We start from the raw sequence: 52,949 nt of genomic DNA, 5'->3' as shown, positions 1-52,949 counted from the left end.
TTTATCTATCCCTGTAAAGCTCAATATTAATAGTTTATCATCATGTTTTTTAAATGATTTATTTGTTTATTCTGTTTTATATGATTTATAAAGATATAATTAATTAACAGTGATAAAAATAATTTTTTATGATATTTTTAATAATAATTCATGATCCGATTTACATATGAAACAGGATAAGTCATTAACTGTGGTATCTCGCTGATCTTACAAAGGAAGAATTTTTATGGCGAAGGGATCTGTCGTAATTACCGGAGCGGGCAGTGGGATCGGACAGGCCTTGGCACTGGCTTATGCGGAACCGGACCGGCCGCTGTTACTCCTGGGGCGCAGTCTGCAGAACCTCGAAGCTACGGCGACTCTGGCGCGGTCCCGAGGTGCTATTGTGCGGGTGCTGAAAGTTGATGTGGGTGATGTGACAAGTCTGGATCTGGCCGCGTTAAATTTTTCGGATGAATTTGGTGAAATCAAGGTGTTGATTGCCAATGCAGGAATCAGTCATGGGACTCTGGCCAGAGAGCTGAATGATCGTCCGGTTTTTGCCGAAATCATCACCACCAATTTGCTCGGGATGGATAACACCTGTACGGCCTTTCTGCCTTATATGGCGCAGGGTGGGCGCATTGCCGGAATTGCCAGTGTCGCCGGGTTTCGCGGCCTGCCTGGAGCAGCTGCCTATTGTGCCTCCAAGGCGGGGGTGATTGCCTATCTGGAAAGTCTGCGACTGGAATTGAGGATTCAGGGTATCCGCGTCTGTTGTATCGCTCCAGGTTATATTGCCACCCCGATGACGGCAGCCAATCACTATCCCATGCCCTGGCTGATGGCTCCGGAGAAGGCGGCGCAGAGAATGCGCAGGGCCATCGACCGTGGTCAGGCCTGGCTGGTTGTGCCCTGGCAGATGGGGATAGTGGGAATGATTTTGCGGCACTTACCCATTGCTTTTTATGACCGCCTGTTTGCCCGGGTTGCAGGGAAGGCTCGGAAAAGCGGCTCTCCGAAAGGCGTTTGAGTTCTGTGCGGGCACTCTGAAACCGCAGCGGGATGAATAAGTTTTCCACAAAGTGTTTATAAGGAGCTTATGGCGCTTTGTTCTTAATATGCTTTCGGTATGTTTTTTAATATATTGTTTTTAATGTAAAAATAAATTTAAAAAGGGAGAAAAACCGTTTCAAAAATGTAACAGGCCTGAAAATTCGGGACTCTATGTTTTATATCCACAAAGTTATCCACAGAAAATACAGCACAATCTGACGAAAAAGCCCCCATGCGGGGGCTGACCTTTCTGGGGGATACAATTTGATCAGGCAGCTTGAAGTCGCGGCTTCACAAACCACATCTGGATCAGGCTCAGGAGCATTTCCAGCAAGGCAATTGGACAGGACAGTGCTCCACCAATCAGTACCAGCCAGACGAAAGCCGGATTCTGATGGGTCAGGAACCAGCCACTGAAATCCACGAGCATGGCAATAAAAGGAATTATAATTAATGGATATTTGATGCTGTTGGGGAAGCGCGATTTGCTGAATATCCAGCCAGCCACCCAAAAGATTACGCCGAGCATGGTCAGGTGAATCATACCGTTCAGCAGCATGGTACTGAGGCTCATGCCCGTATCGACCTTAGCCACGGTTTTGACGTCACCGTAAGTAACCAAAGGCGGGTTATGGAGGACCTTGGTCATGGCAACACTGTGACACTTCAAACAGTTTCCGGCGATCAAGGGTTTGATGGCCTGATTGTAATCCGCCTCGGTTTCGCCCGAAGCAATCCAGTGATTGACGGCGGCAACCATTTTCGGTTTATCAGCTGCCGACATCCCTGCGTAACCCATCATGCGCGGCAGGACGGTTTGCAGCGTGCTGGAACTGCGATTGCCATAATAATGTTCGGCAACAGCATGTACTGTAAGGCCATTATTACCACCTACTGTAACGTATACATAGGCTTCTGCGACCAAAAGGCCCAACCCCACCAGGAAAATAAATCCCGTATGGACCAGTTTTTCTGCTAGACTCAACTCCGGCAATTGCCGCATGTGGTTTTCCTCCATGAATGATGTCGTTAGGATAGGATTTGCGTGGCAAGTGAAAGCAATTTTCCTGCCGGATTTGAGGTTTGTCCATGCACAATATGTTAATGCCCGAACGCGCTGAAATACCTCCCGTTGTGCTCAGTATTGCCGGTTCCGACCCCAGTGCTGGCGCAGGCATACAGGCTGATCTGTTAACTTGTGCCCGTCTTGGTGTCCACGCCTGCACTGCCATTACTGCGCTGACCATTCAGGACTCAGTCAATGTTCGGCGTTTTAGTCTGGTGAACCCGGCGGAATGCCTGCAGCAGGCCCGGGTCATTCTGGATGATATTCCAGTACGGGTGATCAAGATCGGGATGTTGGGCTCCGCTGAGATGGTCAGAGCCTTGGCCGGACTCCTGGATGCTTACCCGCAGATTCCTGTGGTGCTGGACCCGATTCTGGCCGCTGGTGGAGGGACTTCCCTGGCGGGATCGGGATTGCTGGAGGCGATGCGCAGCGAACTTTTGCCAAAGGTCAGCATTATCACGCCCAACGGTCCTGAGGCGCTGGCTTTGACGGGTGCAGCAGACGTGCGGGCTGCCGCCGTCCTGCTCAATGCGCAGGGTGCCCAATGGGTTTTATTGTCCGGGGGGCATGGCGAAGGCCCGAGGCTGGAAAACCTGGTTTTTCAGGGGGGCATTTTGCGGCAGACTGTTATTCAGGAACGCCTCCCGCATCAATATCATGGTTCAGGCTGTACCCTGGCTTCAGCGGTTGCTGCGGGTCTGGCCAAGGGCCAGGCGGTGATGCAGGCTATAGAAGCGGCCCTGGCTTTCACCCATGACGCGCTGCTGCATGCCTATCCTCTGGGGAGTGGCCAGTTTTTCCCCAACCGTTTTTATCATCCTGAAAGCAGTTCATGAAATGCCTGTAAAAACACGCAAAGCCATTGCCGGTTTATATGCTATTACCGATCCGCACTGGATGCCGGAAGCGGTTTTCCTGGACAAAGCCGAAGCCGCTTTACGGGGTGGGGCAAGGATCCTGCAGTATCGGGATAAGGGCGACCCTTGGCAGGAACATGCGCGGCGACGGCGGCAGGCGGGTGCCTTGCGTGAACTTTGCACCCAGTATAGTGCGCTGTTTGTGGTGAATGATGACCCCGATCTGGTGAGAGCGGTTCAGGCTCCGGCTTTGCATGTCGGCGCAGAAGATGCGCCTTTGGCCGAGTTACGCCAGGCCTTTGGTCGTGATCTGTGCATTGGCGTATCCTGCTATGCTTCGCTGGATAAAGCCCGGGAAGCCGTGAAGGCAGGGGCGGATTATGTGGCTTTTGGTGCTTTTTTTGCCTCGCCGAGCAAGCCGCAGGCCCCTCGCGTAGATCTGCAGGTTTTGCGAAAGGCCCGAGCGGAACTGAATATTCCACTGGTCGCCATTGGCGGCATTACCGAGGATAATGGAGGAGCGCTGATTGCTGCAGGTGCTGATGCCCTGGCGGTGATTTCCGGGGTATTTGCATCGGAACAGGTGGAAGCGGCCGCTCGGCGCTTTGCGGTATTATTTGATCATCCCAGGAATATTCCCAAGGAGTAATGATGACCCAGACTTCTCACGATTTATTCAAGGCAGCCCGGCAGTGTATTCCCGGCGGTGTGAATTCTCCGGTACGGGCTTTTCGTGGTGTGGGCGGAGATCCCATCTTTATGGACCATTCCGAAGGCGCGTATTTTTGGGATGTGGAAGGCAAACGCTATATAGATTACGTAGGTTCGTGGGGGCCGATGATTCTCGGTCATAATCATCCTGAGGTCCGGGCCGCCGTTCATGCCCAGGTGGACAAGGGTTTGGGTTTTGGTGCCCCCACCGCTATTGAAGTGGACATGGCCGAAATGGTTTGCCGTCTGGTTCCGGGTATTGAGTTGCTGCGCATGACCTCCAGTGGCACCGAAGCGGTGATGTCGGCTATTCGCCTCGCCCGGGGTTATACCGGCCGGGATAAAATCATCAAGTTTGAGGGGAATTACCACGGCCATAGTGACAGTTTGTTGGTCAAGGCCGGTTCCGGCGCCCTGACCTTGGGGCAGCCCTCCAGTGCCGGGATCCCCCGGGAAGTCAGTCAGGATACCCTGGTCCTGCCTTACAACGATTTGTCTGCTGTAGAGCAAATGATGCAGCAATATGGTTTTGATGTGGCCACCATCATCGTCGAGCCGGTAGCGGGCAACATGGGTTGTGTGCCACCAGAGCCAGGTTTTCTGGAAGGCTTACGAGCGCTTTGTGACCAGTATGAAACGATCCTGATATTTGATGAAGTCATGACCGGTTTCCGGGTGGCGTTGGGAGGTGCCCAGAGCCTTTATGGGGTGCGCCCGGATTTGACGACTTTCGGGAAAATCATCGGCGGCGGATTGCCGGTGGGAGCACTGGGCGGTTCCAGGGAAATCATGGAATATCTGGCCCCTAACGGCCCGGTTTATCAGGCGGGGACCCTGTCGGGGAATCCGGTGGCGATGGCGGCGGGCCTAAAGACTTTGCAGTTGCTGAGCGAGCCGGGATTTCATGACAAACTGGCCGTGCAAACCCGAAAATTATGTGACGGACTGGCGGAGCGCGCCAAGGCTGCCTCTGTTCCGTTACAGATTAATCAGGTTCCGGCCATGTTTGGCTGGTTTTTCAGCGACGAACCTGTACGCGGGTTTGATGCGGTCATGCGTGCCGACAGCCAGCGCTATGCGCGTTTTTTTCATGGGCTTTTGGCGCAAGGCGTCTATCTGGCACCCAGTGCCTACGAAGCCGGGTTTGTTTCTGCGGCGCATGGTGATGCTGAAATCAAGGCCACCCTGGATGCTGCAGAATTGGTTTTGGCACAATTGAAGGAGGAAGCATGACCACTTTATTTACCCGTATTATCGCCGGCGAGATCCCTGCCCAGAAGCTGCTGGAAGACGAACATTATCTGGCTTTTCTGGATATCCGCCCAGTCCGTCCCGGACATACCCTGGTTATTCCCAAAAAGGAGCATGATTATATTTTCACCCTGGATGATCAGACCCTCGCCGGACTATTACCGTTTGCCAAACGCGTGGTTCCGGCGCTGGAAAAAGTCACCGGATGCAAACGGGTCGGGATTATGGTTGCCGGACTGGAAGTTCCCCATACCCATGTCCATTTGATTCCCATGAACGCTATTCCGGACCTGAATTTTGCCCATGCTACGGATACGCCGGCAGCGGAGCTGGCTGCCATGGGAGATCAGATTCGGGCGGCCTTACAGGGCTGAGGCTAGCATGCCGTCGTTGTGGCGCTATGTTTTGGTGCTGTTTCTGACAACTTTGCTGGGCGTCAACATGGCCTGGGGTAAAGGTAAAAACTGTCCACCCCAAGTGAATATCAATCAGGCCGGTATTGAACAGTTGCGTTGTTTGAAAGGTGTGGGAGAAAAGCGTGCTGCGGCCATTGTCGCTTTTCGCGAAGCACATGGTCCCTTTCCGGGACCGGCCGCCCTGGGTGCCGTATTAAGCGCGAAAATTATTGCCCGCCTGCGGCCACAGATTATCACGCAAGGTCCAGATTGAGGGGGTAGGATTAGTATTCACATCAAAATGATGTCGTACTGCTCCTGGGTATAGGTGGCTTCTGCCTGTACCTTGATGGGGCGGCCGATGAATTCCTCAAGCGCCGCAAGGCTGGTGCTTTCTTCGTCGAGCAGTTTTTCCATAACCATGGGTGAAGCCAATACGACAAAGCGCTCGGCAGGATAAGCCCGGCTTTCCCGGACAATTTCCCGCAGGATTTCGTAGCAGATGGTTTCTGCCGTTTTCAGAAAACCACGACCATGACAATAAGAGCAGGGTTCGCACAGGGTCTGGCGGAGGCTTTCGCGGGTGCGCTTGCGGGTCATTTCCACCAGGCCCAAGGCTGAAATCTGGGTAATATTGCAGCGGGTGCGGTCATTCTGAATGGCTTTTTCCAGGGCGCGCTGCACCCGTCTTTTGTGTTCTTCATCATCCATGTCGATGAAATCAATGATGATCATGCCGCCAATATTGCGCAGACGCATTTGTCGGGCAATGGCAGCGGCAGCTTCCAGATTGGTTTTGAAAATGGTGTCTTCCTGATTGCGGCGCCCGACAAATCCCCCGGTATTTACATCCACCGTTGTGAGGGCCTCGGTCTGGTCAATGATCAGGTAAGCGCCGGATTTGAGGGTGACCCGGCTTTGCAAGGCCCTTTCAATTTCATCTTCCACATTATAGAGATCAAAGAGGGGGCGCTCGCCGCTATAGTGCTCCATGCGGTCGGCGACTTCCGGAATGACGCGTTGGCAAAAACCCACTGCCGCCTCATAAGTCTCACGGGAATCAATGCGCACCTGCTCGATGTTGTCCGACATGACATCGCGCATCATGCGCATGGCGAGATTCAAATCACTGTGAATCTGGCAGGGCGCACTGCTGTTTTCCAACTGGCGGCGGATTGAACTCCACAGGCGGCGCAGAAAATCAATGTCCCCGACAAAGTCCTGATGTTCAACTCCTTCTGCCAGGGTACGGATGATGTAGCCACCGGCTTCATCAGCAGGAATGGCGGCTTTGAGTTCGTCCTTGAGCCGGGATCGTTCTTCCGGCGACTCAATGCGGGTGGAAACCCCGATACGGGGAACAAAGGGCATGTAGACAAGGTATCTTCCCGGCAAGGTAATCCGCGTTGTCAGCCGCGCGCCCTTACTGCCGACCGGATCCTTGATGACTTGGACCAGAACTTCCTGACCTTCGTGCAACAGGGTACAAACATTGCGGACTTCATGATGACCGGGGCGTGTTTCAATGTCGGTTTCGCCGTTCAGTTCCTCGCTGTCATCCTGAATGTCGGCGGCATGCAAAAAGGCGGTGCGATCCAGTCCGACATCGACGAAGGCGGCCTGCATGCCGGGTAATACCCGGCGCACGACGCCTTTGTATATATTCCCGACCAGTCCGCGATGGCCGCTGCGTTCTACCTGCAGTTCCTGGAGTACGCCGTTATCTACCAGGGCGACGCGGATTTCCTGGGGAGTGACATTGATGAGAAGTTCTTCGCTCATGTGGATCCTGAAAATGCGGGTGGCGGAAAGCCGCATTGAGATAAAAGCCGGGCTGTTTCAAAAAGGGGCAAGCCCATGACGCCACTGAACGAGCCCTGAAGATGTTCGACAAAAATCGCACCCAGGCCCTGTATGGCATAGGCCCCCGCCTTGTCTGCGGGTTCCCCGCTGGCCCAGTAATCCGCCATTTCCTGGGGGCTCATGTTGCGCAGGCGCACGGTGCTGCTGTGCAGGATTGCATCGACCTGTCCATCATGCAGCAGGGCAACTGCCGTATGGACCTGATGGTCTTTCCCGCCGAGTTTCGCGTACATGGCATAGGCGTCGGCAGCGTCGCGGGCCTTGCCAAATGCTTGTCCGGCCAGGGCAACCACCGTATCGGCGGCAAGAATCAGATTTTCTGGATGACTTCCGGCCAGGACCGTGGCTTTGCTGCGCGCCAGGCGCTGCGCCAGATGTTCCGGGCGTTCACCGGCCTGTGCGGTTTCATCGACATCCGCAACCTGCACCTGCGGGTCATAGCCCAGTTGCCGGAGCAGGGCCAGTCGCCGGGGAGAAGCCGATGCCAGAATCAGCTTGCTCACGAAGTGGGGCTGGCATTCACCAGAAGCAGCTCGGCGGTTCCCGCTGCCAGGCCGGACCCCGTCGCTAGGGCCAGAGACTGGTCGGGGACGCCATTACGCCGCAGATTGCGCAAAATGGCTTCGGCGCGCTGGGTGGCCGCATTGGCTCCCAGCGGCTGGGGCGCTACCCGCACCAGAATTTCATGGGCATTACTTTGTTTGAGAATGCGGGAAATAGCCTGCAAACGTTGTTCACCATCACTACTGAGGCGGTTATCGCTGCCAAAAAGACTATCGGCAGGCATGGAGACATGCACCCCATCGCTGGCGGCCTGCACCCGGGCATATACGGTCAAAGCCTTGCCATAAGCAGGCAGGCTCGTGGTGCTGGTAATGGCGGTACTGCTAGATAAGCCGTTTAGCGAATTTGGCGCTTGTTTTGCAAGGCTGGCGAGATGCTTTTCTTCAGCCTGTAGCATCTGTTTTTGTTGTTGAATTTCTGCCTGCAAATGTTGGGTTTGCGCGCCGGTCATGGTTTTGCTGGCCAATTGCTGGCGTAATTGCGCATATTCATTTTGCAGGGCCTGATGCTGCCTGGTCAGGGACTGCACCTGCTGTTGTAGCTTATTCAGGCTGGTCTGTTGATGAATAGATTGGCGCTGTTCCTGCAGGCCCGCCATCCGGGCGTCAAAAATGGCTTTGTCGACCTGAAATATTGCCGGATTGACCTGATCACGAGTCATCATTTGCAGGGATTCCTGCAAGGCCGATAAAGTAGCTGGCGGAATGGCTGGGCCGCTGCGCTGGGCATTGTGCAGGCGTTGCAGGGATTGTTGTAATACCCGGGTGGTTGCGACATCAGCACTGGCCAGCGCGGGAAATGACAACAACAGGGCGGCAGCAATCAGAGCGTGGGCGCGCATTATTGAGACTCCTTGGCGATTTGTGCCTTGGTGGCATCTATTTGCTGGTGGGTTGCGGCGATCTGGCTTTGCAGATTGGCGATCTGGCTCTGCAGGGCCTGACGCTGGCTGCTGCCGGGAGAGCTCTTGAGACGAACCTGAATATTATCCAGCAATACTTTCGCCAGCAGGGTCTCACGCTCTGCCAGGAGATAATCGCCCCGGGACTGCGCGGATTGAGCCGCTGTCAATGCGCTTTTAACCGGTGCCAGCTGGGCATCATTGACGGCGGGTGAAAGGGCCAGAATGTGCTCCCGCCCTGCCTGCACGGCAATGGCATCCGAACTGCTCTGCTGGGGGCTGACTTCCACCATTTGCGCACAGGCGCTCAGTCCGAGACTCAGGGTCAGGGCAATACTTATCCGGATGACTCCCGGTTTTATCCACATTTGCTTCACGTCAGCGTCACTCCTCTGCGCCACGATGATAAGGTAATCCGGCCTGAATGCTCCAGGCCCGATATAATTGTTCCGCTAAAACTACCCGCACAACAGGATGTGCCATGGTTAATGCCGACAGTGACCATTGCCAGTCAGCGTGTAGTTCGGGGTCCAGTCCATCCGGCCCGCCGATCCAGAAGGTGACGTCGCGGCCACCCAGAAACCAGGCATCCATCCGCTGCGCCAAGGCTTCACTGCTCAGAACTTTGCCACCCACTTCCAGAGCGACTTTCTCGGACCCTGCAGGCGTGGCACTGCGTATTCGCTCGCCTTCTTCACGCCGCCACCGGATCGGGTCGCCACTGCGCCCCCTTTTGGCCATTGGCAGGGCGCGCCATTCCACCCGACACTGCGGCGGCATTCTGGCTGCATATTCAGCGACACCGCTTTCCACCCAGGCCGGCATTTTGTTGCCGATGGCAAGAATCCGGAGCCGCATCAATAATCAGCGGCGTTCGTTTTGCCCACGCATCTGGGGAAGTTCTCCCCAGAGCCGTTCGAGCTGATAAAAATCGCGCACCTCAGGGCGCATGACGTGAACTACCACATCGCCGAGATCCACCAGTGCCCAATCACCCACGCTGAGCCCTTCTTTTCCTAGTGGCCGGACGCCCTCTTCGCGCATGCGGGCCATGACATGATCAGCCAGGGCCTTGAGATGACGGTCGGAGGTGCCGGAGGCAATAATCAGATAATCCGTAATGTCGGTCTGTTTACGGACGTCGATGGCTTTGATATCGAGGGCTTTGTGTTCATCAAGAACAGTCACAATAATGTCGCGGAGATTTTCTGCTGTCGCCAAGTGCAATAATCCTTTGTGTCGAATTACGGGCTTTGGTAGAGCCCCTTGCTCTCAATATAATCCAATACTTCGTCGGGTAACAGGAAGCGCGGACTTTGGCCGTTGGCCAACAGGCTGCGAATACTGGTCGCGGAGATTTCCAGTGCGGTGATGGTCTGAAAAAAAATGAAGCCGGCGGGTTGTTGGTGGAGCTGGTGGATATCGTCGCAACGCCGTTGATAGAGGGTCTGCCGCAAGGCTTCGGGGAGTTCGGCAGCTGGCCAGCCCGGTCGTCCGGTGACGATAAGGTGGGTTAATTCCAGAATCTGTTGCCAGTCGCGCCAGGTATCAAAACGCAAAAAGGCATCCATGCCAATGACCATGGCCAGCAAGGCATCCGGGCGTTCCAGACGCAGGGTGCGGAGGGTGTCCACGGTATAGGACGGCCCCTCACGTCCCACCTCTCGATCACTGACGACAAAACGGGGGTGGTGGGCGACGGCAATGCGGGCCATGGCCAGACGATGTTGGGCGGCAGCCCAGGGACTTTTACGATGCGGCGGGTGACCTGCAGGAATCAGCATCACCTCGGCAGTCTTGAGGGCCTGACGGACTTCCTCTACGGCGCGCAGATGCCCGTAGTGGATGGGATCGAAAGTCCCCCCCAGAATAACCAGATCATTGTTGGTGGAAATCTTCATACCCCGAATATAACGAAGGGTGGAGGTGGGGGGAAGACAGCGACAAAAGACCGGTCCCGCGTTTATGATGTGCGCTTTGCGGAACAGATCAGGAATCAGGTGACTAAATCATCAGTCGAATCCTCCAGGGCAAGCCCCGGACAGCGGTTGCAGGTGTGGTTGATTGTCGCCCTGCTGCGTGGTGCAGCCGTTTTGCCGGGTTCATGGCGGGCGGCGTTGGGTTCCGCGCTCGGCGATGTCGCCCGGCGGATTATGCGGCGACCCCGCCAGGTGGTGGACGCAAATCTGGCCATTGCTTTTCCCGATCTTTCTTTGGTGCAGCGCCACGATTTGCAACGCCAGCATTTTCGCACATTGGGCCAGGCGGCTTTGGAACTGGGACCCCTGTGGTTCTGGCCCCTGCCCCGGGCTTTGCGGCTGATTCGTGAGGTGCGCGGTGTGGAACAGGTGGATGCTGCGCTGGCAGAAGGACGCGGTGTCATTTTGTTTACCGCCCACCTGGGGGCCTGGGAAGCGGCCGTACAATATATTGGTCATCGCTGGCCGGTGACGGTGCTGTATATGGACACCCGCAACCCGGCGTTAAATGCATTGATGGCTGCAGGTCGGGGACGCAGTGGCGCACGGTTGACGTCCAAGGAAGAGGGCATTCGTCCTCTTTTGCATACTTTGCAGCAGCATCAGGTGGTGGGTATTTTGCCGGACCAGAATGTGGATCCCCGGGAAGGAGACTATGCCCCTTTTTTTGGGCGACCCGCCTGTACCACTCCTTTGCTGGGGCGGCTGGCCCTGCGCCGGCAGAGCCCGGTATTCGGTCTGTTTGCCTACCGTCTGCCCCGTGGTCAGGGATTTCGACTGGAGTTTGTGCCCATGCCCGAAAATTTTCCTGCGGGTGCAGCGGTGGCAGACGCCACGGCCATGAATACCGTGCTGGAAACTGCCATTCGCAAGGCCCCGGAACAATACTGGTGGGTGCATCGTCGTTTCAAGGATCAGCCGGAGGGCTGGGATTATCCATACTGAATTATTTCTTCAACAATATTTCTCTCAGGGCTTGAAAATGGTTTTTCGCAGCCCCATTAACTGGAGCATGGTGATTAGGTCACCGGGATGAATTAAGGAGATTATTCCATGGTTGATGAAAAGAATTCTTCAGTACAGTCGGTGCGTTCGGTGGATCCGGTAGAGCAGTTTTTTGATTCCCTTTTGCCCGGCGTTTTTCGTCCGGTAAATAACGGTAATCAGAATGGTTCAGTGCGCGCACATATTGCTCATATTGATGTCCTGGACCGGGATAACGAAATAGTCATTCGCGCCGAAGTACCCGGTATGGATAAGGAAAAGCTGGATGTCCAGGTTCATGGTAACCAGGTATATATCAGCGGCAGCAAGGAAGAAAACAATACGGAAGAAGAAGGTAAGTACATTTATCGTGAACGCCGTTATGGTGATTTTTCACGGACGGTACAGTTGCCTGTTGATGTGGATGCCAGCCAGAGTAAGGCAGCCTATAAAGATGGCGTTCTGGAGCTGGTCTTACCCAAGGCGGAATCTGCCAAAAGACGGAAAATCAGCGTCGAATGAGGTTTAGCAATAGTTGAAAAAATAAAAGGGCTGGAGGGTTATCCAGCCCTTTTTATATTATGAAGATCTGCGTTTATTTACCGATACAGAAGCGCGAAAAAATCTCTCCGAGAATATCTTCCACATCAATTTTTCCGGTAATTTGCGCCAGGGCATTGGCCGCTTCCCGCAGCGCCTGAGCCAGCAGTTCCGGGGAGGCTGCGCTATGGTGCATGTGCACGGCCTCTGCCACTTTTTCGGTCGTGTCGGCCAGTGCCTCCACGTGGCGTTGCCGGGCACTGAACACACAGGCGCTGTTTTCCATACCCATCTGCAGCATGATTTCTGCTTTCAGGGCATCCAAACCATTTCCGACCAGCGCAGAAATGGCCAGGCAGGCTTCGTGGGCCGGTGCTTTGGGGAGGCGGGTTACCAGATCCTGCTTGTTCCAGATAATTAATCTGGGTATGGATGGCAGGGCATCGAGAATGGCCTGGTCTTCTGCTTGCCAGCCAGCGTGGGCGTCCGCAACCAGCAATATCAGCTGGGCACTTTGCAAAATCTGCCGCGCCCGGGAAATACCTTCTGCCTCAACCAGATCCTGAGATTCCCTGAGACCTGCCGTATCAATGAGTTCTACGGGCAGGCCGTCGAGCAGGATTTCCTCGCGCAGCAGGTCACGGGTAGTTCCGGGAACCGGTGTAACAATGGCCGCATCCCGTTGGGCCAGCGCATTCATCAGGCTGGATTTGCCAACATTGGGGCGACCGGCAAGAATGACGCGACCACCCCGGGCGAGACGGGCACCTTGCCGGGCTTGCTGTTGCAAGTGAAGCAGCTGCTTCTGCAAGGTTTCGAGACCATGATGAACAGCGCTGTCGTGCGCAGTGCCGAGGTCTTCCTCGCTGAAATCCAGCCCGGCCTCCACCAGGGCAAGAAGTTGTAATAATTGCCCATAGATGGCGTCGACAGCCTTGGAAAAAGCGCCTTCGAGACTTGCCGAAGCGGCACGTACCTGCGCTTCGCTGCGCGCATGAATGAGGTCTGCCACGGCTTCCGCCTGGGCCAGATCCAGACGGCCATGGAGAAAAGCGCGTTCGGTAAACTCACCTGCCCGCGCTGCACGGGCGCCATAAGCGACCGATTCTTGCATTAAGGCGGCCAGTGCCAGAGGACTCCCATGTCCCTGTAATTCGACCACGTCTTCACCGGTATAGCTATGCGGTGCCGGGAAATAAAGGGTAATACCGTGATCTATGCCCTGGCCATCGCGGCCGTAAAAACGCCGGAAATGGGCATATCGGGCGGGCCAGTTCGGGCTTTCCGGGGCCAGTCCGCAGAGGGCCTTGGCAATGCGTAGGGCGGCTGGACCAGAGAGGCGCAAAATGCCGACGCCCCCCTCTCCGGGCGGCGTCGCAATGGCGACGATGGTATCTCCCTGCTGATAGCGCATCTATAAGAACCTCGCCACGATTCAGGAACCGATGAGACAACCCGGCTGCGAAAAGCCGTGCCGCCCTAGTCTTTGGCGGCCATGATGTGTCGGGTGATCAGATATTGCTGACCAATGGAAACGACGTTGTTGGTCAACCAGTAGAGTACCAGACCTGCCGGGAAAAAAGAGAAAAACACCGCAAAAATGACCGGCAGAGCCGACATGATTTTTTTCTGCATTGGATCGACGGGCGCAGGGTTGAGACGCTGCTGAAAAAACATGGAAATGCCCATGAGCAGCGGCAGGATGTAATAAGGATCGGGCACCGCCAGATCATGAATCCAGAGGATGAAGGGCGCCTGGCGGAGTGATACGCTTTCTACCAGAACCCAGTAAAGGGCAATGAAAAAAGGCATTTGCAGAAGAATGGGCAAACAGCCCGCCATCGGATTGACCTTTTCCGTACGGTAGAGCTCCATCATGGCCGCGCCCAGTTTCTGCTTATCATCACCACATTCTTTTTTCAGTTTTTCCAGTTTGGGCTGAAGCTTGCGCATGTTGGCCATGGACCGGTAACTGATGGCCGAGGGATAGAAAAATATCGCCTTGATGACAATAACCAAAAGGATAATGGCCAGACCCCAGTTGCCAACCAGACCATGAAACCATTTGAGTACCAGGTGCATGGGTTCGGCAATAATGGCAAACCAGCCATAATCCACCGTCTGCTCCAGACCCCGACCCAGTGCCGCCAGGCGACTTTGCTGTTTGGGACCCAGAAAAATCTGCTGGGTAATGGTGGTACTCTGCCCCGGAGCCAGGGTGGGTAGAGGCGTATTTACCCCCGCCACATAATTACTGCCGGAGGGTCGGGCATAAACCTGCACATGCTGCGCCTGTTCGGCGGGCAGAACGGCCGCGAGAAAATAATGGTCCATCATTCCGGCCCAGCCAGGCCCTGCTTCCGTGTGGGGGTGGTCACGCATGTCGCCAAAACTGACTTCACTGAAGTTTCCGCCATGCATCAGTACGGCGCCCGTAAAAATGGACATGAACATGTGACTTTCGGCGCGATCATTGCGCAGAATCTGATCAAAGTAGCTGCCGTTCCAGGGCTGGGTTCCGCTGTTGGTTACCTGGATGTGTTCTTCAGCAAGATAGCTATCGGGCTGGAAAACCCAGGTTTTGGTGATCGTCAAAGGTCCGGCCTTGCCCTTCAGGACGATCGGGCTGTTCGTATCCGAAGAGGGCTTCTCTTCTGCGAACTGGGGAATGAGTAATTGTCCGTCGCTTCCCAAAAACCCGCTTTGTTGGGTCGTCAGTTTGGCGGAGCTTGTGTCCAGAATAGGGTAAGGAGCAGGATTATCGGTGGCTACGGGGTAGGCACGCAGGCCAAGATTCTGGATATCTCCACCATGCAGGCCGATATGACCGGTAAATACCTTGGTGCTGAAAGGCACGGAGGGACCGCGCGCCGGAGCCATGGCCTGACTGACGGCTGCAGGTATTGTCATGGTACTGGGTGAAACCGTCGGGGCGGTGACGGGAGCGGCCCTGGGAGTGACCGCTTTGCTGACGGTGCTGGTTGCGGGCGTCACGGGTTTCGGCGCATTTTGCGCCTGCCAGGCCTGAAACAACAGAAAAAAAACCACGGCAAGTGCAATGACAAGAAAAGTTTTCTGATTTTCCATGGAGCCCCAGAGTATTAAGGAACGGGATCAACACCGCCCGCGTGCCAGGGATGGCAGCGGCCGATGCGTTTGATACCCAGCCACGAACCCTTGGCGATGCCATAGCGTTCAATGGCCTGACAGGTATATTCGGAGCAGGTCGGATAAAAGCGGCAATGATGGCCCAGCAAGGGACTGATGGCATATTGATAGGTACGAACCGCCAGCACGGCTGCGCGGCGCGCGCTCATGCTTTCTCCAGCAGTTGCCGGAAATAACCACCCATAACGCGCATACTGAGTTGTCTGGCCCCATTCCGGGCAACCACCATGACATCCTGTCCTGCCGAGCGCGTTTGCTGCAGGCGAAAGGCCTCGCGCAGACGACGTTTGACCCGGTTACGAATGACGGCGTTACCTACCTTGCGGCTCACGGCCAAACCCAGCCGGGGATGAGAAACAGTATTGGGGAGGGTATACATGACCAACTCGGGAAAAACTTTTTTGCGCCCTTGTTTAATGGTGCGCTGAATCAACGCTTTCTGACGGAGGCGATCCTCGCGGGTAAAGCGATGAGGATGCGCCTGCGCCGGATGCATAAACTTACGGACAGAGACGCTGACGGCCCTTGGCGCGCCGACGTTTCAGAACAAGACGCCCGGACTTGGTCGCCATGCGGGCACGAAAGCCGTGAGTCCGCTTGCGATGGGTAATGCTGGGTTGAAAAGTACGCTTCATTGGAACACTTCCTGCGGGTAAATCCTAAGGGCTGAGAAGATAAGGAGATGCTGTCCGAAAGTCAAGGTGTCGAACTCAACCAAATCCATTTAAGATGCTGCCGAACTCTAAGCACTTTAATGCTGGCTAACGTGGCATCACATTGATATGTTTTACAACGATCCGCATTCAACCAGAAGTTGGGCACTAGACCTTAAAAGGCAAACAGCTAAATTCAATGACTCCAGAAACTAAGGCACGTCAACAGATCGACCAGAAGCTGGAGCAGGCCGGTTGGGTGATCCAAGACGTGAAGCAGATCAACCTCGGCGCAGCGGTGGGTGTCGCCGTGCGCGAATACCCTACCGATACCGGCCCTGCGGATTACGTGCTGTTCGTCAACCGTAATGCCGTGGGCGTCATCGAGGCCAAAAAAGACAGCGCGGGTGAAAATATCACTGTCACCGAAAAGCAAACCGAGCGCTATGCCACCGCCGCCCTCAAATGGCGCAAGGACAACACCCCGCTGCGTTTTTTGATTGAGGCTACCGGCCAGATCATCCGCTTCACCGACAACGCCGACCCCGCGCCACGTTCTCGGGAAATTTTCCATTTTTTCAAGCCAGAAACGTTCGCCGCATGGTTGGGTCAGCCGGAAACCCTGCGCCGCCGCCTGGCCGAGCGCATGCCCGTCTTGCCCGAACGCAACCTGCGCGATTGCCAGATCAGCGCCGTCACCGGACTGGAGCAATCGCTGGCGCTGAACAAGCCCCGCGCCTTGGTGCACATGGCCACCGGCGCGGGCAAAACCTTCACCGCCATCACCGCCGTGTATCGGTTGCTCAAGTTTGGCGGCGCCAAGCGCATCCTGTTTCTGGTGGACACCCGCAACCTCGGCAAACAGGCGCATCAGGAATTCATGGCCTACACGCCGCCGGACGACGGCCGCAAGTTCACCGAGCTGTACAACGTGCAGCGTCTCAGCAGCCCCAGCATCGACCCGCACGCGCAGGTGTGCATCAGCACCATCCAGCGTATGTATTCCATCCTCAGCGGCGAACCGATCGACGAATCCGCCGAAGACCTGTCGCTCAACGAGGTGCAGCAGACGGCGGCGCAGCAAAAGCTGGTGCGCTACAACCCCGCCGTGCCAGTGGAAACCTTCGACTTCATCGTCATCGACGAATGCCACCGCAGCATCTACAACCTGTGGAAGCAGGTGCTCGACTACTTCGACGCCAGCCTCATCGGGCTCACTGCCACGCCGGACAAGCGCACCTTCGGCTTTTTCAACGAGAACATCGTCGCCGAATACACCTACGAGCAGTCCGTGGCCGATGGCGTCAACGTCGGCTATGACGTGTACGAGATCGAAACCGACATCACCCAAAAGGGCGCCGAGCTGAAGGCCAAAGAATGGGTGGACCACCGCGACCGCGCCACGCGCAAAAAGCGCTGGAGCGAAACCGAGGAAGACACCGCCTATACCGGCAAGGAACTCGACCGCTCGGTGGTCAACGTCAGCCAGATTCGTCAGGTCATCCAGGCGATGAAAATCGCCGTGGAAACGCAGATTTTCCCCAACCGCCGCGAGACGCCCAAAACCCTCATCTTCGCCAAGACCGACAGCCACGCCGACGACATCATCAACATCCTGCGCGAGGTTTACGGTCAGGGCAACGCCTTCTGCAAAAAGGTGACCTACCGTGCCGAAGAAGACGCCGACAGCATCCTCAGCAGCTTTCGCAACGACTATAATCCGCGCATCGCTGTCACCGTGGACATGATCGCCACCGGCACCGATGTCAAACCCTTGGAAGTACTGCTGTTCATGCGCGATGTGCGCAGCAAGGGCTACTACGAACAGATGAAAGGCCGTGGCGTGCGCAGCCTCGACGGCGACAGTCTCAAGCGCGTCAGCAACAGCGCGGACGGCGCCAAAGCCCGCTTCGTGCTGATCGACGCCGTGGGCGTGGAGAAGTCGCTGAAAACCGAAAGCCGCCCACTGGAGAAAAAGCCCGGCGTGGCGCTCAAAGACCTGCTGCAAGGCGTGGCCATGGGCAGCCGCGACGACGACACCGTGCTCAGCCTCGCCAACCGCCTCGTGCGCCTGGCCAAGCAGCTCGACGACAAGGCGCAGGCGCGCATCGAACAAGCCAGCGGCGGCATTTCCGTGGCCGCCCTCGGCAAAGGGTTGATCGCTGCGCTCGACCCCGACGCCATCGTGCAAACTGCGCTGGCCAACGCCGAAGCCCAAGGCATCACCCGCAGCGAAGACACCCTGCTGCCCGCAGAAATCGACGCCGCCCGCGCCCAGCGCGTGGCCGCCGCCTGCGCCCCCTTCGACCGCCCCGAACTCCGCGACGCCATCGACAACGCCCGCCGCGAGCGCGAGCAGCTCATCGACCACATCAACCTCGATCAAGTCACCTTCTCCGGCTTTTCCGAGCAGGCCGAAGGCGAAGCCCGCGCGGTCATTCAACGCTTTGCCGACTACATCCGGCAGCACAAGGACGAAATCGCCGCGCTCGATTTTTTCTACCAGCAGCCCTACCAGCGCCGCGCCCTCACCTTCGCCATGATCGAAGACCTGCACGAGTGCCTGAGCAAGCCGCCGCTGATGCTCACCACCGAACGCCTGTGGAGCGCCTACGCCCGCGTGCAGGCCGGGCAAGTGAAAGGCAGCGAGTCCCGCCGCCAGCTCACCGACCTCATCAGCCTGGTGCGCTTTGCCCTGGGGCTGGACGGCGAACTCAAACCCTTCGCCGACGAGGTGGACAAGCGCTTCCAGACCTGGATCTTCCGCCACAACGCCCAGCGCGCCACTGCCTTCACGCCCGAACAGACCGACTGGTTGCGCCTGATGAAAGACCACATCGCCAGCAGCTGCAGCATCGCCCGCGACGACTTTGATTACGCCGAACTGGCCGACAAGGGCGGGCTGCAGCGCGTGTGGCAGGTGTTTGGCACCGAACTGGATGGACTGATGGACGAGATGAATCGGGAGTTGGTGGCGTGAGTGAGTTGCCGCATGGATGGGTAACTGCCCGCTTGCCTGACCTTGTGGGACAGCAGGGCGTCTTCGTCGATGGCGACTGGGTCGAAAGCAAAGACCAAGATCCTCACGGAGAGGTTCGACTTGTTCAGTTAGCTGACATCGGTGATGGCCGATTTCTCAACAAGTCCAATCGCTATTTGACGCAGGTGAAAGCGACGGAATTAGGCTGCACCTTCCTTGAAAAAGGCGATGTACTGATCGCTCGTATGCCTGATCCATTGGGTCGTGCATGCATTTTTCCGGGCGACAAGAAGCGCGCAGTTACGGTTGTCGATGTGTGTGTGGTTCGTGGCAAGGGCGAAGGCTTTGACCATGCTTGGTTGATGCACTTCGTCAACTCAGCACCCTTTCGAGAGAGCATTCATTCACTACAGAGCGGGTCAACCAGAAAGCGTATCTCGCGGGGAAATCTGAGCACTCTTGAGTTGCCCGTTCCGCCCCGCAAAGAACAAACCCGCATCGTCGAAAAACTCGAAGAGCTGCTCTCCGACCTCGATGCGGGGGTGGCCGAACTCAAGGCCGCGCAGAAGAAGCTGGCGCAATACCGCCAGTCGCTGCTCAAGGCCGCCGTGGAAGGCACGCTCACCGCCGAGTGGCGGCAACAGCACCCGCCTGCCGAGACGGGTGCGCAACTGCTGCAACGCATCCTCACCCAACGCCGCGCCCGCTGGGAAGCCAAGCAGCTCGCCAAGCTCAAGCAGCAAGGCAAGACCCCGCCCAAAGACTGGCAAAAGAAATACCCCGAGCCGGTGCAGCCCGACACCAGCGGTTTGCCGGAACTGCCGCAGGAGTGGGTGTGGGCGAGTGGCGAGCAGTTGTGCGAGTTCATCACCAAGGGAACAACCCCGCCTAAGGGCTTGGATGCAGGGAAAGCACAGACAATCCCCTTTCTGCGCGTCACTAACCTTACCGACGAGGGGCGCTTGGACTTAACCGACAGGGTGTATGTGTCGGAAGAAACGCACACGGGCTTTCTGGCTCGCTCGGTGGTCTACCCCAAAGATGTGTTGATGAATATCGTTGGACCGCCGCTTGGGCAAGTGTCTGTCGTTCCGAACACATTTCCCGAGTGGAATATCAATCAGGCAATTGCCATCTTTAGGGCCGTGGACGGAGTCATGCCTGAGTTTGTCTGCGCCCATCTACTGTCACCCATCGCACAGCAATGGCTCAAGGCAAAAGCCAAGACGACCGCTGGTCAAACGAACCTCACCTTGGAGGTATGTCGAGCCCTTCCATTTCCATTCCCGCCACAGAATGAGCATCAATCGTTAGTGCTGCATCTGGAGGAGACTCTGGCTGTTATTAGCGTTCAGGCGGAAGCCATTGAAATTGCCCTCAAACAATCCGCCGCCCAACGCCAGAACATCCTCCGCGCCGCCTTTGCTGGCCAACTCGTCCCGCAAGACCCGGCCGACGAACCCGCCAGCGTGCTGCTGGCTCGCATCCGCGCCGAGCGGGCGGAGCGTGATACATTGAAAACGCCACGTAGAAGCAAGGCGAAGGAGCCAGCGTGAATACAAATTTTGATGGGTATATTTTTTACACAACAAAGACTCAGCTGCCATTCGGAGGAATTCTATGATCCGCAGCGTTCAGATTGATGGTTTCAAATCCATCGTGTCGCAAACCATAGAACTGGGGCGGGTGAACTGTTTTATCGGTGCCAATGGGGTGGGGAAAAGTAATATCCTGGAGGCAATTGGTGTGCTCGGCGCGGCCGCTAGCGGCAAAGTGGACGATGAATCCCTGCTGCGTCGCGGGGTTCGCCCAGGTGTACCCCGGCTCTACAAGACTTCATTTGAATCGGCGAGCGTCCCAGTGCATATCGGTTTGAGTGCGGAAAGTGGTAGCAACGCCAATACGGCCAGCTATCGGGTTTCGCTGCTGAACCCGCTGGATAATCCGGAGCCCGCTTGGTCGTTCAAAACTGAGCGACTGACCAGCGGGAATGATGAAATTGTCTCCGATGGCGTGCGTAACAGGCGCAACCTGACGCCCACAGCAGGATTAGCTGCGTTGAAACTGGTGGAGGTGCCGACCGACAGTCCAGCTGCCGAATTGATGCAGCGGCTGCAGAACTTCTCAATTTACTCGCCTAATACGCCGACCTTGCGGGCGATGGTGAGCGATCCGCAATCGCGCAATCCAGTGGGACTGGCGGGCGGACGCTTGGCCGAGGGATTTGCCGAGTTTCGTAAGTCGGTGCTCGACAGTGACGATGAGTTATTGGATAGCGTCTTCGAGCTGGTGGATTGGGTCGCCGATATTCAAACCACTTCATCTGCCGGATCACTCTTGTCGCCCTCTGTGGCACGCACCAAGGAGGTGCTGAAGTTCACCGACCGATTCATGCGCAAAAGTCGCAATACTTTGACGGCTTATGATGCGAGTGAGGGGGCGCTATATGTGTTGTTCTGCGCCATTCTGTGCCTGTCGCCCCATGCCCCCAAATTGTTTGCTATCGATAATCTGGATCAGGCATTGAACCCCCGGCTGGTTGGGCGTTTGACGGCCAAGCTTTCCGGTTGGTTGGCGCGAGGCGATGCGCAGAGGCAATTGTTGTTCACCGCGCACAATCCAGCCGTGCTCGACGGTTTGGATTTGACTGACTCAGAAATCAGATTGTTTGCAGTGGAGCGTAACAGTGAGGGGTACACGGTCGTGCGCCGAATTGAAATCAGCGTCGAATTGCAGGCGATGAATAAGCAATATCCTTTATCACGATTGTGGCTGATGGGTAATTTGGGGGCCATGCCGAATGTCTGATCCCCGAATTGCGCTGGTGGCGGAAGGATCAACCGACTTCATCGTGATTGAGGCGGCGCTAAAAGCCATTTTGCAACGCCCCATTGTGCTCAATCAGTTACAGCCGGAACCAACAAGGCCAGAAATGGGCGGTGGCTGGTGCGGCGTTTTCAAATGGTGTCAAGAGTTTCGCCAGCGCGGTGCGGCGCACATCGAATCTGACCCAACCCTGAGCAATTTTGATCTCGTGATGGTGCATTTGGATGCAGATGTGGCCGACAAAAGCTATGCGGATTGTGGAGATGCCGTTGTGCAGGCGGCACTCGCGCTTCAACCATTGCCCTGCGCTCAGCCTTGTCCTCCACCCTCAGATACTGTGCTTGCACTGGAGGCTGTGCTGCGGAGTTGGCTGGGCATTTCAGCGACTGGGTCGAAGAGCTTGTTTTGCATTCCCTCGAAAGCTACCGAAGCTTGGCTTGCTGCAGCTACACTTCCGGCGAATCACGCGTTGCTGACTGGACTGGAGTGCAATCTGCATCTTGAAACTCAGCTTGCCCAGTTACCCCGTGGGCAGAGAATCCGCAAGAGTGTTCGCCAATACAGAAAGCTGGCTGGAGTAGTAACAGCGCAGTGGACACAAGTTATATCCCATTGCTCGCAAGCTGCGTTGTTTGATCAACGAGTCCAGTCTATTGCACAGGCCTTTCTACCATGAACACCTCCACACTTGTCCAGAAAGTCTGGAACTTCTGCCACACCCTGCGCGATGACGGGGTGGGCTATGGCGATTACCTCGAACAGCTCACCTACCTGCTGTTCCTGAAGCTGGCGCACGAGTACGCGCAAGAGCCTTATAACCGCGACACGCAGATTCCGCCGGGGTTCGACTGGGCTAGCCTGCGCGGCAAGACGGGTGAGCCGCTGGAGGCGCATTACCTCGCCACCCTGCACAAGCTGGGGCTGGAGCCGGGTATGTTGGGTGCGATCTTTTTCAAGGCGCAAAACAAGATTCAGGACCCGGCCAAGCTGTCGCGCCTGGTGCAGATGATCGACGCGGAAAATTGGATCAGCCTGGACACCGACACCAAGGGCGACCTGTACGAAGGGCTGCTGCAAAAGAATGCGGAAGACACCAAAAGCGGCGCGGGGCAGTATTTCACGCCGCGCGCGCTGATCGAGGCGATGGTGACCTGCGTGCGCCCCGAGCCGATGAAGACCATTGCCGACCCGGCCTGTGGCACCGGCGGTTTTTTTCTGGGTGCCTACAACTGGCTGACGCGCCCGGGCGCGCAACTGAACAAGGCGCAAAAGGAGTTTCTGCGCGACCAGACCTTTCACGGCAACGAGATCGTGCCCAATACGCGCCGCATGTGCCTGATGAACCTGTTCTTGCACAGCATTGGCGAGCTGGATGGCGAGCCGCTGGTGGCGCGTTCCGATGCGCTGATTACCGAGCCGAGCGCCAAGGTGGACTATGTGCTGGCTAATCCGCCCTTCGGCAAGAAGAGCAGCATGACCATTACCAACGAGGAGGGCGAGGAGGACCGCGACGCACTGACCTACGAGCGCCAGGATTTCTGGGAAACCACCTCGAACAAGCAGCTCAATTTTTTGCAGCACATCGTCAGCATGCTGAAGCTGGACGGCAAGGCCGCCGTGGTGCTGCCCGACAATGTGCTGTTCGAGGGCGGTGCGGGCGAAAAAATCCGCCGCAAGCTGCTGGAAACCTGTGATGTGCACACCATCCTGCGCCTGCCGACGGGCATTTTTTACGCGCAGGGCGTAAAGGCCAACGTGGTGTTTTTCGACGCCAAACCCAAGGACGGTAAGGTACATACCCAGGGCGTGTGGTTCTACGACCTGCGCACCAACAAGCATTTCACCCTGAAAACCCGCACCTTGAAGCTGGAAGATTTGCAGGATTTCATCGCCTGCTATCATCCAGAAAACCGACACGCGCGCGTTGCCACCGAACGGTTTAGATTTTTCAGCTACGAAGACTTGATGGCCCGCGACAAGGCCAGCCTGGACATTTTCTGGTTGAAGGACGACAGCCTGGACGACCTGGCCGAACTGCCACCGCCGGATGTATTGCAGCAGGAGATCATCGACCATCTGGAAGCCGCATTGGCTTCGTTCCGGGATGTGGCCCTCAAACTTCGCTGAGAAGCTTGTATGCGCTTTGGGTCTAGCCTGCCATTCAGCGAACAATCGGCTTGAAGCGCAAGCGATGGGGTTTGGCCCCCTCTTCACCTAGGCGACGCTTTTTGTCGGCTTCGTATTCATGGTAGTTGCCGGCAAAAAATTCGACATGACCATCGCCCTCAAAGGCGATGATATGGGTGGCGATGCGATCCAGAAACCAGCGATCATGAGAAATGACCAGGACGCTACCGGCAAATTCCAGCAGGGCATCTTCCAGGGCCCGCAAGGTTTCCACATCCAGATCATTAGACGGTTCGTCCAGCAGCAGCACGTTACCACCGGCAATCAGCGTTTTCGCAAGATGCAGGCGACCGCGCTCCCCACCCGACAACTGGCCCACCAGTTTCTGCTGGTCGTTCCCCTTGAAATTGAAGCGACCACAATAGGCGCGGGACTGGATCTCGAATTTACCAACGGTGAGAATATCCAGGCCTCCCGAAATTTCTTCCCAGACATTGTTTTTGGCTGCCAGGGCATCGCGGGACTGATCCACGTAAGCCAGTTTGACGGTAGCGCCGATGCTTACTTCACCGCTGTCGGCCTGTTCCTGACCGATGATCATCCGGAAAAAAGTGGATTTGCCGGCGCCATTCGGACCAATCACGCCGACGATGGCACCCGGAGGAATCTTGAAGCTGAGATTCTCAAACAGGAGCTTGTCGCCGAAGCCTTTGCTGACCTCCTTGAATTCAATGACTTCATTACCCAGTCGCTCGGCAACGGGAATGAAAATTTCCGAAGTTTCATTGCGCGTCTGGTATTCGTAGGAGCTGAGTTCTTCAAAGCGGGCCAGGCGCGCCTTGCTCTTGCTTTGCCGGCCCTTGGCATTCTGACGCACCCATTCCAGTTCCTGTTGCATGGCTTTGAGGCGCGAAGCTTCGCTGCGTGCTTCCTGTTCCAGACGTTTTTCTTTCTGCTCCAGCCAGGCTGAGTAATTACCTTTATAGGGAAAGCCACGGCCGCGATCCAGCTCCAGAATCCATTCGGCAGCGTTGTCCAGGAAATAGCGGTCATGGGTGACCGCCACCACGGTCCCGCTGAAGCGCTGCAGATACTGTTCCAGCCAATCGACTGACTCGGCATCCAGATGGTTGGTGGGCTCGTCGAGGAGAAGCATGTCGGGACGGCTGATCAGCAGGCGGCACAGGGCAATACGGCGCTTTTCCCCACCGGAAAGCGGGCCCACCAACGCATCCCAGGGGGCCAGGCGCAAAGCATCAGCGGCTACTTCCATCTGCAGTTCTGCCTGGTGCCCGTCACTGGCGGCGACAATGGCTTCCAGTCGTCCCTGCTCGGCGGCCAGGGCATCAAAATCGGCGTCCGGTTCGGCATAAGCGGCATAGACAGCTTCGAGCTGTTGCTGCGCATCGATGATTTCGCCGAGTCCTTCCTCCACCACCTGACGCACGGTCTTGTTGGGATCTACATCGGGCTCCTGAGGCAGATAGCCAATTTTCAGGTCCGGCATGGGCAGGGCTTCGCCCTCAAACTCCCGATCCACGCCGGCCATGATTTTCATCAAGGTGGATTTCCCCGAGCCATTCAGCCCCAAAACCCCGATTTTCGCGCCGGGGAAAAAAGACAGAGAGATGTCTTTGAGCAGCGCACGCTTGGGCGGTACGGTTTTACTCAGGTGATTCATGGTAAATACATATTGGGCCATGGCGGGTTCCATCCGGGAGCGTGGTGGGTTGATTGCGGGGCAGTGTAGCGCAGACCAGGGAACTTGTGGACACCCCCAGACAGGTTGCTTTAGCCGGGGTGTTTGTTCCTTTATGACATTAGGTGTAACATTTTTGATAAGAAAGTGTCTAGAATTTTTAAGCGTAAATTTTCATTGAATTTTTCTGGATTGCCCTGGTGTTTGCTCATCCGGATCATGGGGCCTATCCATTTATTTCTGGAGGGTATATGGGACTGACTTCTGACGATACGGAGTTGGGTATGATGCTGCCGCTGAGAAGCGGGCTCAGTATTGCAGAATATCAGCAAACTCTAGTGGAGGAGTTTGGTGAAGCTGTCTTTGAAAATATTCCGGCGATGCTCTGTTCTGAGCGGTCTGCGGAGGGGCTGGGAGACGCCGTAATTTTTTCGGCTGACAGTAATGATTCTGGCGCACACTTTTATTTTGATGGCTGTGAATCGGAGAGTCTGCTTTTCCGCTTGAAGGGTGTCCTGGCTCGGGAAGACTATAAGAAAGCCCTGATTTTTGTTGAATTGGGTGACTTTATTTTTATGTTTTTTTCGGATCTGAAATACTTGTTTGAAGGTCGCTATTATTTTGATGTGCCGCGTATGATCTACCGCAGAGCCTCGCGCAGAGCCAAACGGGTACGACTGGAAGGCGCTATTACCTTACGCAAGGCGGGTGGTGCTGAGATGGTGGGACAACTGCACGATTTCAGTCCCAGCGGTGCCAGCTTTTATGCGCCCAGAGATTCATACAAGCCCGGTGATAATGTGCTTGCTGAGTTTACCATTGCGGACTGCGGAACCTGTGAAACGGTGGTTACGGTTGTTCGCGTTCAAGAAGAAGGGGCTCCAGCAGGTCAATGTTTGGTCGGAATCCGGATGTCTCTCACCCGCGATCAAAAAAAACGTGCCGAGCACTTGTATTTATGTAAAAAGGCCGAGGAAATTCAGAAGCGACCGGAATACTCCAGAAACACACGCATTTTTTAATAAAAAATTTTGAGTGCTTAATATTTTCTGAGAATTCTTTAAATATCTTATTAAGAAAATAATGTATTATTATGTGTCGTTGTTACTTATCGTTACATTTTTGATATATAAGAAAAACCTTGGGTTCTCTGTTTGCTCTTCCCTCCCAGAAGCTGTATCATTTTCGTTACAAGTCCAGGCTGGTTTTCTGGAAAAAATATAATAGTCATCAGAATAAATGAGTGAGGTTGAAGTAAAATTTATGTCTACTATAAAACCTGATAATGATCAGATCGGGCAAAAAGCGGCGGTAATAAAACAAGTGGCACTCTCAGAGTGGGCATGGGTAATGCTCAAGGAGCTGAGTGTTTTCTATGGGGTAAGCCCGACGGAAACACTGGAAAGCCTGGTGCTGGATGCGGTTCTGTCTAAACAGGGGAGTTGTACGGCTTTTTGCAGCGATGAATAGCTCCCTTAAAAGGCCAGATAGTCTGGTCAGTTTTTTGGGACTGGATAGTGAAGATTTCACTTTACTAGACCAGTATTGGGGTTTATTTGCCCAAAGTGCAGAACAGCTGGCCCGGGATTTTTATAACTATCTGTTTTCACATCCGGCTACCGCCGCAGCTTTCAGAAACTTTTCAGAAGCACAAATTGAAGCCCTGGTTCAGCGTCAGGCAGAGCATGGATATGGTCTTCTGAACAACCAACTGAACCCATCCTGGCAGATTGCCATGCAGCAACTGGGTGCCAAGCATCACCATTTAGGCATTGATCCTGCCTGGCTGGCCGGTGGCTACACCATCTACTGGCGGCATTGGCAGCCGATTTTGGAAAAGCACGTCCCAACCGAACACCATTCGCGTCTGGGACAAATCCTCATTAGCCTGCTGATGGGTGACTTGATGAGTCAGTTAAGCGGCTACGCCCGGGCAGCGCGGGAAACGGATGGTGAGCGAAGCGCCGTTTTTGATGTATTGCTCGATACCCTGGCAAGCACCCGTATTGAAAAAGATACGGATAACACCAGTCTTTTACAGGTGTTATGTGAGCGCTTGCCGCGTAAAAGTCGTTATATCACCCTGGCTGGCTATTTTCTGTGCTCCAGTAGAGTCAATGATCTATTGACTCTGGAAGCTTCGGCCGGTTTGCGCTTGTCCATGCCCTATCTCCCTTATTCTGCAGAAGATCCCTGTTGGCAGGCCTTGCAACAAAACCAGGTCCTGGTTTACTCAAGTGATGATCCTGCAGCACCGGAGTGGATCCGGAAATTGCGACCCCGCGTTCAGGAGATGGTGTTTCTGCCCTTTTCGTCGGGTGACTTGCAAGGTTTAGGTTTTATTGGCGCTCGGGCAAAAGGATATTTCAACAGAATCGGGTCAGATTATTTTGAGGCGTTTGCCCATCTCGGCGAGATCGTTTTGCAATTACGTAATCGCATGCTCCGGGATCCCTTGACTCAGGTACCCAACCGCCTTTTATTTATGGATCGCTTGGAAATCGCCCGCCGGCAGGCCAGTCGAGAGGAGACTTTACTGGGGGTGGTGCTGCTGGATCTGGATGGTTTCAAGCCGGTTAATGACCGTTTTGGACATGGTGCCGGTGATCGTTTGCTGCTTTCTGTCACCCAGCGGATTCGGCAATGTTTGCGTTCTGGCGATACCTTGGGAAGGTTGGGAGGGGACGAATTCGGGCTGCTTTTTCCGTCGCTGAGTTCCACAGACGACCTGGACTTCATTTGTGGCCGGATTTTGGAAACCGTGCGTACGCCCGTGGAAATCGATGGCGAGTGGATTCATGTGAGTGCCAGTCTGGGCGTGACGTTATATCCTCTGGATGAAGTATCCGTAGAAACCCTTCTGGCGCATGCGGATATGGCATTATATGCGGCAAAAAAACAGGGAGGGGATCAGCTCAGCCTGTATAGTCTGACTCTGGATGAGGCCGCACAAAATGCGGCCAATATGCGGCTGCTGCTCGAAAGGGGACTTAAAAATCATCAGTTGCTGTTGTATTACCAGCCAATCGTCAACAGTTTTGGTGGCGTATCGGGGGTTGAGTCTTTACTTCGGATTCTTGATCCTGAACGGGGTTTGCTGGGTCCCGCAGCTTTCTGGGCCGGTCTGGATCATCATCGCTATGCCCGGGATGTGGGTATTTTTGTGATGGATGCTGCCTTTCGGCAAGGGCAAATCTGGCAGCAACAAGGACTTGCCTTGCGCGTTTCCGTTAATATCAGTGCCCATCATTTACTGGATGCACGTTTCCTGGACGATCTGGAAAAAGCTCTACGAAAATATCCCGATTTACCTGCTGAGCAGATCGAAATCGAAATTACCGAATCGGCACCACTGAACGATCTGCTGCATGCTCAGGAGCGTCTGGCTGCCTGCAATGATCTGGGAGTACGGGTGGCGCTGGATGACTTTGGAACGGGGAACGCTTCATTGACCTATCTTCAGCAGCTCCCCGCCCAGTCCGTCAAGCTGGATCAAAGCTTTGTCCGCGACATGATCAACGACCCCAAGGACCTGGCTATTGTAGCAGCCGTTATTACTGCCAGTCGTATGTTGGGTCTGGATGTGATAGCGGAAGGGGTGGAAACAGAAGCCCATGCTAAATTATTGGCGAAAATGGGTTGCGGTCACTTGCAGGGATATTTGTTTGCCAAGCCCATGCCCGGAGAAGATATTCCCCTCTGGTTGCGGCAGTTCAAGAATCTGAATTTGAGTGTGCTCAGCCATGCTTCCATTGATATTTTGCCGACTTTGCTGGAAGGTCATGGACAACGGACCGAGAATTTTCTGCTGGCCATGCGCGAGCAAAAATCCATCCCGCAACATGTATTGGAACAGGATGCCGAAGAAAAATGCCATCTGGGTCGCTGGCTTAAGGGGGACGGATCTCTGCGTTTTGGCGAACAGTCCGAGTTTTTACAGATTTTGCAGCGCCATGAAAAAATACATCATCTGGCACGCCAGGCAAAACTGGCGCTGGATAACGGAGATGTAGCCAATGCTCTTTATCTGGGCTCCGTTCTTGAATGTGAAAACAACAAAATGATTAAGGAGTTGCGTAATCTGGTCTATGACGAAGAGAGTGCGTTGAGTTGTAGCCATGGTACTCAGCATTAAGTGCCAGAGACGCGCTTGTACACGTTACTGAGTCGCAGCGGCGCCATCGACAAGCGGCGGATGCCGCAATCCACCAGCAAAGGGGCAATTTGTGGATCCCCGGCGGCTTCTCCGCAAATCGAAACCGGGGCATGACTGTCCTGGACCATTTTCCGGCATAACTCAAGGACCGCCGGGTGTGCGGCATTACCCAAGGTCTGAAGTAATGCATTACTGCGATCGCTGGCCAGTGTGTATTGAGTAAGATCATTACTGCCAATGGACACAAAATCCGACAGACCATTGAACTGCTTCATGCACAGCGCGACCGCCGGAACTTCTGCCATGATCCCGAGCGGCACGGGCCAGCGATGCGCCAGACCTGCAGCCTCCAGTTGCTGATGCGCCTGCTCCAGAATCATTCGGGCACTGCGTAATTCTTCCGGGTTGGTGACCATAGGCAGCATGATACGGAGATTGTGATCCCGGCCGGCACGCAGCATGGCCCGCAGTTGCAGGGCAAAAATGTCGGGATACGCGAGCAGAGCGCGCAATCCTCGTCTGCCGAGGGCGGGATTGGCTTCGGCACCCAAGGCCATAAAGGTCAATGGCTTATCCGCTCCGGCATCGAGCGCTCGCACCACAATAGGCAGACCCTGCATGGGGGCCATGACCTGTCGCAGGAACTGACACTGGCTTTCTTCATCTGGAAGTGTTTGCTGATCGAGAAAAAAGAACTCGGTACGCAGCAAACCAATACCCGTAGCACCAAGGCGCCTGGCCGCAGCTGCTTCCGCAGTGCTGGCCACGTTTGCCCAAAGCTCCAGCGTGCTGCCATCGCTCAGGGTGATTTGGCCGTAAGAACCCGCTGAATTCTGGTCCTGATGCATTTGTTCCCGATCATGCAAGGTTTCGAGAATCCGGGCGTCGGGGTCGGGCCATAATTCGCCAGTTTTTCCATCCATGGCCACATATTGAGTGTTCGCAAAAATAACGGGGTCCGCGTTGATGACGTAGGGAATACCAGAGCCACGCAAGAGAATGGCGGCATGCGAGTTTGCGCTGCCATGTCGATCTATCACGCCAAGAACCTGTTCGGGGTCGAAGCGTAAGGCTACGGAAGGAAGTAGTTCATTGACCAATAAAATAGCGGGTGGCCCCTGCCAGGGCTGCAAATCTGCGGTCACTCCCAAGGCCTGGAGAACCCGATTACCCAAATCCCGTAAATCTGCAGACCGGGCGCGGAGTATGGGGTCACTGAGGGCGTCGATTTGGGAAGCGGCCTGCGAAATACTTTGTGCCCAGGCAGAGGCGGCATCCAGATGCTCGTTCTGGATCAGGGAGGTGGTTTTTTTCAGCAGAGCAGGATCACTCAAGAGCACATTTTGAGCCTCCAAAATAGGGTGATCGCTGAGTTGTCGCCGCACTTTAGCGACGGCCTCAAGAAATGTGTGAAGGGCTTCTGCACAGTCATCGCAATAGGACCGGGGAACTGTCGTCAGGAGCTCATCATGGATGATGAGGGGTCCTTGGGCGAAGCCGGGAGCCGCCCCCTGAGAGTGCTTTGTGGCTTCATTTTCAACAGGGACTGGCATTTTTGCAGGAGGATGCAGATCTTCCTGCAGGCAGGCTGCTGCCCTGTCCAGGAATGCATCGGCATCCGGCCCTGAAGTCTGGAGATAAATTTCATCTCCCTGGCGCAGGTCCAGTCCCAGAATGGCGGTCAGACTGGAAGCGGAAACCCGATTATCCGGGTGTTTTGCTGCTGCTATGAAGCTGGGCGTGCTGCGGGCGAGGGCGAGTTTTGCCAATGCGGCTGCCGGGCGCAGATGCAAGCCAGCGGGATCTGCCAAGTACAAACTGAGCTGATGTTCCGGCGAGTCAGCTGGTATTTGCGGATTTTCTTTGGCCGTTGCGTTATCGGGAGCCAATTGTTGTTGTTTCATGCGCAGCCCGTTTTCGGCTTCCTGACGCACCTCGGACAGAGCGGCGCCGCCGCTGGCGGCCATGGCAGCGGCCATGGCGCCCTCCACAAAGGGGCCGCTACTCATCAGGACCCGCGCCCTGACCGGTTCTGACAGGAGTCCCAAGGCGGTTTCTGTACTCAACAGCGCACTACCCATGTCCATGAGTACCAGGGTTCCCATGGGATCATCCAGCGATTCAATGGCGGCCAGAATCTGCAAAGCATCTGTGCCCAGATCTGCTCCCTCATCACCCGCCCCTGCTGCAATGGCCATCCGTACGTTGGAACCGGTGACCTGACGAATGAGGGTTTCTGTGGCCATGGCCAGGGCACGACTGTGCGAAACCAGAACAAGGCCGACGGTATTCATTCTGGATTCGGCAGTGCTCATGGCGGCTTAGAGCTTTGCCAGACAGTCAAAAAGCAGGCTCGCAGACGTGGCTCCCGGGTCGGCATGGCCGATGGCGCGTTCGCCCAGATAGCTGGCCCGGCCTTTGTGGGCGATCATGGGAATCGTTGCATCCCGACCTTCCCGGGCTTTTTGTGCAGCCATTTCCAATCCGGCCTGGTGGTTCAGGGCGCTGACGGCGGGACTGAGGGCATCGACCATGGTTTTGTCTCCCAGTTCGGCCTTGCCGAGTCTCTGGATGCCAGCCAGTCCGGCCTGCAGACAAAGAGCCAGCCCGGCATCGTCCAGCTGAAGCTGATCCCCGGCAGTCTTGGCGGCCTCGAGGAAAAAGGTTCCATACAGCGGCCCTGAAGCACCGCCTACGGAACTGATCAGGGTCATGCCTACCAGTTTCAACAAAGCTGCGGGGGTTGCTGGCTTCTCTGCCTGCAACTTTTCGACGACCTTGGCAAAGCCACGGGCAAGATTGCTGCCGTGATCACCGTCACCAATGGCTGCGTCCAGCGCATTGAGCTCGGCAAGTTGCGCTTTGAATTGATGCTCTGCGCAGACAATCCACTGATTCAGTGCATTGAGGCTATATTCCATGTTAAGGCTCCTGTTTTATAAACCCCAGCGCAGCGCCGGGCTGCGGACCGGGGCGTCCCAGTACTGACGCATGGTTTCGTCAAGACGCAACAGGGTGATGGAGATACCGGCCATATTTAGGCTGGTCATGTAGGAACCCACCAGGCGCCTGGACACTTTGAGGCCGTGTTTTTTTGCAACTGTTTCAGCGGCGCGATAAACAATATACTGTTCCAACAAAGGAGTAGCGCCGAGACCGTTGACAAATAACAGGATCTCATCGCCTTTTTTGAAAGGTAAGTCCTCGAGAATGGGTATCATCAGCATTTCCGTCAAAGTATCTGCAGATTGCAGTGGAATACGCTGCCGCCCGGGCTCCCCATGAATACCGATACCAAATTCAATTTCGTTTTCACCCAAGGTAAAGCTGGCTTGACCCGTTTCCGGGTTGGTACAGGGGCCTAACGCCAGACCCATGGAACGGGCAGAAGCATTGACTGAACTGCACAATGCGGCGATTTCATTCAGGCTGGCGCCGGCCTCGGCAGCGCCCCCACAGATTTTTTCGGCGAGCACCGTGGCCCCGACTCCGCGCCTTCCGGCTGTATATAAAGAGTCTTTGACGGCCACATCATCGTCGATGATGACGGTGCGCACCTCTATCCCATCGCTCTGCAGCAGTTCTGCAGCCATCTGAAAGTTCAGTACATCACCAGTGTAGTTTTTGACAATATGTAAAACGCCTTTGCCAGCATGTACAGCAGCAGAGGCTTCCTGAATCTGGTCAGGGGTTGGGCTGGTGAATACCGCGCCAGGACAGGCGGCATCGAGCATACCCAGACCCACAAAACCGCCATGCATGGGCTCATGTCCTGATCCACCCCCGGAAACCAGGGCGACCTTACCATTTTTGGGCGCATCGGCGCGTACAATGTAATGCGGGTTTTCATGGACACGGATCATGTCAGGATAAGCCAGGGCCATGCCCTGCAAAGCTTCCGTGACAACCTGATCCGGAGCATTGACCAATTGTTTCATGACACACCTCCCGGGTTTATTTGTCGGCACCATCAATTTGAGTTTTGACTTCATCCAGAGCTTTCTGCAGTTTTTCCAGCTTGAAGCCGAGGCCCTTCTGTTCAACACGGGGCTGACGTTCTTTCAGCAGCCTGGCACGCACGCAGAGGGTTCTGCTGATGCACCAATCGTAGAAATAGACAGCAATGGCGGCACCGATAAGCGGACCGACAATGGGAATCCACCAGTATCCATGGGGTCCAGGAAAAGCGTTGGGTCCCCAGCCCTGTAGCCAACAAAACAGACGAGGCCCAAAATCACGGGCGGGATTGATGGCATAGCCTGTACCTACACCAAATGACAGGCCGATAGCTGCGACGGCAAAGCCAATCATCAATGGCGCTAGGTTGGACCCTGGTCCCACGTTCATGTTGTCGATGATGGCAAAAACAAAAAGCACCAGGAAAAAAGTCGCGATGATCTGATCAAGCAGCATCAGACCGAGATGGCTTCCGTAATACGCGGCAGGAAACGTCGCAAATATGCTGAATGTGGTCAGGCCCCCAGGATCCGCTCGGGAGACGACATGGTTGGCCAAATTCCAGGCATTGATAGCCCGGAAATAATCGTAGTAGACAATAGCAGCCCCAGCAAAACAGCCCGCTACCTGAGCTATCCAGTAGGGTATGACTTTTCGCCAGGGGAAATTACCCTTGAGGGCAAATGCCAGGGTGACTGCCGGATTGATGTGCGCTCCGGAGACCCCGCCTGCCACATAAACGGCCATGGCCACGGCAAAAGCCCATCCCCAGACGATGACCATCCAGCCCCCTGCCCCCTGAAAAATAACCATGGTCCGGTGGGATTCCGTAAGACCGACTACGGCAACCGCCACACAGCCCGCTCCAAATGCCAGCAATACAAAACATCCCACAAATTCTGCCAGCATTTCTGACCAGACAGACTGGGCGCGCCACCCTGCCTTGACACCGAATTTTACAGAAGTATCTTCAGCCATTTTTAATCTCCTTCTCGGCTTTCAGTCCACCCAGGCAAAAGAACGGGAAACGGCCTTTTTCCAGGACTGATAATAACGGTCGCGATCAGCGTCGGGCATCTTCGGCTCCCAGGTCTTATCAATACCCCAGTTGGCGCGGAGATCTTCAATATTACTCCAGTAACCTACGGCCAACCCGGCGGCGTAGGCGGAGCCCAAGGCCGTGGTTTCGATCATTTTCGGGCGCAGGACAGGTACTTTCAGCATGTCGGACTGAAACTGCATGAGTAACTCATTCACTACCATGCCGCCATCCGTGCGCAGGCTGCTGAGAGGAATACCGCTGTCAATTTCCATGGCTTCAACCACGTCGCGCACCTGATAGGCCGTCGATTCCAGCGCTGCACGGGCAATATGGGCTTTATTGGCAAAGCGGGTCAGGCCGGCAATGACTCCTCGCGCATCATCTTTCCAGTAGGGGGCATACAGGCCCGAAAAAGCCGGAACCACATAAACATCGCCATTATCCGGTACGCTCCGCGCCAGTGGCTCAATCTGTCCGGCGACATCAAAAAAGTGGAGGTTATCCCGTAACCACTGCACCAGGGCCCCGGTAATGGCGATGGCGCCTTCCAGTGCGTAGCGGGGTTTTTCATCACCAAACTGATACGCCAGCGTAGTCAGAAGTCCGGCATTGGACTGTACCGGTTCGGTGCCGGTGTTCATGAGCAGAAAAGAGCCGGTACCGTAGGTATTTTTGGCTTCTCCCGGAGCGAAGCAGGTTTGTCCTACCAGCGCGGCCTGTTGATCGCCGAGCATTCCGGCAAGGGGCGTACCGCGCAGTGGTGCGGTCTTGATTTCTCCATAAGGCGCGGAAGATGGCACGATTTTGGGAAGGCAGGCTTCGGGAATATGGAATTGATCCAGAATATCCGGGTCCCAGGCACAAGTCTGCAAATCCATCAGCATGGTGCGGCTGGCATTACTCACATCCGTAACATGCACGCCGTCGTCAGGGCCTCCTGTGAGATTCCAGGCCATCCAGGTGTTGATGTTGCCGAAAAGCGCGTCACCCTTTTCGGCCTGACGTCGGGCTCCTTCCACATTTTCCAGAATCCACAGCAGTTTCAGGCCGGAAAAATAGGTGGCCAGTGGCAGTCCGGTCTTGCTGCGAAATCTTCCCTGGCCGCCATCCCGGGCAAAGCGTTGTACCAGTTGGTCAGTGCGGGTATCCATCCACACCAGAGCGTTACAAAGGGGTTTGCCGGTATGACGATCCCAGAGTACGGTGGTTTCCCGCTGATTGGTGATGCCTACCGCCGCAAGATCGCTGGCGCTGAGGTTTGCCCTGGCGAGGGCGGCCCCGATGACCTCGTTGCTGTTCGTCAGAATCTCCAGCGGATTATGCTCTACCCAGCCGGGTTTGGGATAAATTTGTTCATGTTCTTTTTGCGCTATGGAAACAATGTTGGCTTGTTTATCAAAAACAATAAAACGGGTACTGGTTGTCCCCTGATCAATGGCCCCTACATATTTTGACATTTTGATATCCTCCTCAAAAAAGATTGTCACAGTATGGTCTCAGGCTCCTCCTTGTCCGATTTTTGCGATGATTTCTGGTGATTGCAGGTATGCTTTGAGTTTCTCGTTGGTGTCAGCAGGCACATGCAGGGCCATTTTGGAGCGCCGCCACAAAATGTCCTCTGATTCCCGCGCCCACTCCTGGGTGACCAGATAATCTACTTCTGCCTGGGTCAGCTCTTCGCCAAAGTCTTCACCCAGATCCGTCATCTGACGGGCATCACCTAATATTTTCAAAGCTCTTGTGCCGTAGGCACGTGCCAGACGGTAAGCCAGGTGCGCCGACAAAAACGGGTACTGTTCAGAGAGCATACGGACGAATCCGGCAAAATCCCCGTTGCTGATATCGCCCCCGGGAAGAGGCGCTGTTGCTGTCCAACTGTGATCCTTGGGGTGCCCGAGAACGGGCTGAAGCAGGGACAGGGCGTGTTCGGCGAGGCGCCGATAAGTCGTAATTTTACCCCCGAAAACAGAAAGCAAAGGCGGAATATCATTGCCGCCTTCCATATCCAGCACATAGTCCCGGGTGACTGCGGAAGCATTGGCCGCATGGTCATCATAGAGAGGGCGTACCCCGGAATAACTGCGGACGACGTCGTCTGGATGGAGCGGGGTTCGGAAATAACGGGAAACACTTTCACATAGGTAAGCCGTTTCCTCCGGGGAGATGCTGACCTGGGCTGGATCGCCATCGTAGGGAATATCTGTGGTGCCAATCAAGGTGTATTCATACTCATAGGGAATGGCAAATACGATTCGCTTATCGGGATTTTGCAGGATAAAGGCGTAATCACCCTGGTAAATGCGAGGCACAATGATGTGACTTCCCTTGACCTTGCGGACGGTTTTATGGGTCTGAATGCCGAGCTCCTTGACCAGCACATCACCGACCCAAGGTCCGGCAGCATTGACCAAAGCCTTGGCGAAAACAGTGGTTTCCTTTCCGGTTCCTTGATCTTTCAGTTGCGCTTTCCACAGCTGCTTTTCCGGATGCGCAGCAAGCAGCCGCGTATGAGTCAGGATTTTTGCACCCCGTTCAGATGCATCCAAAGCATTGAGGGCAACCAGTCGGCTATCTTCCACCCAGCAATCTGCATAGGTGAACCCCTTGGCGAATTCGGACTTCAGAATTGCCGCTGCTGGATGTGGTCCGAAATGCACGGCTTTTGAACCGGGCAAACGAGAGCGTGGGGCGAGATGGTCGTAGAGCATAAGCCCCGCACGAATCCGCCAGGAAGAACGACCATCTGGGCTTTGGGGCAGAACAAACTCCAAAGGCCAGATAATATGGGGGGCAATGCCGAGAAGCCGTTCGCGTTCCATGAGGGCCTCACGGACGAGGCGAAATTCGTAGTATTCCAGATAACGCAAGCCACCATGTATTAGTTTGGTGCTGGCAGAGGATGTATGTGCGGCAAGATCATCTTGCTCAACTAGGAGCACGGAGAGTTTTCTACCGCTGGCATCGCGGGCAATTCCAACGCCATTGATTCCACCGCCTATAATCAGTAAGTCATAGGAATTAGACATCAAGCTCCTCCTGATAGTGATTATAACGCATAGAGTTTGAGAATTTGGGAAAATCGAAATAAGCAGATACAACCAATTTCTTTATAGATAGTTCATATGACGGGATAAATCAAGGTAAGTGCAGGACATAATGATGCCAAAAGTATTTTATGCTGAATGGCTTTATCGGGTAGATAGAAGCATACCATAAATGACACAAATATGAACAGAATATTACTTTAAGAAATAGGGGGTTATTAATTGAAAAGGCTGAGTTTACTCTTTGTTGATGCTGATCAGGAGCAGTTCGTAAAAATTGCCAAACCTGTTTATTTTCATGACCTTAATCTGGATAAGGTTATCAGTCATATTGTTGACGGCAGGGAAGAATATAAATTAAATCAATATTTTTATAATTTAAATAAAAATCTGGAACAAATCCAGTATCGTCAGGAAATTATGAAAGACTTCGAGGAGGAAAAGGTTTATAAAACTATATTATCATATTCTAAATATTTGGCAGATATTCGCAACACGTTAGATCGCATAGAGAATTTGTATTACCCACTGCAACAGCAACGTTGTTATCTGGAACTGGCGTTGCGGTATCAGAAAAATCTTGAAGACTTTCTGGAAGGCTTGAAATCAGTACAAGTAAAATCAGTAGGATTGAAAGAGCTAATCAATCAATTCATAGAAATTTTATGTACAAGTACATTTGTTGAGTTTAAAAATAAAACTGCGAATCTTTGCGAAAGTCTAAAAAAAATTAGATATTGTGTCGTCATTGTAGAAAATAAAGTATCTGTCCGCCACTGTGAGGAAGATAACTATGCTGGAGAGGTGGCCAAAAATTTATATTTATCGGATATTCCGCTTGATGATGATAATATAGTAGGCAATCAGACAGTTGATTTAAACCATGTTGAAGCACAGATATTGGAAGGGGTGGCTCAATTGTATCCAGAACCTTTTGCTCGACTGGATAGTTATTGTAAGCAGTATATGCGGCCACTTGTGGCGAGTGAAGTTGAATATCCATCTGACTCGCTGAGAGCCTCCCGGTATCCTTTTATGGATCATAATATCCTGATCTGGGAGCGAGAATTACAATTCTATCTGGCTTATCTGGAATATATCGCTCCCTTAAAACATCTGGGATTAGCGTTTTGCATTCCAAATATAGACATAAGCAATAAACAAGTGCGGGCCGAACAGACATTTGATCTGGCGCTGGCAACCAGACTTATGGAAGAAACCGGGCAGAAGGTTGTGGTTAATGATTTATCTCTTATCAATGACGAGCAAATTTTCGTGATCACTGGACCCAATCAAGGAGGAAAAACCACTTTTGCCAGAATGTTTGGTCAACTGCACCATTTGGCCGGGTTGGGATGTCCAGTGCCTGGTCTGAATACACAGCTTGATTTTTGCGATGCAATTTATACGCATTTTTCATATCGTGAGGATATTCGTGCTGGACATGGAAAGCTGGAAGAGGATTTAATCCGGATACATGATAACCTGAAAGAGGCTACTGCCTCCAGTATTTTTATAATGAATGAATTATTCGATTCGACAACCTATGATGATGCACTGTATTTAAGCGAACAAATAATCCGTAAATTGCTAGCAAAAAAAATAGTTACGGTGTGGGTAACATTTATTGATGCGCTGACTCTCATCAGTCCGCAGATTGTCAGTTTGATGAGCATGGTAGAGACTGAAGACCTCACTCGTAGAACATTCAAAATATGTCGAAAGCCCGCAGATGGCCTGGCCTATGCTTTGTCTCTTGCTGAAAAGTACGGTTTGACGTACAACAGATTGATGGAGAGAATTGATGAATAAAATCAGCTTGCTATATCCTGATAACAGGATATATGATTTTAATACTATTCCTGATCATTCAGAACAGTTGATTGCTGATTTGGAATTGTCCGTATTATTTTCTGTAATGGCCAATCAGGATGAAAAAATTCTTGAGGCTGTACGCAAGTTATTGCTTGGTCAACGTAGCAACGATAAGTCGGTTATCCTTTTTCGACAACAAATTCTCAAAGATTTCATGCGTCATCCGCTGTTGGTATCCGAGATTTATCAGCTCAGCCTTGACACCTTGGAAGCCTATCGGGATTCTTTGAGGTTCTGGTTATCTGCGAAATCCGCCAGCCGACGCTTGCGCACTAATGTGGAATTGATGGATATGCTGCTTGCGCAATTGGTCAAAATCCGCAATCTGAGTACTCAATATGCAGATGCCGAATCTACCGGTTTGCAGTTATTTTTTAAGTTTTTGCAAACAGATTTCAGTAACGAAGTATTGAATAAGCTTCGTTTACAGAATTCCGTATTACGTTTTAATCATGGTTTTTCTGTCAATGCAAGGTTAGATCATAATAATCGCAGTAGCGAATTTTTACTGAATAGAGAGCAGCCATCAACCAGTTGGCTACATAAGATTTTCTCATCAAATAGTTCTACAGAGGAGTATTCCTTTACCATTTCCCAGCGTGATGAAAGCGGTTTAACGGCATTGAGCGAATTTCGCGACGCGGCTTTGGAGTCGGTAGCGTTAATTATGGATGTTGCTGTTCAGCAGTTTCTCAATTTTTTTAGTCGATTGCGTGATGAGTCGGCTTTTTACCAAGCAGCTTTGAACTTGTGCGCGGCGCTGAAAAACAGGGGTTATGTTTTCTGCCTTCCAACACCGCTGAGCGGACAGAATCCCGTTTGTGTGGCCAGCAAACTTTATGATCCCTGCCTTGCCCTGTTACAGCAGGAGAAGCTGATTTTGAATGATCTCCAGGCTGAAAATAAGTCATTTATCCTCATAACAGGTGCCAATAGTGGCGGGAAAAGCACCTTTTTGCGAGCTTTGGGCGTCAATCAGTTACTGCTTCAGAGTGGATTTCCAGTAGCCGCTGAACAATTCACAGCGAGTCTTTGTGATGAGGTTTATACCCACTTCAAGCTGGAAGAGGATACGAATATGCGTAGTGGGAAATTTGATGAAGAGCTTCTCCGCATGGCTGCTCTGGTCCCTAAACTCAAAGCGACAGCTATGGTTTTGTTTAACGAGTCGTTTGCCGCAACCAATGAACGTGAGGGCTCCGAAATTGCCTGGCAGATTTGTAATGCTCTGCTGGAAAAGGGCATAAAGGTTGTTTTCGTTACACATTTATATACTTTTGCACGCAAGCTTTATGCGAAGAAAAGCCCTGAAGTACTTCCTTTACGAGTCGCCTCCAATGAGGAATCAAACAAAAAATTCAAGGTCTCCGAAGCCGAGCCGTTAAGCACGAGTTTCGCAAAAGAAATTTATCAAAAGGTTTTTGCTGATTAAAATATATAATGGTTTGGGTAATAATCTCTGAAAAATCCATTAAAACTATCCACTATTAGATAAAATTAAAATATGTTAATTGTCTTGATGCCTTTCTAACTTGCACTTCGTGAATTCTCAGACTATACCTACTGTCACAAAGCGTTAGATTCTGAAAAAATAGCCTGGGTTTTCATTTCGGGCTCGGGGGTGTAGGTGAAAATAATTTTTATAAAGAACAAACTTTTTCATTCTCTTATTGCGCAGTCGTTTAAACCTCGTGGCAATATTCAAGAGGTTGTGCAATGATTGTTGTCGGGAGCAGCAATATGGACATTGTCCTGCGCGTAGCCCGTGCCCCCGATGTTGGTGAAACAGTGCTTGGTACCGATTATGTGATGTATCCCGGTGGTAAAGGGGCTAATCAGGCGGTTGCGGCGCAAAGATCGGGTGCTTCGGTGTGCTTTGTGGCCTGTTTGGGTTGTGATGCCTATGGTGAATTCCTCCACGACAATCTAGTGCAAGAGAACCTTGAACTTACCGCGCTCGTCCGTTCAGATACACCTACCGGTCTGGCTTTTATTTTACTGGAAGAAAGCGGGCAAAATCGGATTACCATCATATCCGGTGCAAATGCTGCTCTGACTCCAGAACAGGTACTGCCTGCCATTCAGCAACGAGATATTCTTTTGATGCAACTGGAAGTTCCTTTGGAAGTTGTTAAGGCTAGCGCTCAGCAAATGCACAAGATGGGTGGTTTAGTCATCCTCAATGCTTCACCAGTGCAACAAAAAATGGAAGAAATTCTTTCTCTTGCGGACATTCTTCTGGTTAATGAATTGGAGGCGATGCAATTACTCGCCTTATCTGAGCCAGTTAACGCGCAAAACGCTATTGCCATGGTTGAGAAACTGGCATCAGGACGGCAGTCGGCAGTTATTACACTCGGTAAAGCTGGCGCTGCGTGGGCGATAAGGCAGGGGAAATCCGGTCTGGTTCCCGGGTTTAGCGTCGATGTCGTCGACACCACAGGCTGTGGAGATGCTTTTGCCGGTGCCTTCAGTGCTGCTATTGCCAGCGATCATTCTATGGAATCTGCCGTCATTTTTGCCAACGCCGCAGGTGCGTTGGCTGCAACCCGTGAAGGTGCACAAGCTTCGTTGCCGCTGCGCGCGACGATAGAAAGTTTTATTGCGCAGAATATTTCGACAAATTCCAATAATTACTTGAGGGCTTTACCATGAAAAACAAAACGACTTCGGTATTGATGGCTGCAATGGCTTTATCTTTGGGGTTTTCTGGCATGGCGAGTGCGCAGGATGCCGCCCCCCAGCATTATACTTTCGGTCTGATGTTGTCCGCCATGACCCCTTATTTTGCCACCATTAAAAGTGGTGCAGAAGCGGAAGCTAAGAAGCTTGGCGTACAATTACTGGTTGAAGATGGTAATAATAATTCAATTACACAAAGTAATCAAATAGATACATTAATCGCCCGCAAGGTGAATTTATTACTGATTAATCCCACCGACGCCAAAGCTTTGGTCCCTGCCGTTGAAAAAGCCAATGCCGCACATATTCCCGTCATTTATATTGATCGTAAGGCTGATGGTGGTCATGCCATTGCCTATTTTGCTTCGGATAACAAACAGGCGGGAGCACAAGCCTGTCAATATATTGCCAATAAACTCCATGGACAGGGTAATTTGTTCATGCTTCTGGGAATATCCGGAGCCTCTGCAACCAATGAGAGAACCGCCGGTTGTGAGTCGGTTCTGAAAAGTTACCCGCATATCAAGGTGGTGGCCAGACAATCAGGCGGGTTTAGTCGCGAAGGTGGGCTCACGGTTATGCGCGACGTCCTGATTGCCAACCCGAAACTCAACGCCGTGTATTCGGAAAATGGTGAAATGGCCATTGGCGCCATGCGTGCTGCAGCGGCAGCTGGTCGTTTAAAGGGACTTACCATCGCCATGATCGGCAGCGGCAGTGTCGGTGAAACGCAATTGGTAAAACAAGGGAAAATTGCCCTGAGTGTGGCGCAGCAACCGGCAGTCATGGGAGCCCTGGGCGTCCAGGCCGGTTACAGTTATCTATCTACGGGTACAGTTTTTGTTCCGGTACCTTTGCATATGGATCTTGCGCCGAGCCATTCATGAAATCTGCAGACAGGGTCAGTGAAAGAGCTGGCCAGGCACCTCTGCTGAGCTTGCGCGGCATTGGTAAACGCTTTGGAGCAGTCCAGGCTTTGCGGGACATTGATCTGGACATCTGGCCGGGAGAAGTCCTGGCCTTGCTGGGAGATAATGGTGCTGGCAAATCTACCCTGGTAAAAATCATTGCCGGTGCCCAGGCGCCGAGCGCGGGGACGATGCATTTTAATGATCAGACCGTGCGTCAGTTTGATCCCCGGTATGCCCGGGATCTGGGTATTGAAACCTTGTATCAGGACTTGGCAGTTGCTGAAAATCTGGACGTTGCCGCTAATATTTTTCTGGGCAGGGAGCGCAAAAGACGTCTGCTTGGTATTTTCCCCATCCTGGCGCGGCGGGAAATGCGTAAACAATCGGCGCTGGCACTCCAGAAACTTGCTATTGAACTGCCCCTGCGGCAACCGGTTGGAGAGCTTTCGGGGGGACAAAGACAGGCCGTAGCCATTGCCCGAGCCGCTTACTGGCAGGCGAAGCTGGTAATTATGGATGAACCCACTGCCGCCATCGGGGTTGGCGAGCACGCTGCCATCCTCCATTTGATTCAGACGTTGGCGGCTTCGGGTGTAGCGGTGATTCTGATCACCCACACCATGACCGACGTCTGGCAGGTGGCTTCGCGCATCACGGTACTTACACGCGGTGAAAAGGCGCTGGATGGGAAACCAGAAAGTCTGGATGAGAACACGGTCGTCAAAGCCATGCTGGTGGGTAAGGGGGTGGCTGCATGAACGCCCCGGAACTGAAGGCGCACGCCCTGCGCCAGTTTCTGATGGATCAGGGGGTTTTGTTGGCTTTTATTGCCCTGCTGATTTTCTTAGCGTTTGTCGCCCCCCATTTTGTTTCCACCAATAATTTTTTCAGCATCTTGACTGATGCGGCGCCATTGGTGCTGCTGGCATTAAGTGAGTTGATGGTGATGTTGGTCGCCGGAATTGATCTTTCTGTTGGCGCCGTGGCCGGGCTCACGGGTGCCCTCGCCGCAACCATGATGTTGCTGGGTTTTCCTTGGCCCCTGGCGCTGTTCCTGGCGCTTTTGGCGGCCACATTAGCGGGGCTTTTACAAGGCGTCATCATCAATTACCTGCACATTACGGACTTTATAGCCACACTGGCCGGACTTTCCATTTTTTCGAGCCTGACCCTGATTGTCACCAATGGGGAGCCCCTGAATATCAATGACAATGGTTTTAACGCCATTGGCGAAAGCCACATTCTGGGTATCCCTGATCAGGTCTGGATTGCGGGTTTGATGGTCATTGTGGTCGCGCTGTTTCTGGGTCTGAGCGCTTCTGGCGCTTATTTATACGCCATCGGTGGGAATCGTGTCGCCGCCTATCGTGCGGGAATTCGGGTACGCCGCCTGCGCAGTCTGGCCTATGCTTTTTCCGGATTTTCCGCAGGGCTTGCCGGTGTGATTTTCGCTGCCCAATTGGCCACTGCTGACCCCAATGCTGGTCGCGGCGACGAACTGCCAGCTATTGCGGCGGCAGTTATTGGCGGCGTCTATCTGTTTGGCGGCCGAGGCACCGTCTGGGGTGTACTGCTTGGCGCGCTGTTACTGAGCACTATTCTGGATGGTCTGGTTTTATTGAATATTTCACCCTTCTATACCGAGCTGGTGGAAGGTGTTGTCATTTTGCTGGCGGTCATGCTCGGTTATTTGAAGAAACGCAGTACGGTTTGATGAACCCCCGAAAGATCGGGAAAGAGAAAAAGGAGTGGTTATCGCAAATACACCCTGCATAAGGGCGCTATAAATACTGAAAATAAGGAGAGTGCCATGATTAAAAAATATAATTATAGTAATTATCCATCATTGTCTGGAAGGATTCCATCCAGACGCTTTCTGGCCTGCAGCCTGGCCGTTTCCTGTGCCATTGCCCTGGGCGCACCGGCATTGTCCCAGGCGGCCACCCCGACCAATTCGCTGATTCCTGCCAATTCCATTCTGGATAAGGCTATTGCTAACACTAAAATATCGGCCATGGTTGGCCTGCTTAACTTTAGCTACCTCAATCATGCCCATACTGGTCAGGATACGCATTCCCTGGCGTTGGGCGGGCATTTGTATGTGCATAGTCCGCAACTGGCAGGGTTCAGTCTGGGAGTCGGTGGAGACTTTGCCACCTGGACCGGTTTTTACCAACATGAAGACCCGGAGCTTACCGGTCCCTATCCCAGCCATGGCATAGCCATTGTTCGCCAGGCATATTTGCAGTATCACTACGGACCTTTTGTCATTCGTGGCGGCCGGCAATTTATAAATACTCCATATGCCAATTGGGATTATTACACCTACAACCCCCGGGCTTTTACGGGCGTCAGTGCGGTGGTGGACATTATTGGCCATCCCAAGGTTGGACAATGGTCCGGTAATAGTCCAATGGCTCTGGGTGGGTCGCCAGCAACCCTGAGCTTCATGGCTGCGCGCATGTACAGTTATGCCAGTCGTTACAGTGCCACTTTTACCACGGGGAATCGCTACACCAGCGCCCATACCAATGGTTTTTATGTGCTCGGTGCCCGCTATCAAACCCCGTTTTTGGGTAGTCATGTTGATTTGCAGGCCTGGTATTACGACTTTTATGGGTTTGCGAACATGTTTTACGGACAGGCCGGTATCAGTCATCCGCTTACCAAAAATGTTTCCCTGTTCGGAAATTTTCAGGTGGTTTCTGAAGGAAACTCTGGAGCCGGTACGAGTTATCTGAATGCCCTAAATGCCGACTCGGTAGATGCCCAGGTTTATGGGGGGCGTATTGGTATAAAATTTGGCAGCAATCACGATGATAATGTTGCCTTGGTGGCAAGCTATAGTCCTGTAAATTATAACTCCTTTCGTCATGGTGGCATGATTCACCCCTACAACGATCTCAGCGGTACCAGTTATACCACCACCATGCAAACGGGCATTTCCGATTTTGGACCGGGATATGCTTACGGAATTGCCTCCAACTTTGGTTTTTTAGCCAACAAACTCAAATTGAATGCCAGTTTCATTCGTTATCTTGTCCGTTATGGATTTGGTGGCAGTGTTTATACTTATAACGGCGATTACGGTTTTCCAACGGGAACAGCCATTCCCGATCAGCATCTCTGGTCCATGGATGTCGGTTTATCCTATGATCTGTCCAGCATCCTTAAAGGTCTTTATGTGGCCGATTATACGGATATTTCCATGGCGCAAAATGAGGCGGGTTATCCACATTATCAAAACCCGTATTTCAGCAACCGCTTTTACTTCAAATATCGTTTTTGAGGAGAATAAAATGAAATCTATGCATAAAAAAATGCTTGCCGTATGTGTAGGGCTGGCTCTGGGTAGTGGTTTGTCGGGAACGGCGATGGCGGCTTCGGCCCCCAGCCTGAGTGTGATCAACTGGTGGACAGCAGGATCGGAAGCCAAGGCTATGCATGTTCTGGTCGAAATGATGAAGGCCAAAGGGGTGGATATTCAGAATGACGCCATCGCTGGTGGCGGTGGCGCCCAGGCCCGCACCATTTTAAAAACGCGTCTTATGGAAGGGCAGATTCCGGGTGCCGCGCAAATCAAAGGGGTGGAAATCCAGCAATGGGGACATACGGGTCTCTTGGCCAATATTGACGCTGCCGCTCAAGCTGAAGACTGGAATAAAAATGTCCCAGCAGTCATCAATGATTACATGAAGTACAAGGGCAATTATGTGGCGGCTCCCATGGATCTGCATCGTCTGAACTGGCTTTGGTACAATCGGGCCATTCTCAAAAAGTCCGGAATTGCCACCGCTCCGCAAACCTGGCCAGAACTCATGGCGGATCTTGCCAAGGTCAAGGCTGCAGGTTTCACGCCTATGGCTGGTGGCGGTAATGGCTGGATGATTGCCACTGAATTTGACCCGATTGCTTTGGAAACGGGTGGACCGACCTGGTACAAGGATGTTTTTGTCAAGCTGGATCCCAAGGCTATTGACAGTCCAACCATGGTCAAGGCGTTGGAACGCTTGCGCGCCATTGAAGCCTATACCCCCAAATCCCTGGCGGGCCGCACCTGGAATTTTGATACGGCTTTAGTCGCCCACGGAAAAGCCGCATTTCAGATCATGGGCGATTGGGCCAATGGCCAGTTTGAATTCCTCCATGTGACTCCGGGTGGTCCACAAGTGGGTTGCGTGGCCTTTCCCGGTACGGCCAAGGAATTCATCTACAACGTCGATAGCTTTATTTTCTTCCGGCAGAATACTCCCGAGAAGCGGGCGGCGGAAATCAAGCTGGCAGAAACCATGGTCAGCCCGAAATTCCAGTTGCTGTTCAATAAGTACAAGGGCTCCATCCCGGATTTGATGAATGTTTCCCTGAATGGTTACAATGCCTGCCAGAAAAAATCCCGGGCACAGTTTCTGGTTGCCCGTAAGGATAATGGTTTGGTGCCCAGCTTTTCCCAGAATATGTCCACCTATGGTCCGCCCACCGGTGCATTTATTGACTCCCTGGATAAATTCTACACTTCCAACGAAAGCCCGCAGGCTGCGGCTGCAGCCATGGCCAAACGGGTAGAAGTGGCCAAGAGTCAGGATTAATACTTAGGTATTGCCCGGCCATGCCTGTACAGGCCGGGCTTGTTCCATTGATGTATGCTGCAGAAGGATCCTCACATGCCATTCACCAAGGCAGAGTTCAGTGGACGCGATCGGTTGATGGCAAAAATAGTGCTTTCGCCGACTATTTTGGCTGCTACCTTTTTTATCTATGGTTTTATTTTATGGACGATATGGTTGTCCTTGACGCGCTCAACCATTTTGCCCAGTAATCATTTTGTCGGACTGGCCAATTATTATGATCTTTTCGGGAGCTCACGCTGGTGGCGCTCATTAAGCAACCTCGGAATTTTTGGCGGTCTGTATGTTCTGATTTCCCTGTCTCTCGGTCTTGGTCTGGCTATTCTTCTGGACCAGCGTATCAAGGGCGAAAGGCTTTATCAGGTGGTTTTTCTTTATCCCATGGCGCTTTCCGCTGTGGTTACCGGCGTAGCCTGGCGCTGGCTGCTGGACCCCGGTTTTGGCTTACAGGCCATTGTCCGTTCAATGGGGTTCCCGCATTTTGCCTTTGCCTGGATAGATGATCCAGACATGGCCATATATACGGTAGTCATTGCGGCAGTGTGGCAGACGACTGGCTTTATGATGGCGATTTTTCTGGCGGGATTGCGTGGCGTCAGTTCGGATATCGTCAAAGCGGCACAGATTGATGGTGCCAGTAATGCGCGTATTTATCTGCGCGTAATTCTGCCCAGTCTTGCGCCCACTTTTTTTGTGGCGTTGGTGTTATCTGTCGGATTAGCGATCAAAAGCTTCGGTTTAATTATTGCCCTGACGGGCGGTGGGCCCGGATACAGCACCAATGTGCCGTCCATTTTTATGTACGTTTTCTCATTTCAACGCGGTGAAATGGGTGTGGGCGCAGCCAGTGCCCTCATGATGCTGGTCATCATGATGATTTTTGCCTTGCCTTTCCTGTATCTCGACTCAAGGAGGCAGGCCTGATGCGTACTTCATCCGTTTTAAGCCCGAGAAGATGGGTTATTTATAGCCTTTTATCTCTGGCCGCGCTGTTTTTCCTATTGCCCTTTTACGTCATGTTGGTGACTGCCTTCAAGACCATGCCGGAAATTTACTCAACCGGTATTCTTGCTTTACCCAGCAGCCTCAACTGGTATGCTTGGGTGCATGCCTGGAGTGCCGCCACAATTGGTGCGGCCAGTTCAGGGATTCATGGTTACTTTCTGAACTCTTTTATTTTGGTGATTCCCGCTGTAGTCATTTCTACGGCGATTGGTGCCTTTAATGGTTATGTACTGACGCATTGGCGTTTTCGTGGTTCCAATGTGTTTTTTTACATGTTGTTACTCGGCACCATTATTCCCTTCCAGATAGTGCTGTTACCCATGGCCTGGGTAGAAGGTCGTCTGGGCATCGCCGGCACCTTGGTTCCGGGTCTGATGTTGGTGCATGTGATTTATGGTCTGGCATTTACGACTTTGTTTTTTCGGAATTATTACGTCGGCATTCCGCATGATCTGGTGAAGGCGGCACGCGTGGATGGTGCCGGATTTTTCAGTATTTTCTTTCGGATCATGTTGCCGGTCAGTACGCCGATCATCATGGTAACGGCGATCTGGCAGTTCACCATGATCTGGAACAATTTCCTTTTTGGGGTGGTATTTACTCAGGGAGGACAACAGCCGGTCACTGTGGCTATCAATGACCTGGTCGATACGGTCACCAGCGTTCATATGTGGAATGTCGATATGGCGGCTGCCATTTTTGCGGCATTACCCACCCTGTTGGTGTATTTGATTGCCGGTAAATATTTTGTACGTGGATTAACGGCTGGCGCCGTAAAGGGATAAGAATGGGACGCCTGATACTCAAGGATATTCATAAAAAATTCGGTAAGGATGAAGTACTTCACGGCATTAATATAGAAACCGAGGAAAATCAGTTTCTGATTCTGGTTGGACCTTCGGGCTGTGGAAAAACGACCTTGCTGAACATTATCGCTGGCCTTGAGCAGGAAAGTGCTGGCGATATTCTCATTAACGATCGGCGGGTGAACGATCTCAGCCCTAAAAATCGGGATATTGCCATGGTCTTTCAGTCCTACGCCTTATATCCATCCATGTCAGTCCGCGACAATATTCTTTTCGGACTGGTTAACCGCCATGTTCCCAAGAGTGAACGCGAGCAGATTTTGCAGGATGTGGCGCACATGCTGCAGTTGGACCACCTTCTGGATCGTCGCCCACGGCAGCTTTCAGGAGGGCAGCAGCAGCGCGTGGCCATTGGCCGGGCCATCGCCCGGCGCCCTGCACTATTTTTGTTTGATGAACCACTGTCCAATCTGGATGCCAAGCTGCGCGTAGAGATGCGTACAGAAATCAAACGGTTGCATCAGCAACTAAAAACCACCATGGTTTACGTGACCCATGATCAAATTGAGGCCATGACCATGGGCGATCTCATTGCCGTGATGAGTGATGGAATTATACAGCAGCTGGGCACCCCCGATGCCATTTACAATGATCCTGCCAATCGTTTTGTTGCCGGGTTCATGGGTTCTCCTTCCATGAACTTTATTCCAGTTACCGTCTGTCAGGGTGACGGCACCGTCTGGCTGGAACTGCGGGGAGAAGGACAGAGCGTCTCGCGTTTGCCGCTTCCACCAGTTCTGCAGTCAGGTCTGAAAAGTGCTGTAGATCGCCAAGTGATTCTGGGTATTCGCCCGGAGCAAATCACCGATCCGGGAAGTGCGCGCGAAGGGAGTGCCTTACACACCATGGAGCTTATGGTGGAAATGACAGAACCTACGGGTGCTGACACCCTGGTATTTACCCGGCTTAACAAAACCCCGATAGTAGCCCGTGCACACCCCTCCACGAAGCTGGTGCAGGGTACCAATACGCCCCTTTCCTTCCATATGGAGCGTGCCGTATTCTTCGATCCGGATGACGGGCGACGCTTGGCGTAAATAAAATTCATAAAAATTGGGGGATGGCATGCTGCAGCCCGAACAGTCTGTAAAATCTCGGGATTGGCGATTTGTGCTGATTGCCGTGATAGCTGGTCTGGGTGGTCTCCTGTTTGGTTATGGAACCGGGGTGGTGGCGGGGGTTTTGCTCTTTCTGGCGCATGACTTCCAGCTCAATGGCAGCATGCAGGGATTGTTCGTGGCGGTGGCCTTGGCTGGTGCCGCGTTGGGCGCAGCTATTTCCGGGTTGCTGGCAGACCGATGGGGACGGCGCCGGATTGGCCAACAGTGTGGCACTCCTTTTTCTGGGGCGCGCTTTTCTGGGACTGGCTATTGGGATTGCTTCAACCGTGACTCCGCTTTACCTGGCCGAAATTACCACGCCAGAGCGGCGCGGGGCCATTGTCACCATTAATCAGCTTTACATCAGCATCGGGATTTTCATTTCCTATGGGGTAGATCTTCTGTTTAGCGACTTTGGCAGTGGCTGGCGCTGGATGCTGGGCTTAGGAGCCCTGCCCGCGCTTATTCTTTTTGTGGGAATGTGGATATTGCCGGAGAGTCCGCGCTGGCTCATCAGGCAAGGGCTCATCGATCGGGCTAAATCCGCTTTGCAGTATTTGCGCAGTACGGCGCTGGTGGCAGAAGAGCTGGAGTCCTTACAGCAGGGCAATGCGAACACCGAGCCTATGGCTTTGCGTAGCCTGTTCAATAACTGGAAACTGCGGCGCCTGATGGTCATCGCTGTGGGCCTGGCCGTTTTTCAGCAGATCACCGGTATCAATATCGTTTTGTACTATGCGCCGAAGATTTTACAGGAGACTGGCTTGTCTTCTCCTTTCATGGCCATTCTGGCGACGGGCGGCATCGGCTTGGTGAATGTCCTGGCAACCATTATTTCCATGCGCTTTTTGGATAGTCTGGGACGTCGTAAATTGTTGTTATGGGGATTGTGGGGGATGCTGATCAGCTTGCTGGCCCTCTCGCTGGAGTTTTTAACCAATTTGCAGGGAGCCTTGGGGGCTGCGCTCATCGTTGTGACGTCGGCAGTGTTTGTCGCTTTTTTCGCGATGAGTTTAGGGCCGATATTCTGGTTGTTGATTTCTGAAATTTTCCCGCTGGCTATTCGTGGTCGCGCCATGAGTCTGGCCACGGTGATCAACTGGCTGTCTAACATGCTGGTGGCCGGAGTTTTTCTGGATCTCGTTGGCGCTATTGGCCGTGGTGCGACATTTCTGATTTACGCCCTCATGACTTTTTTGGCCATACTATTCACGCTGAAGCTGGTGCCAGAAACCAAAGGCTTGAGTCTCGAAGAAATAGAGCGACAATTTATTAGTATTCCTTAATAAATGAATATGGATTATTTGTTGTGTTCTTTTAAGCACAATTCCTTGTGCTATTTTGTCCGCATCAGCTGATCCTCTTCACCAATAAGCTTGGATTTCATGGTGGCACGAACCTTGCTGCCATTTTTTGTAAGGCGAAGGTCAGCGGTATTCCCGAGTTGTTGGTCGTCGCTTATTTCATAATATAAAAATTCAGCCAAAACATTGCGAGGTGATGAACATGTATCACGGCCATAAAATTTCCAGAAACACGCTTATTGTCGCAGCAGCCATGCTTGGTTTATCACCGTTAGCCCATGCCGCCAACTGGTTTGAATTGCAGGGGATATCTCCTGCCAAAGCCCCGATATTTGGTGTTTCTGGGTTTATTGAGCCCAGTCTTTATGCGCAACCCGGTAATGAAGACAGCCTTGAAAATAACCAGATCCCGCACATTGATCTTATAGCGCCCGGATTTTCGCAAAGCACTACCGCTAATATTCTGCGAGCACGAATCATGTTGCGCGGAAACCTGAACAAGCATATTTCCTATTTTTTTGGTGGGGAGTTTGGTGATAATGGTTTCACGCATGTGCGTGGCGGTTATCAACCTGGTCTTATTGATGGGCATTTTACCTTCAGTTATATTCCAGGGGCCAGAATTGAAGCGGGTTCCTCGTCATTTCAAGTGGGTAGCCTGAGATCCAGCTTGCCCAGGATCAGGTAGGCCATGTTGATAAAGTTCTTGTGCGTGCGGTAACCCCGAGCCTTGGCCTTGGCGGATTGAATGAGGCTGTTGAAACCTTCCAGAATTCCATT

Annotated in this window: 49 protein-coding genes; 28 read left to right on the top strand and 21 right to left on the bottom strand. The window is 53.2% G+C overall.

Features of this window, described 5'->3' with window-relative positions:
- The first annotated feature begins 226 nt into the window (after window positions 1–226).
- Window positions 227–1,012 carry an SDR family oxidoreductase gene (locus BLW97_RS14390; protein ID WP_031572681.1) on the top strand — a complete coding sequence of 262 codons (786 nt, stop codon included), beginning with the start codon at window positions 227–229 and terminating at the stop codon, window positions 1,010–1,012.
- A 291-nt stretch (window positions 1,013–1,303) separates the two neighbouring features.
- Here the strand turns inward: BLW97_RS14390 and BLW97_RS14385 are convergent, their stop codons facing one another.
- Window positions 1,304–2,038 (bottom strand): hypothetical protein, encoded by a 735-nt coding sequence (locus BLW97_RS14385; RefSeq protein WP_031572679.1) that lies wholly within the window; start codon window positions 2,036–2,038, stop codon window positions 1,304–1,306.
- Window positions 2,039–2,124: 86 nt separating this feature from the next.
- Here BLW97_RS14385 and thiD point away from each other — a divergent pair, with 86 nt between their 5' ends.
- Genes thiD through BLW97_RS14360 form a run of 5 tightly spaced genes read left to right on the top strand, consistent with a single transcriptional unit; the run spans window position 2,125 to window position 5,592 of the window.
- Window positions 2,125–2,940: a bifunctional hydroxymethylpyrimidine kinase/phosphomethylpyrimidine kinase gene (gene thiD / locus BLW97_RS14380; RefSeq protein ID WP_010640452.1), complete on the top strand. Its 816-nt coding sequence runs from the start codon at window positions 2,125–2,127 to the stop codon at window positions 2,938–2,940.
- A 1-nt stretch (window position 2,941) separates the two neighbouring features.
- Window positions 2,942–3,610, top strand: a complete 669-nt coding sequence (gene thiE / locus BLW97_RS14375) for a thiamine phosphate synthase (RefSeq protein ID WP_075323513.1) — start codon at window positions 2,942–2,944, stop codon at window positions 3,608–3,610.
- A gap of 2 nt (window positions 3,611–3,612) precedes the next feature.
- Window positions 3,613–4,905, top strand: coding sequence for a glutamate-1-semialdehyde 2,1-aminomutase (gene hemL / locus BLW97_RS14370; RefSeq protein ID WP_075323512.1), 1,293 nt, complete (start codon window positions 3,613–3,615; stop codon window positions 4,903–4,905).
- Window positions 4,902–5,297, top strand: a complete 396-nt coding sequence (locus BLW97_RS14365; RefSeq protein WP_010640458.1) for an HIT family protein — start codon at window positions 4,902–4,904, stop codon at window positions 5,295–5,297. The genes hemL and BLW97_RS14365 overlap by 4 nt, the downstream gene beginning before the upstream one ends.
- A gap of 7 nt (window positions 5,298–5,304) precedes the next feature.
- Window positions 5,305–5,592 (top strand): ComEA family DNA-binding protein, encoded by a 288-nt coding sequence (locus BLW97_RS14360; RefSeq protein ID WP_077218441.1) that lies wholly within the window; start codon window positions 5,305–5,307, stop codon window positions 5,590–5,592.
- A gap of 17 nt (window positions 5,593–5,609) precedes the next feature.
- Here the strand turns inward: BLW97_RS14360 and rng are convergent, their stop codons facing one another.
- From rng to nadD, 7 genes are read right to left on the bottom strand one after another with little or no spacing between them, the layout of a single operon-like run.
- Complete coding sequence (gene rng, locus BLW97_RS14355; protein ID WP_075323511.1) at window positions 5,610–7,100, bottom strand: ribonuclease G; 1,491 nt, start codon at window positions 7,098–7,100, stop codon at window positions 5,610–5,612.
- Entirely contained in the window at window positions 7,097–7,684 is a 588-nt protein-coding gene (locus BLW97_RS14350) for a Maf family protein (protein ID WP_075323510.1), read from the bottom strand. Before BLW97_RS14350 ends, rng begins: the two co-directional genes overlap by 4 nt.
- Window positions 7,681–8,586 (bottom strand): hypothetical protein, encoded by a 906-nt coding sequence (locus BLW97_RS14345; protein WP_075323509.1) that lies wholly within the window; start codon window positions 8,584–8,586, stop codon window positions 7,681–7,683. The genes BLW97_RS14350 and BLW97_RS14345 overlap by 4 nt, the downstream gene beginning before the upstream one ends.
- Window positions 8,586–9,014 (bottom strand): hypothetical protein, encoded by a 429-nt coding sequence (locus tag BLW97_RS14340; protein WP_075323508.1) that lies wholly within the window; start codon window positions 9,012–9,014, stop codon window positions 8,586–8,588. The genes BLW97_RS14345 and BLW97_RS14340 overlap by 1 nt, the downstream gene beginning before the upstream one ends.
- A 16-nt stretch (window positions 9,015–9,030) precedes the next feature.
- A complete protein-coding gene (gene rlmH, locus BLW97_RS14335; protein WP_075323507.1) occupies window positions 9,031–9,504 on the bottom strand; it encodes a 23S rRNA (pseudouridine(1915)-N(3))-methyltransferase RlmH in 474 nt (157 codons plus the stop codon).
- 6 nt (window positions 9,505–9,510) lie between these two features.
- Window positions 9,511–9,867 carry a ribosome silencing factor gene (gene rsfS, locus BLW97_RS14330; RefSeq protein ID WP_010640473.1) on the bottom strand — a complete coding sequence of 119 codons (357 nt, stop codon included), beginning with the start codon at window positions 9,865–9,867 and terminating at the stop codon, window positions 9,511–9,513.
- A gap of 23 nt (window positions 9,868–9,890) precedes the next feature.
- Window positions 9,891–10,547 (bottom strand): nicotinate-nucleotide adenylyltransferase, encoded by a 657-nt coding sequence (nadD, locus tag BLW97_RS14325; protein WP_024894333.1) that lies wholly within the window; start codon window positions 10,545–10,547, stop codon window positions 9,891–9,893.
- Window positions 10,548–10,646: 99 nt separating this feature from the next.
- Here nadD and BLW97_RS14320 point away from each other — a divergent pair, with 99 nt between their 5' ends.
- The gene (locus BLW97_RS14320; protein WP_242947817.1) at window positions 10,647–11,570 is read left to right on the top strand and encodes a lysophospholipid acyltransferase family protein; all 924 of its coding nucleotides are present in this window, start codon (window positions 10,647–10,649) and stop codon (window positions 11,568–11,570) included.
- 108 nt (window positions 11,571–11,678) lie between these two features.
- Window positions 11,679–12,131: an Hsp20/alpha crystallin family protein gene (locus tag BLW97_RS14315; protein ID WP_010640479.1), complete on the top strand. Its 453-nt coding sequence runs from the start codon at window positions 11,679–11,681 to the stop codon at window positions 12,129–12,131.
- A gap of 73 nt (window positions 12,132–12,204) precedes the next feature.
- Here BLW97_RS14315 and mnmE read toward each other — a convergent pair whose 3' ends face one another.
- The 5 genes from mnmE to rpmH form a co-directional block, all read right to left on the bottom strand.
- Window positions 12,205–13,563: a tRNA uridine-5-carboxymethylaminomethyl(34) synthesis GTPase MnmE gene (gene mnmE / locus BLW97_RS14310; protein WP_075323506.1), complete on the bottom strand. Its 1,359-nt coding sequence runs from the start codon at window positions 13,561–13,563 to the stop codon at window positions 12,205–12,207.
- Window positions 13,564–13,628: 65 nt separating this feature from the next.
- Window positions 13,629–15,236 carry a membrane protein insertase YidC gene (yidC, locus tag BLW97_RS14305; protein ID WP_075323505.1) on the bottom strand — a complete coding sequence of 536 codons (1,608 nt, stop codon included), beginning with the start codon at window positions 15,234–15,236 and terminating at the stop codon, window positions 13,629–13,631.
- Between the two features lie 14 nt (window positions 15,237–15,250).
- On the bottom strand, window positions 15,251–15,466 hold the full coding sequence (gene yidD / locus BLW97_RS14300; RefSeq protein WP_010640496.1) for a membrane protein insertion efficiency factor YidD: 216 nt from the start codon (window positions 15,464–15,466) through the stop codon (window positions 15,251–15,253).
- On the bottom strand, window positions 15,463–15,813 hold the full coding sequence (gene rnpA / locus BLW97_RS14295) for a ribonuclease P protein component (protein ID WP_075323504.1): 351 nt from the start codon (window positions 15,811–15,813) through the stop codon (window positions 15,463–15,465). The genes yidD and rnpA overlap by 4 nt, the downstream gene beginning before the upstream one ends.
- A 4-nt stretch (window positions 15,814–15,817) precedes the next feature.
- A complete protein-coding gene (rpmH, locus tag BLW97_RS14290) occupies window positions 15,818–15,952 on the bottom strand; it encodes a 50S ribosomal protein L34 (RefSeq protein WP_024894327.1) in 135 nt (44 codons plus the stop codon).
- Window positions 15,953–16,169: 217 nt separating this feature from the next.
- Between rpmH and BLW97_RS14285 the strand changes: the two genes are divergently transcribed.
- From BLW97_RS14285 to BLW97_RS14265, 5 genes are all read left to right on the top strand, one after another.
- A complete protein-coding gene (locus BLW97_RS14285; protein WP_075323503.1) occupies window positions 16,170–18,950 on the top strand; it encodes a type I restriction endonuclease subunit R in 2,781 nt (926 codons plus the stop codon).
- The gene (locus BLW97_RS14280; protein ID WP_075323502.1) at window positions 18,947–20,506 is read left to right on the top strand and encodes a restriction endonuclease subunit S; all 1,560 of its coding nucleotides are present in this window, start codon (window positions 18,947–18,949) and stop codon (window positions 20,504–20,506) included. The genes BLW97_RS14285 and BLW97_RS14280 overlap by 4 nt, the downstream gene beginning before the upstream one ends.
- Window positions 20,507–20,570: 64 nt before the next feature.
- Entirely contained in the window at window positions 20,571–21,758 is a 1,188-nt protein-coding gene (locus tag BLW97_RS14275) for an AAA family ATPase (RefSeq protein ID WP_075323501.1), read from the top strand.
- On the top strand, window positions 21,751–22,452 hold the full coding sequence (locus BLW97_RS14270) for a hypothetical protein (protein WP_075323500.1): 702 nt from the start codon (window positions 21,751–21,753) through the stop codon (window positions 22,450–22,452). The genes BLW97_RS14275 and BLW97_RS14270 overlap by 8 nt, the downstream gene beginning before the upstream one ends.
- Window positions 22,449–23,903 (top strand): class I SAM-dependent DNA methyltransferase, encoded by a 1,455-nt coding sequence (locus BLW97_RS14265; protein WP_075323499.1) that lies wholly within the window; start codon window positions 22,449–22,451, stop codon window positions 23,901–23,903. The genes BLW97_RS14270 and BLW97_RS14265 overlap by 4 nt, the downstream gene beginning before the upstream one ends.
- A 34-nt stretch (window positions 23,904–23,937) precedes the next feature.
- Here the strand turns inward: BLW97_RS14265 and ettA are convergent, their stop codons facing one another.
- Window positions 23,938–25,605: an energy-dependent translational throttle protein EttA gene (gene ettA, locus BLW97_RS14260; protein WP_024894322.1), complete on the bottom strand. Its 1,668-nt coding sequence runs from the start codon at window positions 25,603–25,605 to the stop codon at window positions 23,938–23,940.
- A 248-nt stretch (window positions 25,606–25,853) separates the two neighbouring features.
- Here ettA and BLW97_RS14255 point away from each other — a divergent pair, with 248 nt between their 5' ends.
- From BLW97_RS14255 to BLW97_RS14245, 3 genes are all read left to right on the top strand, one after another.
- Entirely contained in the window at window positions 25,854–26,624 is a 771-nt protein-coding gene (locus BLW97_RS14255; RefSeq protein ID WP_024894321.1) for a PilZ domain-containing protein, read from the top strand.
- A gap of 217 nt (window positions 26,625–26,841) precedes the next feature.
- Window positions 26,842–27,072: a hypothetical protein gene (locus BLW97_RS14250; protein WP_010640965.1), complete on the top strand. Its 231-nt coding sequence runs from the start codon at window positions 26,842–26,844 to the stop codon at window positions 27,070–27,072.
- Window positions 27,065–29,737, top strand: coding sequence for an EAL domain-containing protein (locus BLW97_RS14245; RefSeq protein ID WP_075323498.1), 2,673 nt, complete (start codon window positions 27,065–27,067; stop codon window positions 29,735–29,737). Before BLW97_RS14250 ends, BLW97_RS14245 begins: the two co-directional genes overlap by 8 nt.
- Here BLW97_RS14245 and BLW97_RS14240 read toward each other — a convergent pair.
- Genes BLW97_RS14240 through glpD form a run of 6 tightly spaced genes read right to left on the bottom strand, consistent with a single transcriptional unit; the run spans window position 29,734 to window position 37,783 of the window.
- On the bottom strand, window positions 29,734–32,073 hold the full coding sequence (locus tag BLW97_RS14240; protein WP_077218439.1) for a phosphoenolpyruvate--protein phosphotransferase: 2,340 nt from the start codon (window positions 32,071–32,073) through the stop codon (window positions 29,734–29,736). The genes BLW97_RS14245 and BLW97_RS14240 overlap by 4 nt on opposite strands.
- Window positions 32,074–32,079: 6 nt before the next feature.
- Window positions 32,080–32,679: a dihydroxyacetone kinase subunit DhaL gene (gene dhaL, locus BLW97_RS14235; protein WP_075323497.1), complete on the bottom strand. Its 600-nt coding sequence runs from the start codon at window positions 32,677–32,679 to the stop codon at window positions 32,080–32,082.
- 15 nt (window positions 32,680–32,694) lie between these two features.
- On the bottom strand, window positions 32,695–33,696 hold the full coding sequence (gene dhaK, locus BLW97_RS14230) for a dihydroxyacetone kinase subunit DhaK (RefSeq protein ID WP_075323496.1): 1,002 nt from the start codon (window positions 33,694–33,696) through the stop codon (window positions 32,695–32,697).
- Window positions 33,697–33,712: 16 nt separating this feature from the next.
- Window positions 33,713–34,693: an MIP/aquaporin family protein gene (locus BLW97_RS14225; protein WP_075323495.1), complete on the bottom strand. Its 981-nt coding sequence runs from the start codon at window positions 34,691–34,693 to the stop codon at window positions 33,713–33,715.
- Window positions 34,694–34,714: 21 nt separating this feature from the next.
- Window positions 34,715–36,214, bottom strand: a complete 1,500-nt coding sequence (glpK, locus tag BLW97_RS14220) for a glycerol kinase GlpK (RefSeq protein ID WP_075323690.1) — start codon at window positions 36,212–36,214, stop codon at window positions 34,715–34,717.
- Window positions 36,215–36,253: 39 nt separating this feature from the next.
- A complete protein-coding gene (gene glpD / locus BLW97_RS14215; RefSeq protein ID WP_075323494.1) occupies window positions 36,254–37,783 on the bottom strand; it encodes a glycerol-3-phosphate dehydrogenase in 1,530 nt (509 codons plus the stop codon).
- Window positions 37,784–38,023: 240 nt separating this feature from the next.
- On the opposite strand from glpD, the gene BLW97_RS14210 reads away from it, so the two are divergent.
- The 12 genes from BLW97_RS14210 to BLW97_RS14155 all read left to right on the top strand — a co-directional run bounded on the left by BLW97_RS14210 (window position 38,024) and on the right by BLW97_RS14155 (window position 52,151).
- On the top strand, window positions 38,024–39,613 hold the full coding sequence (locus BLW97_RS14210) for a MutS-related protein (RefSeq protein WP_075323493.1): 1,590 nt from the start codon (window positions 38,024–38,026) through the stop codon (window positions 39,611–39,613).
- Complete coding sequence (locus BLW97_RS14205; protein WP_075323492.1) at window positions 39,606–41,108, top strand: MutS-related protein; 1,503 nt, start codon at window positions 39,606–39,608, stop codon at window positions 41,106–41,108. The genes BLW97_RS14210 and BLW97_RS14205 overlap by 8 nt, the downstream gene beginning before the upstream one ends.
- A 284-nt stretch (window positions 41,109–41,392) precedes the next feature.
- Window positions 41,393–42,331, top strand: coding sequence for a ribokinase (locus BLW97_RS14200; protein ID WP_075323491.1), 939 nt, complete (start codon window positions 41,393–41,395; stop codon window positions 42,329–42,331).
- The gene (locus tag BLW97_RS14195) at window positions 42,328–43,245 is read left to right on the top strand and encodes a substrate-binding domain-containing protein (protein ID WP_010640986.1); all 918 of its coding nucleotides are present in this window, start codon (window positions 42,328–42,330) and stop codon (window positions 43,243–43,245) included. The genes BLW97_RS14200 and BLW97_RS14195 overlap by 4 nt, the downstream gene beginning before the upstream one ends.
- The gene (locus BLW97_RS14190; RefSeq protein ID WP_075323490.1) at window positions 43,242–44,027 is read left to right on the top strand and encodes an ATP-binding cassette domain-containing protein; all 786 of its coding nucleotides are present in this window, start codon (window positions 43,242–43,244) and stop codon (window positions 44,025–44,027) included. The genes BLW97_RS14195 and BLW97_RS14190 overlap by 4 nt, the downstream gene beginning before the upstream one ends.
- On the top strand, window positions 44,024–44,983 hold the full coding sequence (locus BLW97_RS14185) for an ABC transporter permease (RefSeq protein ID WP_075323489.1): 960 nt from the start codon (window positions 44,024–44,026) through the stop codon (window positions 44,981–44,983). Before BLW97_RS14190 ends, BLW97_RS14185 begins: the two co-directional genes overlap by 4 nt.
- A gap of 96 nt (window positions 44,984–45,079) precedes the next feature.
- On the top strand, window positions 45,080–46,558 hold the full coding sequence (locus BLW97_RS14180; RefSeq protein ID WP_226852404.1) for a hypothetical protein: 1,479 nt from the start codon (window positions 45,080–45,082) through the stop codon (window positions 46,556–46,558).
- 10 nt (window positions 46,559–46,568) lie between these two features.
- Complete coding sequence (locus BLW97_RS14175; protein WP_158025176.1) at window positions 46,569–47,855, top strand: ABC transporter substrate-binding protein; 1,287 nt, start codon at window positions 46,569–46,571, stop codon at window positions 47,853–47,855.
- Window positions 47,856–47,930: 75 nt separating this feature from the next.
- The gene (locus BLW97_RS14170; RefSeq protein ID WP_065975432.1) at window positions 47,931–48,818 is read left to right on the top strand and encodes a carbohydrate ABC transporter permease; all 888 of its coding nucleotides are present in this window, start codon (window positions 47,931–47,933) and stop codon (window positions 48,816–48,818) included.
- Window positions 48,818–49,684, top strand: coding sequence for a carbohydrate ABC transporter permease (locus BLW97_RS14165; RefSeq protein ID WP_024893134.1), 867 nt, complete (start codon window positions 48,818–48,820; stop codon window positions 49,682–49,684). The genes BLW97_RS14170 and BLW97_RS14165 overlap by 1 nt, the downstream gene beginning before the upstream one ends.
- Window positions 49,685–49,686: 2 nt before the next feature.
- Window positions 49,687–50,802: an ABC transporter ATP-binding protein gene (locus BLW97_RS14160; protein WP_075323488.1), complete on the top strand. Its 1,116-nt coding sequence runs from the start codon at window positions 49,687–49,689 to the stop codon at window positions 50,800–50,802.
- 119 nt (window positions 50,803–50,921) lie between these two features.
- A complete protein-coding gene (locus BLW97_RS14155) occupies window positions 50,922–52,151 on the top strand; it encodes a sugar porter family MFS transporter (protein WP_341465664.1) in 1,230 nt (409 codons plus the stop codon).
- Between the two features lie 663 nt (window positions 52,152–52,814).
- On the opposite strand, the gene BLW97_RS19155 is transcribed toward BLW97_RS14155, so the two are convergent.
- Window positions 52,815–52,949: transposase (locus BLW97_RS19155; RefSeq protein ID WP_143214908.1), on the bottom strand; the 135-nt coding region annotated here is incomplete at its 5' end.

Origin of the sequence: Acidithiobacillus albertensis (assembly GCF_001931655.1) — a bacterium.
Taxonomy (GTDB): Bacteria; Pseudomonadota; Gammaproteobacteria; order Acidithiobacillales; family Acidithiobacillaceae; genus Acidithiobacillus; species Acidithiobacillus thiooxidans.
The sequence above is the reverse complement of the archived record's forward strand: the minus strand, read 5'-3'. Positions and strand labels throughout refer to the sequence as shown.

Bases quoted from the DNA above. Each gene is read 5' to 3' on its own strand.
- BLW97_RS14390 (WP_031572681.1), top strand. From the start codon at position 227: ATGGCGAAGGGATCTGTCGTAATTACCGGAGCGGGCAGTGGGATCGGA.
- BLW97_RS14385 (WP_031572679.1), bottom strand. From the start codon at position 2,038: ATGCGGCAATTGCCGGAGTTGAGTCTAGCAGAAAAACTGGTCCATACG.
- thiD (WP_010640452.1), top strand. From the start codon at position 2,125: ATGCACAATATGTTAATGCCCGAACGCGCTGAAATACCTCCCGTTGTG.
- thiE (WP_075323513.1), top strand. From the start codon at position 2,942: ATGCCTGTAAAAACACGCAAAGCCATTGCCGGTTTATATGCTATTACC.
- hemL (WP_075323512.1), top strand. From the start codon at position 3,613: ATGACCCAGACTTCTCACGATTTATTCAAGGCAGCCCGGCAGTGTATT.
- BLW97_RS14365 (WP_010640458.1), top strand. From the start codon at position 4,902: ATGACCACTTTATTTACCCGTATTATCGCCGGCGAGATCCCTGCCCAG.
- BLW97_RS14360 (WP_077218441.1), top strand. From the start codon at position 5,305: ATGCCGTCGTTGTGGCGCTATGTTTTGGTGCTGTTTCTGACAACTTTG.
- rng (WP_075323511.1), bottom strand. From the start codon at position 7,100: ATGAGCGAAGAACTTCTCATCAATGTCACTCCCCAGGAAATCCGCGTC.
- BLW97_RS14345 (WP_075323509.1), bottom strand. From the start codon at position 8,586: ATGCGCGCCCACGCTCTGATTGCTGCCGCCCTGTTGTTGTCATTTCCC.
- BLW97_RS14340 (WP_075323508.1), bottom strand. From the start codon at position 9,014: ATGTGGATAAAACCGGGAGTCATCCGGATAAGTATTGCCCTGACCCTG.
- rlmH (WP_075323507.1), bottom strand. From the start codon at position 9,504: ATGCGGCTCCGGATTCTTGCCATCGGCAACAAAATGCCGGCCTGGGTG.
- nadD (WP_024894333.1), bottom strand. From the start codon at position 10,547: ATGAAGATTTCCACCAACAATGATCTGGTTATTCTGGGGGGGACTTTC.
- BLW97_RS14315 (WP_010640479.1), top strand. From the start codon at position 11,679: ATGGTTGATGAAAAGAATTCTTCAGTACAGTCGGTGCGTTCGGTGGAT.
- mnmE (WP_075323506.1), bottom strand. From the start codon at position 13,563: ATGCGCTATCAGCAGGGAGATACCATCGTCGCCATTGCGACGCCGCCC.
- yidC (WP_075323505.1), bottom strand. From the start codon at position 15,236: ATGGAAAATCAGAAAACTTTTCTTGTCATTGCACTTGCCGTGGTTTTT.
- yidD (WP_010640496.1), bottom strand. From the start codon at position 15,466: ATGAGCGCGCGCCGCGCAGCCGTGCTGGCGGTTCGTACCTATCAATAT.
- rnpA (WP_075323504.1), bottom strand. From the start codon at position 15,813: ATGCATCCGGCGCAGGCGCATCCTCATCGCTTTACCCGCGAGGATCGC.
- rpmH (WP_024894327.1), bottom strand. From the start codon at position 15,952: ATGAAGCGTACTTTTCAACCCAGCATTACCCATCGCAAGCGGACTCAC.
- BLW97_RS14285 (WP_075323503.1), top strand. From the start codon at position 16,170: ATGACTCCAGAAACTAAGGCACGTCAACAGATCGACCAGAAGCTGGAG.
- BLW97_RS14275 (WP_075323501.1), top strand. From the start codon at position 20,571: ATGATCCGCAGCGTTCAGATTGATGGTTTCAAATCCATCGTGTCGCAA.
- BLW97_RS14270 (WP_075323500.1), top strand. From the start codon at position 21,751: ATGTCTGATCCCCGAATTGCGCTGGTGGCGGAAGGATCAACCGACTTC.
- BLW97_RS14265 (WP_075323499.1), top strand. From the start codon at position 22,449: ATGAACACCTCCACACTTGTCCAGAAAGTCTGGAACTTCTGCCACACC.
- ettA (WP_024894322.1), bottom strand. From the start codon at position 25,605: ATGGCCCAATATGTATTTACCATGAATCACCTGAGTAAAACCGTACCG.
- BLW97_RS14255 (WP_024894321.1), top strand. From the start codon at position 25,854: ATGGGACTGACTTCTGACGATACGGAGTTGGGTATGATGCTGCCGCTG.
- BLW97_RS14250 (WP_010640965.1), top strand. From the start codon at position 26,842: ATGAGTGAGGTTGAAGTAAAATTTATGTCTACTATAAAACCTGATAAT.
- BLW97_RS14245 (WP_075323498.1), top strand. From the start codon at position 27,065: ATGAATAGCTCCCTTAAAAGGCCAGATAGTCTGGTCAGTTTTTTGGGA.
- BLW97_RS14240 (WP_077218439.1), bottom strand. From the start codon at position 32,073: ATGAGCACTGCCGAATCCAGAATGAATACCGTCGGCCTTGTTCTGGTT.
- dhaL (WP_075323497.1), bottom strand. From the start codon at position 32,679: ATGGAATATAGCCTCAATGCACTGAATCAGTGGATTGTCTGCGCAGAG.
- dhaK (WP_075323496.1), bottom strand. From the start codon at position 33,696: ATGAAACAATTGGTCAATGCTCCGGATCAGGTTGTCACGGAAGCTTTG.
- BLW97_RS14225 (WP_075323495.1), bottom strand. From the start codon at position 34,693: ATGGCTGAAGATACTTCTGTAAAATTCGGTGTCAAGGCAGGGTGGCGC.
- glpK (WP_075323690.1), bottom strand. From the start codon at position 36,214: ATGTCAAAATATGTAGGGGCCATTGATCAGGGGACAACCAGTACCCGT.
- glpD (WP_075323494.1), bottom strand. From the start codon at position 37,783: ATGTCTAATTCCTATGACTTACTGATTATAGGCGGTGGAATCAATGGC.
- BLW97_RS14205 (WP_075323492.1), top strand. From the start codon at position 39,606: ATGAATAAAATCAGCTTGCTATATCCTGATAACAGGATATATGATTTT.
- BLW97_RS14200 (WP_075323491.1), top strand. From the start codon at position 41,393: ATGATTGTTGTCGGGAGCAGCAATATGGACATTGTCCTGCGCGTAGCC.
- BLW97_RS14195 (WP_010640986.1), top strand. From the start codon at position 42,328: ATGAAAAACAAAACGACTTCGGTATTGATGGCTGCAATGGCTTTATCT.
- BLW97_RS14190 (WP_075323490.1), top strand. From the start codon at position 43,242: ATGAAATCTGCAGACAGGGTCAGTGAAAGAGCTGGCCAGGCACCTCTG.
- BLW97_RS14185 (WP_075323489.1), top strand. From the start codon at position 44,024: ATGAACGCCCCGGAACTGAAGGCGCACGCCCTGCGCCAGTTTCTGATG.
- BLW97_RS14180 (WP_226852404.1), top strand. From the start codon at position 45,080: ATGATTAAAAAATATAATTATAGTAATTATCCATCATTGTCTGGAAGG.
- BLW97_RS14175 (WP_158025176.1), top strand. From the start codon at position 46,569: ATGAAATCTATGCATAAAAAAATGCTTGCCGTATGTGTAGGGCTGGCT.
- BLW97_RS14170 (WP_065975432.1), top strand. From the start codon at position 47,931: ATGCCATTCACCAAGGCAGAGTTCAGTGGACGCGATCGGTTGATGGCA.
- BLW97_RS14165 (WP_024893134.1), top strand. From the start codon at position 48,818: ATGCGTACTTCATCCGTTTTAAGCCCGAGAAGATGGGTTATTTATAGC.
- BLW97_RS14160 (WP_075323488.1), top strand. From the start codon at position 49,687: ATGGGACGCCTGATACTCAAGGATATTCATAAAAAATTCGGTAAGGAT.
- BLW97_RS14155 (WP_341465664.1), top strand. From the start codon at position 50,922: ATGGAACCGGGGTGGTGGCGGGGGTTTTGCTCTTTCTGGCGCATGACT.